Origin of the sequence: Frondihabitans sp. PhB188 (assembly GCF_003752365.1) — a bacterium.
In the GTDB taxonomy this organism is placed as follows: Bacteria; Actinomycetota; Actinomycetes; order Actinomycetales; family Microbacteriaceae; genus Frondihabitans.
In genome coordinates this window covers 169,448-226,646 of sequence record NZ_RJUO01000002.1, presented here as the reverse complement: position 1 = coordinate 226,646, position 57,199 = coordinate 169,448, and the positions used below count along the sequence as shown (strand labels likewise).

Sequence of the window (57,199 nt, the reverse complement as noted above, 5' to 3'; positions counted from 1 at the left end):
AGGCCGCGGCGCCGAGGTAGTAGGCCAGGCCCTGCGGCGGGAGGTTCCAGAGCGTGTAGTTCTGGAGGGCGTAGGCGGCGTTGTTGACCGTGTGGCCCTCGGCCGTGAGCGCGATGCCGTACTTCGCCAGCAGGAAGCCGAGCGCGATGAGCAGGCCGCCTCCGGCGACGAACGGGATCATGTACGACACGCCCGTCAGGAGCCACGTCTTGAGCGCCGAGCCGAAGCCGCGGCGACCCTGGCTCATGGCTGGGCCTTCGGCCAGAGAACCTGAGACGCGGGCCGCGCTCGGGTTCTTCGCGGCTGCCAGCGCCTCGCGGACCATCGCGTCGGGCTCGTCGACACCGCGCTTCACGGGGCCCTGGACGAGCGGCTTTCCTGCGAATCGTGCGCGGTCGCGCACATCGACGTCGACGGCGAAGATGACGGCGTCGGCCTCTCGGATGACGGCGGGGTCGAGCGGGACGACCTGGCCGGAGCCCTGCGTCTCGATCTGCAGCTCGGCGCCGAGCTTGGCGGCGGCCGCGACGAGGGCGTCGGCGGCCATGTAGGTGTGGGCGATGCCGGTGGGGCAGGCGGTGACGCCGACCAGCTTGATGGCGGGGGCCGCGCCCTTGGCGGCACCGGCGCCAGCACCCGCGGCAGCCCCGGCACCAGCACTCGCGGCGGCCGGAGCGGCCGTCCCGGTCACGCCGCGGGCCGCGTCGACCTCGCCGCCGACCTCGGCGTCGACGATCGCGACGATGTCGGCGGGGGTCGCGGCAGCGCGAAGGGACGCTGTGAAGTCCTCGCGGATGAGTGCACGGGCGAGCGTCGAGAGCACGGTCATGTGGTCGCCGTCGGCGCCTTCCGGCACCGCGATCATGAACACGATGTCGGCGTCGCCGTCCGGTGCGCCGAACGGCATGCGGCGGGCGAGACGGGTCATCGCGAGGGTCGGCTCCGTCACGGAGGCCGACCGGGCGTGGGGGATGGCGATGCCGCCGGGCACGCCGGTGCCGACGGAGGCTTCTCGGGCGATGGCGTCATCGGCGAGGGAGGACGCCGAGCCGGCGCGGCCGACGGAGGCGACACGGGCGGCGAGAGCGCGGATCACGTCGGACGACGTGCCTCCGAGGTCTTCGTCGAGGCCGACGAGGTCGGTGTTGATGAGGGTGGACATGGGCTGGAGCTCCTTTGCTGCTGCAGGTAGTCAGGTGGAACGAGAGGGGATCAGGCCTGAACGGCGCGCGCCTGAGACAACGGCACGACCTCGATGGCCTCGGGGTGGGTCTGGGCGAGGGTGGGGACGACGCTGCCGGGCAGCGACGCGGCCGCCGCTCCGGAGGCGACGGCCTGGGCGAGGCGGCGGGGCGCCGAGGCTCCGCTCGTCTCGGCCAGCAGGTAGCCCGAGAGCGACGAGTCGCCGGCCCCGACGGTCGAGAGCGCCTCGATGACGGGCGCCGCGGCGAACCACGCGCCGTCGTCGTCGACGAGGATCGCGCCCGCGCTGCCGAGAGTCAGGAGGACTGCGCCGACACCGCGGGCTCGGAGCAGGTGCGCCCCGGCCACGGCAGCGTCGCGGTCGGTCTCGTAGACATCGGGATCGCCGCCGACGACCTCGGCGAGCTCCTCGGCGTTGGGCTTGACGAGGTCGACCGGGACTCCTGAATCGAGGAGCTGGCGGAACGGCTCGCCCGACGAGTCGACCGCGATGCGCGGGGCCGAGTCGCCGTGCGCGACGCGGACGGCGTGGACGACGCCGGCGAGGAAGTCGGCGGGCAGCCCGGGGGGCAGAGATCCGGCGATGACCAGCCAGTCGGCGCTCACCGCGTGCTCGACGATCAGGTCGACCAGCGCGATCGCGTGGCCGCCGAGGTCAGGGCCGGGCTCGTTGATCTTCGTCGTGGTGCCGTCGGGCTCGGTGATCGTGACGTTCGACCGGAGCCGCGCGTCGATCGGCAGGTTGACGGTGGCCACGCCTCGTGAGCGGAGCGCGACGAACACCGGATCGTCGAGCCCGCCGGGCAGGATGGCGACGGTGTCGGCACCTGAGGCCGCCAGAGCGCGCGAGACGTTGACGCCCTTGCCGCCCGGCTCGTCCGTGGTGCGCACCGAGCGCTGCACGGCGCCGCGGGCCAGCGGCGAGGTCAGCTCGATGGTGCGGTCGAGCGAGGGGTTCGGGGTGACAGTGATGATCATGCGACCAGGACCTCCACTTCGGCGTCGCGAAGCGCGCCGGCCAGGTCGGCGGGCGGCTCCACGTCGGTGATGACGGTGTCGAGCTCGTCGAGGCGCGCGAAGCGCGTGAGAGCCTCGGCGCCGTGCTTGGTGCCGTCGGCGACGGCCACGGCGCGGCGGGCTGCGCGCACGAAGGCGGTCTTGACGGCGGCCTCGAACTCGTCCGGGGTCGAGAGCCCGAACCCGGCGCTCAGGCCGTTGACGCCGATGAACGCGATGTCAGGACGGAGCCCGGCGATCTGGTCGACGGTGGTGCTCCCGACGGCGGCGCTGGTCAGGCCGCGCACGCGCCCGCCGAGCAGACGGAGGTCGATGTGCGGGCTGTGCTGCAGGAGCGCCGCGATCGGGACGGAGTTCGTGATGACGGTGAGCTGCACGCCATCCACGGCCGGGCGCCACGACGCGAGCTCCGCAGCCACCGCCGCGGTCGTGGTGCCCGCGTCGAGGGCGACCGACCCCACGAACGTCGAGGGGACGAGGCGAGCCGCGGCCCGCGCGATGGCCGTCTTGCCGGGCGTCTGCTGCTCCTGCCGTTCGGCGAGGCTGAGCTCGGTGACGCTCGAATGGCCCGCAGGAACTGCCCCGCCGTGCACCCGCTGCAGCCGACCGGCCTGCTCCAGCACGTCGAGGTCCCTGCGGATGGTCTCCGTCGTGACCTCGAACCTGTCGGCGAGGTCGGACACCACGACGCGGCCTTCGGCGCGCAGCAGCTCGGTGATCGAGTCGTGTCGCTCCAGTGCGTACATCCGGTGACCTCCGCGTCGCCTGCTCGTCGTGCCGTTGGTATCGCAGGCGTGATCTGCCTGCTTTTCAGGAGCTGCGTCCTGCGTTTCAGGAGACTGTATGCCCGTTTCGGGCACAAAGCAAGACGAACGCAGACAAAACCACAACCGTCGCGGACGCCTACGGTTGACGGATGACCACTGACCGCTTCGTGGGCCGTATCGCCGGCGTCGGCACCGAATCAGGAACCCGGCTCGTCGTCGGGCTCTGGAACACGTCGCCGCTGGGCTCCTTCGCCGACGTCATGGTCGAGACGGGGAGCGGCCACCGGGTCCTCCTCGCACCCCGTGAGGACGTCGCGCACTACATCTCGGCGACCTACGAGTTCGACGAGGTGCGCGTCCTGCCGGTCGAGTGGCGGAAGGTCGACGGCGGGATCCTGGTCGAGGCCGGCCCGGGCGTGCTCCGGCTGCGGCTCGGGATCGGCGGCATCTCGCCGCTCGGACGGCTCCTGAGGGCGGTTCCGCGGAGTGTGGCCACCCGCCCCGCGTGGCTGCGGCTCATCAATCCGGTGGCGAAGTTCCTGCTTCCCGGATCCGCGACCGCCGGCACCGCGGGCGGCGGCCGCCGCGAGTACTACGGCGTCACGCTGGCCCGGCGGGTCGCCAGTGTCGAGGCCGAGTTCGACGCGCAGGAACTCGGGGCCCTCGCGCCCCTGGACCCTCCCGTGCGCTTCGGCTTCGGCTCGGCCCCGCGCGACCCGAGCCTCGTCGACGTCACGACCACGATCCGTTCCTGATCGCCGGCGGGTCCGACCGGGCCGAGCCGTGCGCGAATCAGGAGATCTGCACCCTCACACGCCGGGCGCGGCACCCAGCACGAACTCGAAGGTCCCGATCTCCTGAATTCCGCCCGACAGCGTCTGCCCCGGCGCGACCGGGCCCACGCCCGACGGCGTCCCCGTGAAGATCAGGTCGCCGGGCGCGAGCTCCCAGGCGCGGGACGCCGCCGCGATGACGTCGGCCACAGGCCAGATCTGGTCGGCGAGGTCGCCGTCCTGAGCCACGACTCCGTCGACGGCCAGCCAGATTCGCCCGGACGCCGCGTCGAGGGCGTCAGCAGTGAGGGCGTCAGCAGTGAGGCCGCCAGCGTCGAGCGACACCCGCGGCATCAGCGATGCCCGCGGCACGAGGGGCGTCAGGGGAGCCGACGCGTCGAAGCCCTTCGCGACGTCCCAGGGGCGACGGGTGTCCTTCGCCTCCTGCTGGCGGTCGCGGCGCGTGAGGTCGACCCCGACCGCGTAGCCCCACACGTGCTCGAGTGCGTCGGCCGGGGAGATCGACGAACCGCCGACTCCGATCGCGACGACGAGCTCGACCTCGAACTCCAGACGGGACGTCAGAGTGGGGTAGGGCACTGTTCCTGAGGCGGGCACCACGGCGTCGCCCGGCTTGGCGAAGAAGAACGGCGGCTCGCGGTCGGGGTCGCTGCCCATCTCGCGCGCGTGCTCGGCGTAGTTGCGGCCCACGCAGAGGATGCGCCGGACGGGGAATCGCTCGTCGGATCCTGAGATCGCCACCGACGGCACGGGCGGAGGAGCAAAGGCGAAGCCCGCCATCAGAGTTCCCTGACCGGGGTGCCGGAGAGCACCGCGAGCACGTTCTCGACGGCCTGGCCGTAGAAGACGTCGTAGACCTCGCGTGTGACATAGCCGATGTGGGGGAGGAGCAGGACGTTCGACAGCTTGCGCAGGGGGTCCTTCAGAGGGAGCGGCTCGACGTCGTAGACATCGAGTGCGGCGCCGGCGAGGGTGTCGACCATGAGCGCCATCATCAGGGCCTCCGAGTCGACGATCGGGCCGCGTGACGTGTTGATCAGGAAGGCCGTCTCCTTCATGGTCGCGAGCTCCTCCGCGCCGATGATCCCTCGCGTGGCCTCGGTGAGCGGCACGTGGACGGAGAGGAAGTCGGAGCCCTCGAACAGCTCCTCGCGCGACACGGCGGCCACGCCGTGGGCGGCGGCGCGTTCCGGCGTCAACGAGGGGCTCCATCCGACGACGCGCATGCGGAAGGCGAGGGCGAGCTCTGCGACCCATCGCGCCTGCTTGCCGAGGCCGAGCAGTCCCAGCGTCCTGCCTTCGAGGCGCGTGCCGATGGTGTGCTGCCAGCCGTCGGCGTGGAGGGCGGCGTCCTCCGCGACGATGTTGCGAGCGAGAGCGATCATCATGCCGATGACGAGCTCGGCCACCTCGCGACCGGACCCCTCCGTGCCGGTGACGACGACGCCGCGCGCCTTCGCGGCGGCGATGTCGACGGAGGCGTTGGCCATGCCGGTCGTGACGAAGTGCCTGAGTTCGGGGAGCCGCTCGAAGACCTCGGAGGGGAAGGCGGTGCGCTCGCGCATGGCGACGACGACCTGACTGCCGGAGAGCCTCTCGACGAGCGCATCGACGTCGTCGATGTGCTCTGTCACGACGTCGATCTCGAAGTGCTCCCGCACCTCGCTCCAGTCGGCGGAATCGAGGGCGATCGACTGGTAGTCGTCGAGGATCGTGAGGATCGCGGGCATGGGATCAGGCTACAGGCGGCGCCCCCGCGGGCGGCGGGCGGCGAGTTCCTGCGCCCCCCACGATCAGAGCACTCGTCTCGGGGGACAAAGCAGACAGGTTCGTCTGTCACCCCAACGCGTATCTTGTCGCCCTCAGACGCATCAAATAGCGTGGAGGCAACCTGAGAAGCAGACCACCTACCCGGTCTGCTCCCGCCGGTGGCCTCGTTGCGCGCCGGAGAAGCGCGCGACTCGGACCCGACCCGACGACAGGACCCACCCGCCCATGCGGCACGCCCAGAACTCCCGTGTGCAGAACTCCCGTGTGCAGAGCACCCGCGCGCAGGACGGCCGCGCCCTTCTCGCGTGCGTGATCCTCGCTCACACGGATCCGCAGCACGTGCAGCGACTCGTGCGGGCACTCGATCCGTTCCCGGTCTTCCTGCACTGCGATCCGAGCACTCCTGACGACGCGTTCGCCGAGATGACCCGCGGGCTTGCTGAGCGAGCGGTCGTGATGCCCCGGATCAAGACCGGCTGGGCGCGCTGGGAGAACGTCGAGGCCGAGCTGCAGGGGTATCGCGCAGCTCTCGCGACGACCGACGCGACCCACGTGGCCGTGCTGACCGGCACCGACTACCCCCTGGCCTCGAGCGACGAGATCTCCGAGCTGCTCGGCGAGCACGCCGGTACGTCGTTCGCTCTGATCGACCCCCTGCCGCATCCCGAGTGGGGCCGCAGCGGCGGCTTCGACCGCCTGCGCTACCGGCACTGGGCCTGGCGCAAGCGCATGATCCGCCTGCCGATCCCGCGCCGACTGCCGCACGGCGTCACGTTCGCCGGCGGCTCTCAGCTCAAAGTCCTGTCGCGCGAGCACGCGCAGGCCGTGCTCGACGCCGTCGACGCGCATCCGGAGCTGGTCGGCTTCTGGAAGCGCAGCTGGGTCGCCGACGAGACGTTCGTTCCCTCCATCCTGATGACCGAGCGCTTCGTTCCCGACTGGGAGCAGAAGCACGTCCGCGCGACCCTCTGGTGGATCGGCTGGGACGGCACGCGCCGCAAGAGCCCGCCGTGGCTGACCCACGAGCACGCCGAGCGCGTGCTGTCGCGACGGTCCGACGCCCAGCAGGAGCTCCCTCACTTCTTCGCCCGCAAGTTCTCCACCGCCGAGAGCACGCCCCTGCTCGACGCGCTCGACGCCGAGCACGTGCGCGCAGGAACTCCCGGCCGGTCCGCAGCCCCCGCAGCTCAGGACGGCACCCCATGACCGCCGCCGCTGCCGACGTCTCCGTCGAGGGCCCGGCCGCCGCCGCGCCCGCCGACGGCGGATCGAGGCTCTTCGGTCGCGGACTCCTCTACGTCGTCGTCTGGTCGCTGCAGCTGGTCGTCTCGACGCTCATCTCGCCTGTCCTGACCCACCTGATGGGTCCGAGCGAGTTCGGCGCGCTGTCGAGTGCTCTCGCGATCTACCAGGTGCTCAGCGTCGCAGCACTCCTCGGCCTCGACGAGGCCCTCGTGCTCGAGCGCGCCGACGACGGCGACGGCAAGCGCGCCCGCGGCCTGGTCACGATCGGCGTCGTCATCTCGTTCGCCGTCACGGCCATCGCGCTCGCCACCATCCCTCTCTGGTCGGGCCCGCTCGGATTCGGCGACTTCCCGCTGCTCGTCGTCGCGGTCATCCTCTGGACGGCTCCGTCGGCCGCCGTCACCGTCATGCTGGCGCTCCTGGTCGCCGAGGACCGCTTGAAGCCGTTCACCGTCGTCAGCGTCATCTCGGCCATCGGCGGCTCGGTGGTCGGACTCGTGCTGATCCTGACCGTGCACAACGACGCCACCACCTACGCCTGGGGCGGCGTGATCTGCCAGTTCGTCGCCATGTTCCTGGGTCTCATCGTCGTGCGGCCGACCCTGCAGGGCTTCAGGCAGTGGGCGGTCACGCGCCGCGCCATCACGCTCGGCGTGCCGCTCGCCCTCGGCAGCCTCGCCTACTTCGTCCTGAACGCGGGCGACCGCATCATCATCCAGCGCGAGCTCGGCGCCACGGAGGTCGGCCGCTACCAGGTCGCCTACGTCATCGGCTCGGCCGTGATCCTGCTGCTGAACTTCACGAACGGCGCCTGGACGCCGCACTTCGCCGCGCTCAAGGACAAAGCGGCCCGCTACTCGCTCGCCATGAAGTCGCGCGACGAGCTGTACGGCATCCTCGTCCCGATCGTTCTCGGGGTGACCCTGATCGCGCCGCTGGCCCTCCGCATCCTCGCGCCGGCCTCGTTCCGCCCAGCGGGGCTGACCCTCGTCGTCCTGCTCGTCGCGCTCACCGCGTTCCCCGTGGCGGCGTCCGGGGCCTCTGGCCGCCTGCTCGTCGTCGGCCGCCGCGGCAAGACCGTCGGCATCATCACGGGAGTCGCCGCCGTCCTGAACATCGTGCTGAATCTGCTCCTCGTACCGGTGATGGGCATCTCCGGAGCGGCAGTCGCGACTCTGGCCTCGTACTCGCTCCTCGCCGTCCTGCAGGTCGTCTTCCTTCCTGATCGCGACCGCTGGCACGGCGCTCCGATCCGCCTCGTGATGCTGGTCGCGGCAGCGATCGCGGTCGCCGCCGTCTCGATCCTCCTTCCACAGACGCTCGCCTGGAACCTCGGCCGGGCCGTGCTCGCGGTCGCATGCTTCCCCTGGTTCGTGGTCCGCCTGCAGGCGGCACGGCGAGGCGCATCCGATCCGGTTCCCGAGGAGGCGGTCGCCGCGATTCCCGACGACGAGGTTCCCGACCACGCGGTTCCCGACAGGAGGAGCGGTCCTGTCGGAGGACGAGCGGCCGCCTCGACAGCTGCCGGTACCACCCCACCTGTCGCCGAACGCACCCCGGAAGGGGACGTGACGGCCGCCGCCCCGGCACTGGACACTGGGGAGGAGCCCCGCGAGGCCGATGGCGCCGACGACCTCGCGCGGCTCCTGGGATTCGACATCGACCCCGGCCGCGACACCGGCCGCGACCCCGACACCGGCGTCCCATCAGAGGAAGGCGCGACATGACCAGCACCGAGCCCGTGCAGACCGTGGTCCCCGGTCCTCGCCGCGTCGTCTCCGTCGACCTCGGCCGGACGGTTCCCGATCTCGTCGCCGACTACCGCTACTCGACCGCCATGGTCGTCGGCTACCGCGGTGCGGTCCCCGTCGGGGCCGTCGACATCGAGCTCACCGACGACCCGGCCGACGCCTCGCGCGCCCTGGCCTCTCTCTACGCCCAGCAGATTCCCGACCGCGCCGCTGACGCCGTCGACGTGCCCGACGAGCGGCTGCCCAGCATCTCGGTCGTGGTCTCGACGGTCGTGGCGCGCCCCGACGATCTCGCCGTCCTCCTCGCAGCGTTCAGCCGCCTCGACTACCCCGACGTCGAGTTCATCGTCGTCGACAACCGAGTGACCCTTCCTGCCGACGACGCGCTCCCGGGCATCGTCTCCGGCCACGACTCCGTCCGCATCGTCCGCGAGTCGCGCCCCGGCGTCTCCGCGGGCCGCAACGCCGGGATCGAGGCCGCGCGCGGCGAGGTCGTCGCCTTCACCGACGACGACGTCCGCGTCGATGAGAACTGGCTCCGCGTGATCGGACAGCGCTTCGCACGCGCCGACGGCATCGACGCCCTGACCGGGCTCATCCTGCCCGCCGAGCTGGAGACCCCGGCGCAGATCTGGTTCGAGGGCTACTACGGCGGGTTCGCTGGGGAGCGCACCTTCGTGCCGGTCGTGCTCGAGGCGGCGAAGGATGTTCCTGCGCCCGTCCGCGGTTCGAAGATCGCCGTCAGCGACCCGACGGGGGCCGAGATCAAGCGGCTGCCGGTCTACGGCGTGGGCGCGTACGGTGCTGGCGCGAACATGGCCTTCCGCCGCGCGGCGCTCCTTCGGGTGCGCGGGTTCGACTCCGCCCTGGGCACCGGCACGCCGGCGCTCGGTGGTGAGGACCTCGCGACCATCGTGTCGATCCTCTGGACCGGCGGGCGCCTGGCCTTCGAGCCGCAGGCCGTCGTGCACCACCGCCACCGCCAGACGCTGCCCGAGCTCGAGAGGCAGCTGCACGGCTACGGGCTCGGCTTCACGGCGATGCTGACCTCGCTCGTGCTCGACGACCCGCGCCACCTCATCGGCCTCGGCTGGCAGGTGCCCTCGGCGGCCGGCCGCTTCGCCAAGCGGGCCGTCGGGCGCGTGCTGCACCGCGGTGCGGTCGCAGAGCAGACCGACGAGAATCAGGCGGCGCAGGATCCCGCGAACCTCTCGGGCGGCTACCCCCGATCGCTCGTCTCGACCGAGCTGCGGGGCTTCCCCGGGGGTCCGGGCGCGTACCTGAGGAGCCGACGCACCTGGCTGCGCATCGGCCGCGAGAACGTGGCCGAGGCCCGCACGTGAGCACCGGCGTGGACGAGACTCAGACGGCCTCGGGGTTCGGCCCCGACCGCTTCGACCGGACGGTCCCGCCGCTCCGCATCGTGACGGCCACCGATGTGCTCGCGCCCGTGGGCGGCATCGAGGTCTGCGTCTACGAGGACACCACCGCGCTCGTCACCCGCGGGCACCACGTCGACCTCCTGTACACCGAGTCGGGCGTCCAGCGCGCCGACCTCGAGATCCTCGGCGTGCATCTGCGCGGGCCCGTGACGGTCCGCTTCGAGCCGAGCCGCGCGCTCCGGGGGCTCGCCTCGTTCGTGCGCTCCGCCTACCGCGTCGCGAGGCTCCGGCCCGACGTGCTCTGGCTGAACCGCTCCGAGAACATCATCTGGGCGCAGGTGGTCTCGCTCCTGGCGCGGGTTCCCCTGGTCGTGCACCTGCACCACGCCCCGAACTACCGCCTGCAGTCGCAGCTCATGACCGGCGTCGCCGAGTTCGTGGCCGTGTCCGAGTACATCAAGAGCGTGTGGGTGGCGCGCGGGATCCAGGCCGACCGCATCACTGTCGTGCACAACGCCGTCCCTCTCGACAGGTACCCCGTCGCCACCGAGGCCGAGCGGGTCGCCGCGCGTGCCGCGCTCGACCTGCCCGACGGCGTCCGCGTCGCGATGTACTTCGGGCGGATCTCGCGCGACAAGGGCGTGCTGACGATCCTGCAGGCGTGGAGGTCGCTCGACCTCGACCCGACCGAAGCCCGGCTGGTCTTCGTCGGCGACGCGGCCTCCGCCGACGACGAGATCGGCGAGCTGCTCCGGTCGTTCCCGGAGGGGTCGGTGGCGCACGTCCCCAATCAGGTCGACGTCGTGCCGATCCTGCACGCCGCCGACGTCGTGGTCGCCCCGTCGTGGGCGCCCGAGTCGTTCGGCCGCACGACCGTCGAGGCGATGTCCGCAGGAATTCCGGCCATCGCATCCGATCTCGGCGGCAGCGCCGAGGTGCTCGCCGACGGCATGGAGCGCCTGCTCGTGGTTCCCGGCGACGCCGCCGATCTCGCCGGGCGCCTGTCAGAGCTCCTGACCTGGCGCACGTCCGAGCCCGGCCTTGGCGCTGCCGTGCACGCGCATGTCGCGCGCCGGTTCCCCTACGAGCCGCACGTCGACCAGCTGTCCGACGTCCTTCTCGCGCACCGGTCGCGTCGCCGCACCCGCGCCTCCCAGGTGCCGCGGGGGAACCGCGCTGTGATCGCCCGATGACCACGGCCGTCACTCGTCCTGACGCGGTCGCCCGTCCACGACTCACGCTTCGCACTGCCGAGATCGGCCTCGCTGTCTACGGACTGATCGCTGCGACCCTCGTCGTCGTCGACGCTCCCGGTCCGGTCCGGTCGATCGTGGTCCTGATCGCCGTGCTGATCCTTCCGGGCTGGACGATCCTCCGCCGATTCCCCACGATCGAGCCAGCCGCCCGGCTGGTCTTCACGGCGGTAGGAAGCATCGTCGTCCTGACGCTGCTGTCACTCGCGATGGTCTGGACTCAGGTCTGGCACGCGCGGGCGGCGACCGTGCTCGTGCTGGTCGTCGCGGCCGTCCTGATCGTGCGCCGCCCGGTCGGTGTCCGCGGCCCGTCGGCCGACCTCGTCGCGCGGGCGGCCGGCGGCTGGGCCCCCCGGGACCCGGTAGCCCGCATCTCGGCCCTCCCGTGGCTCGTGCTCGTGGTCGCCGCCGCCCTGTGGATCGTCGGGCTCACCCTGACGAACAGCACCGACCTCGGTCAGTTCGGCCTGCTCGTCGAGTTCCCCGTCTACTGGTACGCCGCCGTCGTGATCGCTTTCGTCGTGGCACTCGTCGGGCTGTTCACTACGAAGCGCGCCCACGGGCTGCTGGCGTCGGCCCTCGCTCTGCTCATCGTGATCCTCTACGGCTCGGCGAACCTCGTCGAGAACGCCCCGCGCCTGCCGTGGGTCTACAAGCACATCGCCGTGACGAACTACATCGTCGCCAACGGCAGCGTCGATCCGTCGATCGACCTCTACAACCGCTGGCCCGGCTTCTTCTCGTTTAGCGCGACGGTGAGCTCCGCCCTCGGCATCCCCGACGCGACCCACTACGCGACCTGGGCCGAGGTCTTCTTCGCGCTGGTCGACGCCGTGCTGGTGCTCGCCATCGCCCGCACGATCTCCCGGCACCGCCGCTGGGCCTGGACCTCCGTGATCGTCTTCACGGTGGGCAACTGGGTCGGTCAGAACTACTACTCGCCGCAGGCGTTCGCCTTCATGCTGTACCTGACGGCCGCGCTCGTCGCGGTGTCGGCGCTCGGCAGCGAGCCGCGTCGGCTGATGGTGTGGTTCGAGCGCCAGCTGGCCCGGCCCGCCGTCCGGCTCGGCCGCGCGATCAATACCGAAGTGCTCGGCGTCACGCGGTCGGGACGCGGCCGGATCCTCCCGATCGTGGCCGTCGTCGGCCTCCAGGGCGTCATCGTCGCGAGCCATCAGCTCACGCCCTACGTGGCGATCCTCGCGCTCGTTCCCCTCTTCGTGCTCGGCTACCTCCGCCCCCTCTGGGTCGCGATCGCGCTCGTGGCGCTCCCGGTCCTGTACCTGCTCCCGAACCTCCCGTACGTCAGCCAGCACTTCGGCCTGTTCTCGTCGTTCAACCCGGGCGCCAACATCTCGCAGGCATCGGTGTCGTCCGTCGGCGTCTCCGAGGCGGCGTCGCTTCAGAGCCACGGCGTCGTCCTGCTGACCGGATTCGCCGTCCTGCTCGCGCTCGCCGGCTTCACGCGACGCATCCTGAACGGCCACGTCCGCACGACGGTCGTCGTCGCGTGGCTGGCCATCGCCCCCGTCTTCACCCTGCTCGGGCAGTCCTACGGCGGGGAGGGCAAGTTCCGCATCTTCCTGTTCGGGCTGCCGTTCTACGCGATGGGCGTCTCGTGGCTGTTCTGGACCCGGGGCGGCTCCGAAGGCCGCCATCGCGTCCGTCGGGTCAGCGCTCTCGGTCTCATCAGCACGCTGTCCGCGCTGCTGGTCCTCTTCGTCGGCACCTACTTCCAGCCCGAGGCGAGCCTCCGAATCTCGGCGTCCGACGTCAGGGCGGCGCAGTGGCTCGACAAGCGGTTCGCGCCCTCCGACTACGAGCTCAGCGTCACCGACACGTTCCCCGTCCTGATCGGTCCGCACTATCCCGACTACCTCCTGAGGTACCTGCAGACGAACACCTTCGCCGACGTCCAGTCGGCCTCGCCGAAGAGGCTCTCCACGGCGAAGCTGCTCGAGAGCGCCTACCAGGAGCCGAAGACCGCGCGCACCTGGGTGGTGTTCTCGGACGACCAGGAGCACACCGCTGTCGTCGCCGGCGTCTTCACCCGCGCGCAGCTCGACGAGATGGAAATGGCCGTCGCCGCCTCGGGAACGCTGAGCTACGACCGCGATGGCGTCCGCATCTACGAGACGCACGCTGCGGCCCAGCCATGAGCCGCATCGTCTTCCTGATCGGGCGTCGCGTCCGCCGGGTCCGCGCCCGGATCCGAGCGGCGCAGGAACGCGCACGCCTCGCCCGAAGCGTCGTCTCCCGGCCCGTCGGCCCCGTCGCACCCGAGCCCGCCGTCGACGGAACGCTCTTCGTGCTCGCCCACCAGGACGACGACCTCCTCTTCGCCTTCACCCGGCTCGCCGGCGAGCTCGCGGCGGGCCGCCCGGTCACGACCGTCTATCTGACGGCCGGCGACGACGACGACGACGAGTGGTACTGGCGCGCCCGCGAGGCCGGCGTCCGCGCCGCCTACTCGCACCTCGCCAGAACCGACGACCGCTGGATCGAGACGACCGAGGCGTTCTCCGACCAGCCGGTGACCCTCGCCCGGCTCGAGGCCCGGCCCGACGTGACGCTCGTCTTCATGCGGCTTCCCGACGGCGGCGTGGAGGGCTCCGGCGGCGAGAGGAGCGGCGGCCAGAGCCTTCGCAAGCTCTGGGAGGGGCGCATCGCCACGATCTCGACGGTGGACGGGACGGCGACGTACTCGCTGGCCAGCCTGCACGCCGTCCTCCGCGCCATCGCCGACCGGATCGCCCCGGCGGCGGTCGTGACCCTCGACCACGAGGGCGACTTCGTCGACGGCGACCACAGCGACCACCACGTCGCCGGGTATCTCGCCGAGCGCCTCCACGAGGGGCTCGACGACGGCCCGTCGCTCACCGGCTACCTCGGGTACCCGATCGCCGAGCGCCCCGCCAACCTGACCGCCGAGCAGATCGCCGCGAAGGAGGCGGCGTTCTTCCTGTACGCGCTGTCGGACTACAAGACCTGCGCGTCGACGGCGGCCTGCAGCGCGCGCCCCGAAGGGGCGTGGCTGGCACGGGAGTACACGGCGCGATAGGCGGGGTGGGAACACGCGGGCCCGTTCCTGCGTTCGCCCCTATATGACTACAACCCTCTCGATCCTGGATCTCGCTCCCGTCTCTCCCGGGGAGACGATCGCGCAGAGCTTCGAGAACAGCGTGGCGCTGGCTCAGGCTGCCGAGGCGAATGGCTACGGCCGGGTCTGGTACGCCGAGCACCACAACATGGCGACGATCGCGTCGAGTGCGACGAGCGTCCTGATCGGGCACGTCGCGGGCAAGACCTCGACGATCCGGCTCGGCGCCGGCGGCATCATGCTGCCTAACCACGCGCCGCTCACCATCGCCGAGCAGTTCGGCACGCTCGCGACGCTCTACCCCGATCGCATCGACCTCGGGCTGGGGCGCGCGCCGGGCTCCGACCAGGTGACCATGCACGCCATGCGCCGCGACGCGATGAGCGCGGAGTCGTTCCCTCAGGACGTCCTCGAGCTGCAGGGCTACCTCCGCGGCGAGTCGCGCGTGCCCGGAGTCCAGGCGACTCCCGGTGCCGGCACCAACGTTCCCCTCTACATCCTCGGATCGTCGATGTTCGGCGCTCAGCTCGCCGCCGCCTACGGGCTTCCGTACGCGTTCGCGTCGCACTTCGCTCCCGACCTCCTGCACGACGCCGTCGAGTTCTACCGCCGCGAGTTCACCCCGTCGGCGCAGCTCGCCGAGCCGCACGTCCTCGCCGGCGTCAACGTCGTCGCTGCCGCCACCCACGAGGAGGCGCAGGCGCAGTTCGACGCCACCCGCCGCACCCGCGTCCGCGGCATGATCTCGCGCACGCCTTCGTCGCCCGAGTACACCGACGAGCAGATCGACATCTTCCTGACGACGCCGAACGGCCGCCAGATCGCCAACATGATGCGCTTCTCCGCCGTCGGAACCGCCGACGAGGTCCGCGACTACCTGACCGAGTTCGCCGCGGGGGCCCAGGCCGACGAGCTCATGATCGCCCACCAGTCGCCGCACATCGCCGAGCGCCTCGTCTCGGTCGAGCTGACGGCGGGCGCGATGCAGGTCGCGACCGTCTAGGGCGCAGGAACTGCGGCGCCGCCGCCGCGCGCAGTCGCCGTCGCACCGCGCATCACGCGCAGCCCGGCGGCGCCGTCACCTCAGGCCTGTATCTGCGGCTCCTTCGACCACCCCAGCTCGGCCCCGATGGCGTGCACCGACTCGAGCAGGCGCGCGTTGAACTCCACGCCGAGCTGGTTCGGCACCGTCACGAGCACGGTGTCGGCGGCTGCGACGGCCGCGTCGTTCGCGAGCTCCTCGACGATGCGCTCGGGCTCGCCGATGTACGAGCGGCCGAAGCGCGCGAGGGTGTTCGCGTCGAGATGCCCGACCTGATCCTGACTGTCGGCCTGGGCGCGGAGCCCGAAGTAGTGCCGCGACTCGTCGTCGATCAGCGGCAGGATGCTCCGCGAGACCGAGACGCGCGGCTCGCGCTCCCAGCCGGCCCGCGTCCACGCGGCGCGGTACAGCTCGATCTGCTCGGCCTGCAGCTGGTCGAACGGCACCCCGGTGTCTTCCGTCAGGAGAGTCGAGCTCTGCAGGTTGAGGCCCTGCGCCGCCGTCCACTCGCCCGTGGCCCGGCTGCCGGCGCCCCACCAGATGCGGTCGCGGAGGCCTTCGGACTGCGGCAGGATCGGCAGATAGCCGGTCGATCCGGTCATCTGCGGATTGGCGGCGGCCACTCCGGCGCCATCGATCGCCTGGAGGAAGACGTCGAGGTGATCGCGTGCGAGGTCGGCGTCGGTCTCGCCCTCCGAGGGGCGGTAGCCGAACGACTCGTAGCCGTTGAGCGCCGTCTCAGGTGATCCCCGGCTGACGCCTAGCTGCAGCCGGCCGTCCGAGATCAGGTCGGCCGCGGCCGCCTCCTCGGCCATGTACAGCGGGTTCTCGTACCGCATGTCGATGACGCCGGTGCCGATCTCGATGGTCGAGGTGCGGGCGCCGATGGCGGCGAGCAACGGGAACGGCGACGCGAGCTGGCGTGCGAAGTGGTGCACGCGCACATACGCTCCGTCGATGCCGATCTCCTCCGCCGCGACGGCGAGATCGATGGTCTGCTGCAGGACGTCCTTCGCAGTGCGGACGCGCGAGCCGGGGACGGCCTGGTAGTGCCCGAAAGACAGGAATCCGATGCGCTTCATGCTCGGTCCAACCTCGCGTCAGGGTGACGAATTCCCCATGCTCATGCAATTGCATCGACTTGCGTGCCGGTGCTCAGGCCGCGGTCCCGTCGCGTCGAATCGGGCGCAGGAACTCGGGTCGGTCGCCCGCGCGCTTCCCACGCGTCTCGCCGTCTACCCGACCTCGACCGCCTCGTACGCCCGCCACATGCTCGCGTACCGTCCCTCCCGCTCCAGGAGCTCGTCGTGCGTGCCCACCTCGACGAGCCGTCCGCCCGAGAGAACGCCGATGCGGTCGGCGGCGCGCGCCGTCTGCAGGCGGTGCGCGATCACCACCGTGGTGCGGCCGCGGGCCACACGGTGCATCGCCCGGGTCACGCGCGCCTCGGTCAGGAGGTCGAGGTTCGACGTCGCCTCGTCGAGCAGGAGCACGACGGGGTCGACGAGCTCGGCGCGGGCGAGCGCGATCAGCTGCCGGTGTCCGGCCGAGAGGGAGCGGCCGCGCTCCGTGAGCCGGTGGTCGTAGCCGCCGGGCAGCTCCATCACGAACTCGTGCGCGCCGACGGCTCGGGCAGCGCGTTCGACGTCGTCCTGAGAGGCGTCGGTCCGGCCGTACGCGATGTTGTCTCGGACGGTCCCGGTGAACAGGAACGCCTCCTGCGGAACGTAGCCGAGCTGCGTCCGGAACTCCCGCAGGTCGAGCTCCCGGAGGTCGTGGCCGTCGATCGTGACCGCGCCCTGGTCGGGGTCGTAGAAGCGGGCGAGGAGCTTCATGACGGTGGACTTGCCGGCTCCCGTCTCGCCGACGAGCGCGATCGTCTCGCCGGCCGGGATATCGAGCTCGATGTCGTGCAGCGCCTCGGGCGCCTTCGGCGCGATGCCCGCGTCGACGACGAGCGAGCGGGCGTCGGACGGCCCGCGACGGTCGCCGCCGGTCGGCATCGCGGAGAGCACCGGGTAGGAGAACCCCACCCCTTCCAGTCGCAGGCGACCGGCCAGGCGTCCAGGCCGGAGGGGCGTCGCCGCCTCCGGCGTCAGGGTCTCCAGCGCCATGAGGTCGCCGATGCGTGCCACCGAGACCCTCGTCTGCTGCCAGGCGTCGAAGACCTGAGACAGCTGCTGGATCGGGGAGAAGAACATGCCGATGTAGAGCAGGAAGGCGATGAGGTCGCCGGAGGTGAGCTTGCCGTCGGCGATCAGGGTGGCCCCGACGCCGAGCACGATCACGTCGGCGATTCCCGACAGGAACTGCACGAACGGGAAGTACAGGGCGACCAGCCGCTGTGCCGCGATCCGGGAGTCGACGAATCGACGGGCGAGGCGGGCGAAGTGCGCCATCGTGGCCGCCTCGTGCGTGAACGCCTGCGACTCGCGGACACCCGAGAGGCTCTCCTGGAAGTCGGCGTTCACGACGGCGATGCGCTCGCGCGCCACGTCGTAGAGGAGGGCCGCCCGGGCACGGAACACGACGGTGGCGACAGCCAGGGGCACGACCACGGTGAGCGTCAGGAGGCCGAGCTCGGCGTCGATCAGGACGAGCGCGACGCCCACGCCGATGAAGGTGACGATCGACACGAGCGCCGACAGCAGGCCGTTCTGGATCAGACCCTCGAACTGGTCGACGTCCGTCGTCATTCGCGTCATGACGCGCCCGGCCATCTCGCGCTCGTAGAAATCGAGCGACAGCCGCTGCAGCTGCGCGAAGATCCTGATCCGCAGGCTGAGCATGATGCGCTGGGCCGCCCGGCCGGTCACGAGGGTCTCGGCCATGCCGTCGAACAGGTCGACGATCGTGACGAGCAGGAACGCCCCGGCCGCGGCGAACAGGACGAGCTCGGAGCCCTTCTGCACGCCGGAGTCGATGCCCGTCTTGACCAGGTACGGTCCGATCAGGCCGGCGATGGCGTCGATCACGACGAACACCAGGGCGAGCAAGAGGGGCTTCCGGAACTCGCGGAGCAGGGTGCGCAGCGAGAATCCGCGGTCCTGGCGGGTCTCGACGGCGAGGTCGACGGAGGGCGCGTCGCGCACCGGGCCGAGCGCCTCGACGCGGGCCAGGAGCTCGGGCGTCGCCGCGAAGAGCGCCGCCGCGCCGCGGGAGCCGCCGTGGCCGCCACCGGCACCCAGGCCGCCGCCGAGGCCGCCGCGAGGGACGGCCTGGGCCGACGGCGCGGACTGCGGTGTCGGGGCGGTCGCCGTCTCAGGGATTCTGGCCGCCAGAGCGTCTACGTCGCCGCTGGCCGCGGCTGCGGCGGCGCCGAACTCCTGATCCTCCGACTGCCCGGTGATGAGCGCCCGGTAGAGCGCGCTCGACTCCGAGAGCTCGGCGTGCGTGCCTTCGGCGGCGACCCGGCCGTGCTCGAGCACGACGATCCGGTCGGCGAGGTGGAGCGTCGACTCGCGGTGCGCGATCAGGAGGACCGTGCGCCCGGCGAGCTCGTCGCGAAGGCCGTCGTGGATGGCCTGCTCGGTCGAGGCGTCGATGGCGCTCGTCGCGTCGTCGAGGATCAGGATCCGGGGGTCGGCGAGGATCGCCCGGGCGAGGGCGATCCGCTGCCGCTGACCGCCCGACAGGCTGAGCCCGCGTTCGCCGACGACCGTGTCGAACCCCTTCGGCAGGTCGTCGACGAACTCGAGTGCCTGGGCGGTGGCCGCGGCCTTCCTGATGTCGTCGTCGGCGGCGTCCGGCCGGCCGTAGGCGATGTTGGCCCGGATGGTGTCGGAGAACAGGAAGCTCTCTTCGAACACCATGCCGATCGACGACCGGAGCGACGCCAGGGTGACTCCTCGAAGGTCGTGTCCGTCGAGCGAGATCGAGCCGCGGTCGGGGTCGTGGAAGCGCGCGACGAGCGCGGCGACCGTCGACTTGCCGCTGCCGCTGGGGCCGACCAGCGCGACGCGCTCACCGGATCTCAGGTGCAGGTCGAGGCCTTCGAGGGCCGGGTGGCCGGCGGCTCTGTCGTACGAGAAGGCGACGCCGTCGAAGCGCAGATCTCCTGAGACCGCGTCGAGCACCACGGCGTCCGGAGCGTCGCGGATTCCGGGCTCGCGGTCGATGAGCTGGAAGATGCGCTCGATGCCGACCTGCGCCTGCTGGCCGATCGCGAGGACGCCGGCGAGCTGGCGGGCCGGCGCCATGAGCGCGGCGATGTAGGAGGTGAAGGCGAGGAACGTGCCGATGGTGAGCTGACCTTCTATGGCGAGCCAGCCGCCGAGCGCGAGGATCGCGACCTGAGCCAGCGTCGGGATCGACTCGAGCAGCGGCTGGAACCGCGCCTGGATCCGCACCGACCGCATCTGGGCGCCGTACACGTCGGTGGCGACGCGCGACATCGTCTCGACCTCGCGGCGCTCGCGTCCGAACGCCTTGACGACGCGTACTCCGGCGACGTCCTCGTCGACGATCTGGGCGACCTCGCCCTCCTTCTGCTGGGCGTCCCAGGTGGCGGGGAGCACCTTGGCGCGCATCCGGTAGCCGATGATCACGAGCGCCGGAACCATCACGAGGCTGACGAGCGCCAGCAGCGGCGACAGGGTGAACATCACGACGAGCGACAGCACCATCAGGATCACGTTGCCGCTCATGATGGGCAGCATCATCAGGAGGCTCTGCACCAGGGACGAGTCGGAGTTCGCGCGGCTGACCAGCTGGCCGGTCGACATTCGGTCGAGAGACGACTGGTCCATCCGCTGCAGGTGGTCGTGCATGTCGGTCCGGAGGTCGTTCTGCACCTCGATGGCGACTCGCCCGCCCCGGTACCGACGCAGGTAGGTGAAGCCGAAGCTCGCGACGGCCAGGGCCACCATCAGGGCGAGCCAGGGGGCCAGCGGCGAGGTCTTCTCGACGATGACGCCGTCGACGATCTGCCGCGCGATGAGCGGCACGACGACCTGGCAGATGCTTCCGGCCAGCGACGCGACGAGCGAGATGATCAGGCTGGCGCGGTGTCGCAGCATGTAGCGCCAGAGGCGGCGGACCCAGCCCTCGGCAGAGGTGGTGGGCGATCCCGATTTCGAGGAGCTCTCGGTCGTGTCGGCGCTCACTGCGCGGCCGCGGTCTCGGCGCTGCGGCGCTCCTGAACAGTGCGCTCGACGGCGTCGTTCAGGGTGGCGAGGGCGGCGATCAGGGCGGCAGGATCGTCGGCGCGGCCGGCCACGAGCTCCAGCTGGCGCCCCATGCGCCCCTCCATCCTCTCGAACAGCTCAGAGCCCTCGTCGGTCAGCGCGAGCGACGTCGCGCGACCGTCGCCCTCCACGGCGTCACGCCGGATCAGCCCGCGCCGGTGCAGCGAGTCGACCGTCGCGCTGATCGCCGGCTTGCCGATCTCGAGCCGCTGGGCCAGGCGCGAGGCGCGCTCCTCGCCCGCCGAGATCGTGGCCAGGACGCGGTAGTCGGCGAAGCTCAACCCGTCGGCTGCCCGCTCGACGATGCGCGACGCCCGCGCGAGGGCGCGGACGGCGCGCACGAGATCAGGAGTGGTCATGCGCTCACTCTACGCTCGATGGTTCGGGTGTCGAACTAGTTGGAGGGCCGCGATGAGGGGCGCAGGAACTCGGGACGGCGAGTTCCTGCGCCCGATCGGCCTGTGCGGAGGTCACACGACGAGCGCCACAGCCCGCGCGATCACCACGCCGATCAGCACGTACCCCGCGAACGACTCGACCGCCGTCAGCCACTTCGCCCGACGCGACACCGGCGTCGCGTCCGCGGTCATGAAGGCGACCGCCGTGCGGAACGACGTGCGCAGATAGTCGACGTACCAGGCCGACCAGGGGGTGGCGCCCCCCTGTTCGCGGAAGCGGAAATCAGGTCGCCGGCGATGGGGGAGCTCCGGGTGGAGGCGGGCCACGGGTCCGTCGCGGTCGATCTGCCAGTAGAGGAGCGAGAACGAGAGGACCATCGCGACCCAGACCTGGAGCGCGGCGACGAGGAGCCGTGGGGTGCCCTGGATGACGAGGCCGGCGACGGTCTCGCCGAGGGCGGCGAGGGTGGCGGCCGCGACGACGCCGTGCAGGCCGACCGAGAGATCGCGAGACCAGGGTTCCTGACGCGAGTATCGGAGCGGGTTCAGGACGACGAGGGGGACGCCCGCGAGGACGGCCAGCAGTGTCACAGCATGACGGATCGGCGCGGAATCGCCGGGAAGGGTCGCGTACAGCGCGAGCGCGACGAGAAAAGCCACGGCGGGCGGAATGCGGGGCTCCGCGGTCGTCCGTCGCTGATGGGGGCTCACGACGAGCCAGTGTAGGTGCGCGCCGCCGAGAGCTTCGGCGCCGCGCTCGCCGATCAGGCGACCGGCGCGAAGATCAGGCTGCCGTTGTGGCCGCCGAAGCCGAAGCTGTTCGACAGGACGGGACCCGGCGTCCAGGCGCGGGCCTCCGTCGGGATGTCGAGGTCGATCTCGGGATCGAGGTTCTCGAGGTTCGCCGTGGGAGGGATGGTCTCGGAGGCCATCGTGAGTGCGACCGACACGGCCTCGACGGCACCGGCGGCGCCGAACGAGTGTCCGGTGACGCCCTTGATGCTGGTGACGACGGGGCGCGAGCCCTCGAACACGCGGGACACCGCCTCGCTCTCGGCCTTGTCGTTCAGGCCGGTCGACGTGCCGTGCGCGTTGATGTGGGTGATCTGCTCGGGGCTGAGCCCGGCGTCCTCGAGCGCGAGCCGCATGGTGCGTTCGGCGCCGGTGCCGCCGGGTGCTGGAGCCGTGACGTGGTAGGCGTCGGCGGTCGAGGCCGCCCCCTCGATCGTCATGTAGATGCGGGCGCCGCGCGCGACGGCATCGTCGTAGGGCTCGAGGATCAGCATGCCGGCCGCCTCGCTGGCGGCGAGGCCGTCGCGGTCGCGGTCGAACGGACGCGCGACTCCGGTCTTCGACAGCGCGCGCATGTTGGCGAAGCCCGCGAGGCAGACGGGCGTCAGGCTCGAGTCCGTGCCGCCGGCGACGACGAGGTCGGCCGTGCCCTGGGCGATCATGCGGGCGCCGGCGGCGATGCCGTCGGTGCCGGCCGCGCAGGCCGTCGAGATCGTGGTCGCCACGCCCCGGAGGGCGTAGCGGATGCTGATGGCGCCCGCCGGGGCGTTCGGCATGACCATGGGCACGAGGTGCGGCGACACGAGGCGCTCGCCCTTGGCGTCCAGCAGCAGGATCTGGTCGGCGAGCGTCTGGACTCCGCCCATGCCCGTGCCGAGCGACACGGCCGCCCGTTCGTGGTCGATGCCGTCGATCAGCTCGGCGGTGTCGGAGGTCGACGGGTTCGGAGCGTCCGGGTCGATCTTCAGGAGACCTGCGTCGCGCAGCGCCTCGTCGGCGGCGACGACGGCCATGCGCGTCACGATGTCGGAGTTCTTGGCGTTCTTGTGGCTCATCAGGCGGCGCGCGTCGAGCGCCTCCTGATCGACGCGGCGGACGGCGAGCGGTGCGACAGGCGCGAAGAGGCTCTTCCAGAAGGCGTCGACTCCGACGCCGTTCGGGGTGACCACGCCGATCCCGGTGACGGCGACGCGGCGGTTCTGCAGGGGCTTCATGCGAGTGGATCTCCTTGGCGAACGGTGCACGGCCTGGTCGGGCCGCCTCCTATTCAACACGGCGCCCGCCTCAGGACTTGCGTCGACTCGTCCAAGATTCGCGGGCCGGATTTGTACCCGGTCTGGCGGATTACCTGAATCCCGTGGAGAAAGGCGACGCCTATCGGGTGCAAGATCGATGCATGGACTTGTCTTCTGGAGGTACCCGCTGATGGTCGCGCCACTGCTCAAGGCGATCGGAGCGGTCGTCGTCGGCACGCCCCTCGCAATCACGCTCGGCCTCACGGCTCGGTCGCTCAAGAAGCAGGAGGACGCCGCCGTCCCGGTGGTCGCTCCGGGCGACTCGCCCCTCGTCGTGACCGTCTTCAGCAACTGGCTGGACGCCAAGACGCACGAGCACCTCTCGCCCACGTCGTTCAAGAAGGGCTACGCGGCGTACGACGTCCGTGTCGAGAACCGCACCGGCAGCAGCGTCAAGGGCGTGCACGTCGAGCTTCTCGATCTCGAGGGCGACGTGCTCGGCACGGTGCGCCTCGGCGACGTCGAACAGCACGGTCACTCCGTCTTCGCGGCGAAGAAGGCGTGGAACCGCGCCCTCGAGCGCATCCGCGTGGCGGAGGAGGCGCCGAGGGCCGTCCTGACCTGGCGTACCCCCGAGGGCCGACGCCGGGCGATCCCGTCGCTGGTCATGCGCCGCGTGCTCGGGCCCACTCCGAGCGAGCTGCGTCGTGGACGCCGCGAGAAGTCGCCCGTCGTCAACCACGTGATGAGCTAGGCGACGCGACCTCCCTGAGGCGGGGCGATCTTCCTGAGGGGCGACACGACGCTCTTGAGGGGCGGGTGCGTTGCTGCGCCCGGCGGCGCGCCCTGCTTCTCGCGCGCCCTACTTCTTGCGCGGGCTCGCCAGCCAGGTGAGGCTCACGATCAGGACGACGGCCGCCGCGACGAGCCACGGGGCCGAGACGCCGGTCGACAGCACGACGGCGCCGCCGGCGACGAGGATCATCGCCGCGACGGCGGAGACGACGACGAGGGCGACACGGGGCGCGGGCCTGGGCGAATCGGACATCCCCCGAGTGTGGCGTCGCCCGAGGGACATCGAAAGACGGCATTCAGGGGGACATAGCGCGGTCCGAGCGCATCGGCCCACGCGGCGCGCGGGCTGTCGCCCGAGGGTGGGGCGCGAATTCGCCCGCGGGTGACCGCGGGCGCGGCGTGGTACGGGGTGGCCCGGCACGGGCGTGGTGCGGCACGGCCCGCATCTCGCGGCGCGCGGATCAGGAAACGTGGGGCGGCGGCGCGGGGCAGCACGGCGTGAGCGGGCGCGGCGGTGCAGGATTCCTGAGCTGGCACCCGCCCCGGCGCGGGCCCCGCAGGCACGGCGCGAGCCCGCGCACGACACGCGCCTCGGCGGCGCGGCCACGGCAGAGGGCGCCGGCCCAGACGGACCGGCGCCCTCAGCGCGAACGCGGGGTCAGACGGTGGAGCGGGAGGAGGTCTCGAGTTCCTGCGCCCGGTCGTCGCCCTGCGCCCGGTCGTCGCCCTGCGCCCGGTCGTCGCCCTGGGCGGCCGCGGGGACGACGGCGATCGACCCTGTCGACAGGCCCTCGGCTGGCGACTGCTCGAGAGTCGTCGCGAGCGGCACCTCCTTCACGAAGAGCAGCAGCACGGCGGCCAGGAGCACGAGCGGCACCATGATCAGGAAGATCGGGGTCAGCGCGTCGTTGTAGGAGTCGATCACCGCGGTCTTGAGCGCGCTCGGCAGGTTCTTGACGAGCTCGGGGGTGAGGGAGTCGGTTCCGCCGGTGGCGCCCGCCGAGGAGGACGGCAGGTTCTCGCTCAGGAGGCTGGTCAGGCGCGACACGAAGATGCTGCCGACCACCGCGGCGCCGAGCGAGGCGCCGATCTGGCGGAAGTAGTTGTTGGCGGCGGTGGCGGTCCCGACCTCGCGAAGCGGGAACGTGTTCTGCACGACGAGCGTCAGGATCTGCATCGCAAGGCCCAGGCCGATGCCCATCAGGGCGAAGTAGAGGCACATGATCCACACCGCGGTCGAGGCGGTCATGGTGCTCATGAGGGCGAGGGCTCCGGCGACGATGACCATGCCGACGACGGGGAACCACTTGTAGTGGCCCGTCTTCGAGACGATCTGGCCGGCGGCGATCGACGTGATCAGAAGGCCCGCCATCATCGGGATCATCAGGAAGCCCGCCTGGGTGGCGTTCGAGCCGGTGACCATCTGGAGGTAGGTCGGGATGTAGGCGAGCGATCCGAACATCGCGATGCCGATGATCAGCGTCGCTGCGGTCGTGAAGACGAAGTTCGGAGCCCTGAAGAGGTGGATCGGCATGATCGGCTCGGCCGTCCTGCGCTCGACCATTACGAACGAGAATCCTGAGATCGCGAGGCCGGCGAACAGGCCGATGATCTGCGGGGAGTTCCAGTCGTACTGGTTGCCGCCCCAGGTCGTGACGAGCACGAGGCAGGTGGAGGCGATGGCGAGCAGAGCCATGCCGTAGGCGTCGATCCGGGGCTTGCCCTGGTCGGCGCGGCGCGGCAGCTTCAGGAAGAACACCGCGAGGGCGATCGACAGGATGCCGAGCGGCACGTTCATCCAGAACGCCCAGCGCCAGCCGATGCCATCGGTGAAGAAGCCGCCGAGGAGCGGGCCGGCGACGCTCGAGAAGGCGAAGACGCCGCCCATGATCCCCATGTACTTGCCGCGCTCGCGGGCGGGGACGACGTCGGCGATGATCGCCTGAGCGAGGATCATCAGACCGCCGCCGCCGAGGCCCTGAATAGCGCGCGCCACGATCAGCGACGGCATGGAGTCGGCGAGCCCGCCGAGCACGGACCCGCCGATGAAGATGGCGATCGCGACGATGAACAGGCTCTTGCGGCCGATGAGGTCGCCGAGCTTGCCGTAGACGGGCAGCACGATCGTCTCGGCGAGTATGAAGGCGGTCGTGACCCAGATCATCTGGTCGACGCCGTGGAGCTCGCCGACGATGGTCGGCAGGGCCGTCGAGAAGATGGTCTGGTCGAGCGATGCGAGCAGCATCGTGACCATGAGGCCGGCGAAGACGAGCAGGATCCCGCGCTTCGACGTGCCGGTGGCGCTCGTGGGCGCGGGGGCGACGGTGGTCATGTGATTCTTTCGATGAGAGAGCGGACGAGTTCGATGGCGCGCGTGCGGACCACGTCGGCGGGCTCGGGAGCCCCGTCGTCGATCCACTCGCGCACGGAGGTGCGGACGACGCCGCCGCAGAGGGAGAGCAGGGTCTCCGCCTCGGCGCGGCTCGGGGTGACGCCGGGGCGATCGTGCTGGAGGATGCGCGTGACGGCGGCGACGAGATCGTCGACCATGCGCGTCATCTGCACCATGTGGCGCGAGAGCAGCTGGGGGTGCCGTCTCAGGAGCTCGACACGCGACTCGTGCAGCGCGGCGCCCTCGATCGACGGGCGGATCAGCGAGAGCAGCAGCACGAGCGTCGACTCCAGCACATCGACGCCGTCCGTTGCGGCGATGTGCTCCGTCACCGACTCCCGAGTGAGCACGGCGTCGTGGATGCCGAGGACCGCGTCCTCCTTGGTGTCGAAGTAGTTGAAGAAGGTGCGCGACGAGACGTCGGCGCGAGCGCTGATCGAATCGACGGTCGCGTGCTCGAGCCCGTCTCTCAGGACGAGCTCGACGGCAGCCGCTTCGAGGCGGCGGCGGGTCTCTTCGCGCTTTCGATCGCGGAGACCCAGTTGTTCAGGAACCATGCGTCAATTCTTGCCACACGTGCAAAGTTACGCAACTGCAAACGTGCAGTGCTGAAAACATTCACAGCAGGGGCGCAGGAACTCGACTCCGCCGGGCCTGAACCCTCTCGCCGGCTCGCTGCGGATCGTGGCCACCTCGGGCTCGGCGGTCGTCGGTCGGCCGACGGCCAGTTCCTGCGCCCGGAGCGACTCTCGGCGACTGGGGCGGGGCGCTCGAAAGGCGCCCCGCCGTCAGACGGGGCCTGCGGGGCGAAATGGCTTCCCGACCATCTCGCCCCCGGCCCTTACGGGGTGTGCACTCACGGCAGGACCCGAATCGATGCCGTTGTGCTCAGGTGATTCGGAGCCGTTCGAAGCGCGGTTGGGCGGACTCCGACCCCCCGTTCGAGGGCCAATCCGTCAGTAGCCCGTGCCCGCGGGGTCGATGAAGTCGTTTGCCGAGTCGACGTCCAGCTCGCCGAGTCCCGTGACGGTGTCGTAGCCGACGCGCGTCTTGAGGCTGGAGTCGGTGTCGAGGGTGACCGCGTACGAGTACGCGGAGCTCGAGTAGGCCAGCACGGTGCTGCGCCCCCGCGGTGCCACGTCGGTGATGGCGGTCGACGACGCCTTCTTCAGAGCGTAGAGCGACGGGTTCGCGAATCCCACCCGGACGCCGGTCTGCTGCTGCACGATCGCCATCTGCGCGGCGGCGATGGGTGTCGCGAGCGACGTTCCGCCGACGACGCCGAAGCCGAACGAGCCGGTGGAGAGGGTGGTGTTGTTCGTGATGGGGCGGTAGCCGATCAGGAATCCGGTGAAGGGGTCGGCCAGGGCGGCGATGTCGGGCACGGCGCGACGTCCTTTCGACACGAAGCCCTCCTGATACGACGGCGTGGTGAAGATCGCCGAGAGGCCGCCGCCGGAGCCGCCGAAGAACTGCCTGCCCGGGAGCGTGTGCCTGTACGTCAGCTTGCCGCCCGACTTTGAGATCGGATCGAGGGTGTCGCCCCAGCCGACGGTGAAGAGGCGCCTGCTGGTCTTGGAGAGTCCGATCGCCGTGCCGCCGACTGCGGTGACCCACGGCGAGGAGGCCTGGAAGTCAGGAGAGATGGAGCCGAAGTTGGCCTTCTCGTCGCCATCGTCGCCCGACGCGAAGTAGAGGCCGATGCCTTCGGCGGCGGCTTGGAGGTGGAGGTTGACGTCGCCCTGGACGGAGTTCGCCGAATCGGAGTCGGTGGGTTCGCCGACGCCCCCGTAGCTGTTGCTGACGATGGTCGCGAGGCCCTTGTCGAGGATCTTCGAGAGCGCGATGTCCATGGCGCCGCCGCAGTTCGATGCGCCGACGTAGAGGATCCTGGCTGCCGGCGCAACGGCGTGAACCGCCTGCACATCGAGGGTCTGCTCGTTCTGCCAGCCGCTCGGCAGGCCGCACGCGGCCTTGTCGGTGAAGGTCGATCTGGCTGCCGACAGATCGGTGTACTGGCCCTTGGCGAGCTGCGGTTCGCCGAGGTAGGCCGCGTAGGAGTTGACGTCCGACGTGATGGTGGGCGACGCGTACGCGCCGACGATCGCGACGGTCTGGCCGGCCCCGGATCTCGTCGTGGTGCCGTAGGCGGCGCGGATCTGACGAGGCGTGTAGCCGCAGTTCGCGGTGGCGACGCTCGTGGTGCCGTGGGTCGAGGGGTACCGCGCGTAGTTCTGCGTGATGTACGACGAGCACGGGGTGCTGACCGTCACCGACTTGGGCGTGGACGCGTTCAGGGCGGCCACCGACTTGGCGGTGCTGGTGCCGCGCGTGACGGCGGCGGGCTTTGCGAAGCGGCTCTGGTCGAGCGTGATTCCCGAGACGATTCGCGCGGCGGTGCCGGTGATCGACGGCGTCGACTGCGGAGCGATCCGAGTGACGCCGGCCACCGAGTAGGTTCCCATCCGGGTGTCGAACGCCTTGTTGAAGGCGGCGACCGAGCCGCGGAACACGATGTAGGAGCGGCTGGCCGGCGTGCCGGTGACGGTGATGCCCGTGTTGGCCTTCACCTGCGCGACGGCCTGGTCGAAGTCGGCCTGCGACGGCGAGTACGTGTCGATCCAGTCCTGGGGGGCGACGTACTGCCTGAACTGCGGGCTCGCCGGGTCGGACACCGCGCGCGCGACCGCCTCCGCGCCGGCGGCATCGCGCAGCTTCAAGTACATCTCGCCCTCGATGACGGTCGACGCCGAGGTGGAGCTGGTCAGGTTGGTCGTGGTGGCCCAGGTCGGGACGGCCGACGTGAAGGTCACGCGGGTGGCGGCGTCGGCGGAGCTCACGCTCGCCAGACTCAGCGAGACGATGGTCACCGCGGTCAGGGTGACCGCGACCGCGGTCTTCAGCGCCGTGTTGAAGTTCAGCGCCGTGTTGAAGTTCGGTGTCGTGTTGGAGTTCGGTGTCGTGTTGGAGTTCGGTGTCGTGTTCGCCATCGGTGCGCGTCCGTGCGCTTCTCGTTCCATCATGGATTCCTTCCCCGGTGATCGGGACGGGGCGACCCCCACGACGAAGCTACGTCCGCGGTGTGCCGCACCACAGTCCCCAGTAGGGGGAATGGTCCTGCGTTGCACGCGGCGAGACGCCGGACGAGGCGAGTCGTCACCTCGTCCGTCGGGATGAAAAGGGGGCGCGAGAGGCGTCCTCCGCCCCGTTCGCCCGTACCGTCGGAGCCATGCAGACCACCAATCCCGTCTTCGGACTGACGACGCTCCGAGTCCTGCGCGTCCTCCGACATGCGGCGGCCCCGGCCGCCGGCGCCGTCTACCTGGTCCTCTGGATCGTCGCCGAGTCCGGCCGCTGGCCGCTCGGGCCGAACATCCTGATGTTCTCGCTCTACGCGATCGCCATCGGGCTGGCGGCGCGACTGCCGCGCATCGCGCTGGGGCTCGTCCTGGTCGTCGGGCTCTGCCAAGCGCTCGGCCTTCTCCAGCCTCCGGACTCGACGACGTGGCCGTCGTCGGCAGCCGCGGCCTACGCGGTCCTTCTCGTCGCGGCTTTCGCCCCGCTCCGGGTCCGCTGGCTGGCCCTGCCGACGGTCGTCGTCTCAGGTCTCCTGTTCGCGTTCGCCGCCGCCGTCCCGACCGCCCGTTGGCCGTACAAATGGGGGTCGTGGACCGACTCCGGCCAGTCGCCGCGTGCGGATGCTCTCACTCTCGCCCTGGCCGCGATCTCGCTCGGCGTCATCGCCTGGGCGATCGGGTTCGGCATCTCGTGGGTCATCGCGCGCGTCCGGACCGACGTCGAATGGTCAGGCAGCGAGCTCGAGCGCGTGGACGTCGAGCTGCGCCTCTCGGAGGATCGCGCGCGCATCTCGCGCGACGTGCACGACTCGCTGGCGCATTCGCTCGCCGTGATCGTGTCTCAGGCGCAGGGCGCCGCGGCCCTCAGCCCCCGCCGGCCGGAGGTCGCCACCGAGGCGCTCGGCACCGTGACCGAGGTGGCGCGGGCCGCCCTGGTCGACGTCCGCAACCTCGTCGAGCGCATCCAGGGCGAGGGTGACGTGATCCTGCCGCGGCTCGGCGTCGACGACATCCCCGAGCTGGTCGACCAGATGCGCCAGGTGGGCATGCGCATCGACCTGCAGGAGAGCGGTGCGAGCGACGGCGTCGCCCTCACCTCCGCGCAGGAGGTCGCGGTCTATCGGATCGTGCAGGAGAGCCTCACCAACGCGCTCAAGCACGCGGGGTCGTCGGCGCGCGTCGTCGTCGTGCTCGACCGCACCGAGAACGGCCTCGGCCTCGAGGTCCTCTCGGAGGGGGAGGCTGCGCTCGTGGAGCCCTCGCCCACCGGCATCGGCATCGCCGGCATGAAGGAGCGAGCCCGGCTCTCGGGCGGATGGCTCCGCGCAGGTCCCGCGGCGCCGGCCGACGAGTCAGGAACCCTGCGCTTCGCGGTCACGGCGTTCGTGCCGACGGTGCGATCCCTCGCGCGGGGGCACCAGAATGCCTGAGTCCGCAGTGACGCCAGCCGCAGCCAGCCCGGCCGCAGCCAGCACGGCCGCAGCCGACACGGCCGCAGCCAGCCCGGCCGGGGCGACCCGCGCCGCCGTACCCGTCCGCGTCGCCGTGGTCGACGACCAGCGCCTGTTCTCGTCGGGCATGGCCATGCTGCTCGAGGCCCAGCCCGACCTGGTCTGCGTGGGGACCGCGCTCGATGGGCAGGCCGCGCTCGAGCTGGTCGAACGCGAGGCGCCGGACGTGGTGCTGATGGACCTCAGGATGCCGGTCATGTCGGGGCTCGACGCCACCAGGCGGATCCTGCGCCAGGCTCCCCTGGACGGATCGCCTCGCGTGATCGCCCTCACGACCATCAGGAAGGACGAAGCCGTCTACGCTGCGCTCGCAGCGGGCGCGTACGCCTTCCTGACCAAAGACGCCGAGCCCGACGTCGTGCTCGGCACCATCCGGGCCGCTGCCGCCGGAGCGCCCGCGCCGACGGAGGAGGAGGCGATTCGGCTGGTGCAGGAACTCGCAGCCGCCGGCGTCGTCCCCCAGCGGGGCGACGACGCGCTCGCCGGACTCACCGCCCGCGAGCGCGAGACGTTCATGCTGGTGGCGCGCGGCCTGAGCAACGCCGAGATCGCCCGCGACCAGTACGTCACGGAGGCCACGGTGAAGTCGCACGTGCGCGCGGTGCTGTCGAAGCTCGGGCTGCGGGGGCGCATTCAGGTGGTCGTCTTCGCGTACGAGCACGGGCTGGCGGGGGAGCGGCGCTGAGCGAAGCGGCGCGGCAGGGGAGCGCCACTGCGGGGAGCGACGCCGCGGGGCGGATCTCCTGCATCGACGACGAACGGCGCCCACCCCGAGGGGTGGGCGCCGTTGGTGGCAGGAGCCGACTAGGCCGCGAAGGCCAGGTGGCCGAGCTGCACCTCGTGCGCCTGGAGGATGGTGCGGCTGGGCTCGTCGCGCCAGGTGCGGCCCGGAACGACCCAGCCCTCGGCGCCGGTGGCCTGGACGTGGGCGCCCGGGGCGACCTCGGAGCCGAGGTCGGCGAGCGGAAGGCGGACGAGGAACTCGCGGGAGCTGTCGTCGACGACGACGAACTCCACGAGGTTGTCGTGGGTGAGGGCGGGCGCCGTGGTGACGGTGCCGCCGATGCGGATGAGGTTGAGTGTCTGTGTCATGGTGCGGTCTTTCGATGCGTGGTGGCGACGCTCTGCTGTTCAGGGCTCTGCTCTCTTCGAGCAGCGGCCCCCAGGCGGGTGGATCGCGGTGAACGATCGGCCTGGGAAGGCAGGTGTGTCGCACACGCCGAGTGTCGGCGTGCTGGTGTCAGCCTGTGAAGTCTGACGGGATGGACTCGGTGGAATGTGCCCCGGGAGGAGCAGTACGAGTCGGTGCGGGTGCGAGTCGAGTAGATGGTTCGTCTCAGAACACCATCGACCAAGTTACCAGGCTCGTTAGGTGTCGTCAAACCTGGAATGACACCAGTGCGAGGGGTGTTCGATGGATCCATGACCGATTCAGCAGTCCCCACGATTACCTTGAACGACGGCCGCACGATCCCGCAGCTCGGCTTCGGCGTCTTCCAGATCGAGCCCGCCGACACGAAGGCCGCCACTCTGAAGGCGCTCGAGGTCGGCTACCGCCACATCGACACCGCCGAGATGTACGGCAACGAGAAAGAGGTCGGCGAGGCGATCGCCGAGTCCGGCATCGACCGCGACGAGATCTTCGTGACGTCGAAGCTCAACAACGGCTTCCACGACCACGACGACGCCCTCACTGCGTTCGACGGCACGCTCGAGGCTCTCGGCCTCGACCACATCGACCTGTTCCTGATCCACTGGCCCCTCCCCGGCGTCGGCGACTTCGTCGAGACCTGGAAGGCCCTCGAAGAGATCTACGCCTCGGGCCGCTCGCGCTCCATCGGCGTCTCGAACTTCCAGGAGCACCACCTCCGTCGCCTCGCCAACGAGACCACGGTCACCCCGGCCGTGAACCAGATCGAGGTGCACCCGTACCTGACGCAGGAGCCCCTCCGTGCCTTCGGCGCTGAGCACGGCATCGCGACCGAGGCCTGGTCGCCCATCGCACAGGGCCTCGTGCTCGACGACCCGACGATCGTCCGCATCGCCGAGAACGTCGGCAAGTCGCCCGCTCAGGTCACGCTCCGCTGGCACATCCAGCGTGGCGACATCATCTTCCCGAAGTCGGTGACCGAGTCGCGCGTGAAAGAGAACTTCGACATCTTCGACTTCGAGCTCTCCGACATCGACATGACCGACATCTCGATGCGCAACAAGGACGAGCGCACCGGCCCGAACCCCGACGAGTTCAACTACGTGCCGGCCTGATCCAGGTCGCCGGTCCCTCTGATGTGACCAGAGCGGGGCGCAGGAACTCGGGTTCCTGCGCCCCGCCGCCGTCTCAGGACGCCGCCGGAGGTGCGAGCAGCGCGACCGCCGCGTCGAACGCCTCGGTCATGTCCATGGTCCGGTCGTGCATCCACTGCAGCTGGAGGCCGTCGCTGACGGCGATCAGGAGCCGCGCGGCGACGGCGGGGTCGATGTCGGTGCGCGCCGTTCCTGCGGCCTGCCGCTGGCGGATGGCCTCGCCGACGCGGGTCTCGAGATCTTTGTAGCGCTCGCCGATGTAGGCGTGGCCGGGGTGCTCGAGCGACTCGCTCTCGACGACGAGCCGCGAGTAGAGCTCGACGAGTCCGGGCACCTCGTGGTTGTGCCGGACCGCGCCGCTCAGGAGCTCGACCACGTCGCCGTCGGTCGGGGTGAAGTCGGCCGAATCGGCCGCGTCGCGCTCGCGGAGCACCTCGGCGAGGAGGCCTTCGCGCGAGTCGAAGTAGTGGAGGACGCCGGCTTTGGTCAGACCGACCGCGTCGGCGATCTCCTGGAGCGAGGAGTTGCGGTAGCCGCGCTCGCTGATCACGCGAAGGGCGGCGGCGAGGATCTCGCGCCGGCGCGCATCGCCTTTGGCGTAGCGGCGGGGTGGAGCGTCGTTGGTCACGGGATCACCCTAGCCGCACAGTACTTACCTACCGTCGGTAGGTTTTAGGGGTATGGTCGACGGGAGGTCCGTCATTCAGGAAGTGAGTCACACATGTACGACAGCGCCGAAGAGACCGCGCGTCTCGAAGAACTGGCAGCGAAGCTGACCCTCCCGGAGAAGGTCCAGCTGCTGACCGGTCGCGACTTCTGGAACACCTGGCCCATCGAGAAGATCGGCCTGCGCCGCATCCTCGTGTCGGACGGCCCCTCGGGCGTCCGCGGCGAGGTCTGGGACGAACGGTCGCCGTCGCTGAACCTGCCGTCGGCGACTGCGCTTTCGTCGTCGTGGGACCGCGACATCGCCGCCCGCTACGGTGCCGCCTCGGCCGTCGAGGCTCGCCGCAAGGGCGTCGACGTCGTGCTCGGACCGACCATCAACCTGCATCGCTCGCCCCTGGGCGGTCGCCACTTCGAGGCGTTCTCGGAAGACCCGGTCCTGACGGCCGAGCTCGCCGCCGCCTACGTCGAGGGCGTCCAGGCGAACGGCGTCGGCGCGACGCCCAAGCACTACATCGCCAACGACTACGAGTCGGAGCGCTTCACGGCCTCGACCGAGGTCTCGGAGCGTGCCCTGCGCGAGCTCTACCTGCTCGCCTTCGAGAAGAGCATCACCGAGGCGCACGCCTGGCTCGTCATGTCGTCGTACAACTCGATCAACGGCACCACGGCAACCGAGAGCGAACTGCTCGAGACGCCGCTCAACTCGGAGTGGGGCTTCGACGGCGTCGTGATCAGCGACTGGACCGCCGTCCGCACGGTCGAGAGCGCGAAGGCGTCGCAGGACCTCGTCATGCCCGGGCCCGACGGCCCGTGGGGCGCGGCGCTGGTCGCCGCCGTCGAGGCCGGCGAGGTGTCGGAGGAGGCGATCGATCGCAAGGTGATCCGGATCCTGCGCCTGGCCGCCCGCGTCGGCGCGCTCGAGGGCTTCGCCCCCGTGCAGGCCGCGCCCGTCTCGGCCGAGGACGGCATCGCGTTCGCCCGTACGGCCGAGGCCGCGGGCAGCGTGCTGCTGTCCAACGACGGGACCCTCCCGCTGGCCGCCGCCGATCTGAGGAAGGTCGCGGTCGTCGGGCACAACGGCCTGCAGGCCCGCACCCAGGGCGGCGGCAGTGCGACGGTCCTCCCCGAGAGGATCGTCACGCCGCTCGAGGGCCTGACCGCCGCGCTCCCCGACGCCGAGGTCACCTACTCGATCGGCGCCGTCGTGCAGGAGGGCATCGCCGAGCTCCCGCTCGAGGAGATCGTCAACCCGTCGACGTCCGAGCCCGGCATGCTGGTGCGCTTCCTCGACGAGGACGGCACGGAGATGTTCCGCGAGGACCGCCGTGCCACCGCGCTCGTCTACTTCGGCGGCGACGCCCCGATCGACACCTCGCACCGCATGGAGCTGTCGATGACGTGGACCCCGACCCGCTCGGGCGACGTGCTGTTCGGCTTCGCGGCGGTCGGCCACGGCCGCATCCTCGTCGGCGGCGAGCTCGTGCACGAGGAGACCTCGGAGGAGACCGGCGGCATGGACCTCGGCGCGAGCCTCCTGGCCCCGCCGTCGATCGTCACGCCGCTCACCGTCGCGGCAGGAGAGCCCGTCGATCTGACGGTCGAGTTCGACATGAAGACCCGAGACGCCTCGATGGCCGGTGTCTTCGGCATCACTGCGGGCCTCGAGGCCGACAACTCCGACCCCGAGGCGCTCATCGCGGAGGCGGTCGCCGCGGCGGCGGACGCCGACGTCGCGATCGTCGTCGTGGGCACGAACTCGCGCGTCGAGTCGGAGGGCTTCGACCGCAAGGACCTCGACCTGCCCGGTCGTCAGGACGACCTCGTGCGCGCCGTCCTCGCCGCGAACCCGAACACGGTCGTCGTCGTCAACTCCGGCTCGCCAGTCGTCATGCCCTGGCACGACGACGTCAAGGCCCTCCTGCTGACCTACTTCGGCGGCCAGGAGTACGGCAACGCCCTCGCCGACCTGCTGTTCGGCGCTGCGGAGCCCGGCGGGCGCCTCCCCACCACGTGGCCGGAGACCCTGAGTGACGTGCCCGTGCTCGACGTCACGCCCAAGGACGGCCTCGTCGCCTACGACGAGGGAATCCACATCGGCTACAGGGCGTGGCTGCGGGCCGGACGCATCCCGGCGTTCGAGTTCGGGCACGGGCTCGGCTACACGACGTGGAACCTCGACGGGCTCACGGCGACCGCGGCGGCCGACGGCGGATTCACGGTCTCGGTCGACGTCGCGAACACGGGTGCGCGCGAGGGCAAGCAGGTCGTGCAGGCCTACCTCTCTCGCAGCGAGTCCGCCGTCGAGCGCCCCGCACGATGGCTGGCCGGGTTCGCGCCGGTCGTGGTCGCGGCGGGGGAGACCCGGACGGTGGTCATCGACGTTCCTGCGCGCGCCTTCGCCCACTGGGATGCCGGCTGGCAGCACGAGGCCGGTGCGTTCCAGCTTCACGTCGGCACCTCGGTCACTCAGACCCCGCTCGAGGCGGATGTCGAGCTCGCCTCGGATGGCTCTCTCGTCTGACGTCCTCAGGCCTGAACCCGGTGCGCGCCGTGAGGCGGGCACCGGGTTCTCCTGAACCGCTGGTGAATGTCGGCGGGTGAGGGAATACTGACCGAACCACCACGTTCGACCCTTCATGCGGCCAGCGCCCCGCAGTCACCCTCGGCGCCCATCACGATCACTGGATTCACTCTTGACGACCGACACTCGCTCCACGCCGCTCGCCGGCGCCGCCACCGCTTCGACTCCTGCCCACGATCCGGCAGCCCTCTCGAAAGACGACGCGGCCCGCAACCGCGTGGTCATCGGGCTCCTCATCGTCTCGGCCTTCGTGGTCATCCTGAACGAGACGATCATGAGCGTCGCCCTGCCGACGCTCATCATCGACCTGAAGGTCTCCGCCGCCACCGCCCAGTGGCTGACCACCGGCTTCCTGCTGACGATGGCCGTGGTCATCCCGATCACGGGCTTCCTGCTGCAGCGGCTGCACACCCGTCAGGTGTTCCTGATGGCGATGACGCTCTTCAGCGTCGGCACGCTGATCGCCGCGATCGCTCCGGGGTTCTCGATCCTGCTGATCGCCCGCGTGGTCCAGGCCTGCGGAACCGCGATCATGCTCCCGCTGCTCATGACGACCGCCATGACGCTGGTGCCGCCGGCCGCTCGCGGCCGAACGATGGGCAACATCTCGATCGTCATCTCGGTCGCGCCCGCGATCGGCCCGACGATCTCGGGCATCATCCTGAGCGCGCTGAGCTGGCGCTTCATGTTCATCATCGTCCTGCCGATCGCCATCGCCGCGCTGATCCTCGGCGCCGTCAAGATGAAGAACGTCACCGAGCCCCGCAAGGTGCCGCTCGACGTGCTCTCGGTGATCCTGTCGGCGTTCGCCTTCGCCGGTCTGCTGTACGGCCTGTCGGGTGTCGGCGAGGCCGCGGCCGGCTCAGCCCAGCCGGTGCCGCCGCTCGTGCCGGTCGCCGTGGGCGTCGTCGCTCTCGCCCTCTTCATCCTGCGTCAGACGCGCCTCGCGCGCGGCGGCTCCCCGCTGCTCGACCTGCGCACCTTCCTGACGAAGAACTTCTCGATCTCGATCGCCATGATCGCCGTCTCGAGCATCGCGCTCTTCGGCACCCTGATCATCCTGCCGATCTACATGCAGACCGTGCTGCACCTCCCGACGCTCGAGACCGGCCTGCTGCTGCTTCCCGGCGGCATCGTCATGGGCGTGCTGTCGCCGGTCGTCGGCCGCCTGTTCGACAGGTTCGGCCCGACGGCGCTGCTCATCACGGGCTCCGTCCTCGTGAGCGGAGCGCTGTGGACCATGGCGCTGGCCCTCCATGCCGACACCCCGGTCTACATGATCCCGGTCGTCCATGTGATCCTGAGCATCGGCCTCGCGATGACCTTCACCCCGCTGTTCACGTCGTCGCTCGGCTCGTTGAAGCCCGAGCTGTACTCGCACGGCAGCGCGATCCTGAACACCGTCCAGCAGGTGATGGCGGGCGTCGGCACGGCGCTGTTCGTCACCCTGCTCTCCACCGGCATCGCGTCGGGACTCTCCGACGGGGCGAACGAGGTCGACGCGACCGCGGCGGGCGTGCAGATGGCGTTCTTCGCCGGCGCCATCGTCTCGCTGCTGTCCATCGCGGCGGCGTTCTTCGTGCGCAAGCCGCCGGTGGTCGAGGGCGCGCCGGTGCCGATGGCGCACTGAGCCGCCGGCGATCTCGCTCGGCCCCGCCGAATCGGCACACTCCCTCCGTCGCGACGGCGGGGGTGAGCCGACTCGGCGGGGCCGAGCTGTTTCTGCCCGCCGGCGTGACCGACAGACCGACCCGGCGGGGCCGACCGCGCCCTAGGCTTTGAGGATGCCGGAAGAACGCCTGGGAACGATGACCGAGGACTACGTCAAGGTCATCTTCAAGTCGCACGAGTGGTCGAACGAGGGCCTCACCACGAACGACCTCGCCGCCGTGCTCGGCGTCGCCCCATCCAGTGTCTCGGGCAACCTCAAGAAGCTCGCGCGCGAGGGCTTCCTCGACTACGAGCCGTACGGCCGGGCGACCCTCACCCGGTCGGGTCGACAGCTCGCCGTCCAGGTCGTGCGACGTCACCGCCTGATCGAGACGTACCTGGTGGAGCACTTCGGCTACGGCTGGGACGAAGTCCACGACGAGGCCGAGGTTCTCGAGCACGCGATCTCCGACCGGCTGCTGGCGAAGATCGACGCGGAGCTCGGCTTTCCCGACCACGACCCGCACGGCGACCCCATTCCCGCGGCAGACGGCACCGTGACGCATCCCGAGGGCATTCGACTGCAGGAACTCCCTGACGGCTCCGAGGGCACGGTCGTCCGGGTCAGCGACCACGACCCCGCCCTCCTCCGCTACCTCGACACTCTGGCGGTCGCGGTGGGCACGCGCGTCCGCGTCGTCGAGCGGCACGATTTCGCCGGGAGCCTCGCCGTCGCGGTCGGCGACGGCAACGCGGTCGAGCTCGCGAACGTCGCCGCCGGCGCCATCTGGGTGGCTGTCTGAGGGCTGGCCGGAGATCCTGCGCGCGTGCCCTCGAGCAACTCAGGCATTCTGGCGCGTCGGCGCCGCGCGGCCCCCTCGCCCGGGCCGCACCGGTGCGATTCGCCTGACGGCGCACCGGGCACCCCCGCGAAACCACGATCGGGACTCCGCACCAACGGATCTCGTGGCGCGGAGTCCTGATCGTGGGCCGGAACGCGAGGGGCGGCGCTCTGAGGGGCCGCGCTAGCGGCTGCCCGCGCCTTCCAGTTCGCGCTCGGCGGGGCCCTCCGCAAGGGCGGCCGACGTGCGGAACGGCGCCGTGATCGTCGGAAGGATGTCGCGTCGGTGGATCCAGAGGGCGACGATCGCGACGACGATGTGCACGGCGCTCAGGACGTATCGGCCGGTCTCGTCGGTCACGAAGAACTGCACGGCGAATAGGGCGACCAGCGCGATCGCGGCCCAGCGGTGGAAGCGCAGCGCGACGATGATCGCGACGCCCATCACAGTCTGCGACGCGGTCAGGACGAACTCCTCGATCTGGCGTCCGTCGAGGGGGAGCGCCGTACCGCCGCCGCCGAGCGCGTGGGCGATGGGGAGGGATCCGACGAGCAGGGTCCACTGGTTGATCTTCGAGGCGATGAGCGTTCCGATGGCGGCTGCGCCCTGGCCTCGCAGCGCGAACAGGACGGCCACGATGAACTCCGGAGCCTCGGTCGCGAGCGGCGCGAGCCACTGAACGAGGAAGTAGCTGTCGATGCCGAGGCTCGACCCTGATTGCACGAGCGCATCGGCGAAGGGCTCTGCGCTGGACAGGATGATGGCCGCCGAGACGACGAACATGCCGACGAACACGACCTTGCGCCGCGGGGCGGGCAGGTTCGCGATGTGCGCGGCTGTGCCGACGAAGTCCTCCTCGCCGTCGTCGGCGGCCCGGCCGGCCTTCCAGAGGTATGCGCCGAAGATCAGGATCAGGATGACGCCGAACCAGAGGGCGATCTCGCCGCTCGCAGGGATGACGAAGGCGAGGACCGCGACGATGGCGAGGACGCCCACGTCGAGGCGCGACGAGCCGGGCAGGTCGAGGTACTTCGGCACGACAGTGCCTGAGGCGCGGCGGGAGGCTGCGGCACGGCGGGCGGCGAAGAGGGCGACGAAGACGACGAGCGGCCAGCCGAAGCCGAGCAGCAGGCGGTTCGAGCCGGTCATGTTCGCGGCGGCGAACTGCTCGTAGGCGGGGTCGGATCCTGAGCGGAATGCGTAGTACAGGTCGACGGCGTATTCGGGCAGGACGGCGATCAGCGCGAGGATCGCGATGGCGAGCGCGCCCGAGATGTCTTTCTGGGCGGCCTCGGCGGCCCAGGCGAGCATGAACGACGCGGCGACGACGGCGCCGCCGAAGACGAGGAGGTCGACGACGGGGTGGGGCGCGAACCCGGTCACCCGGAAGACGATGGCGGGGGAGGCGATGAGGAGACACAGGACGATTCGCCTGATCAGGGGTGCGGGCACGGCGGCTCTCTCGGTCACTCGCGACCGGGCCGGTTGCCCGTCGCAGAGACCACCGTGTCACAGTGATTTTCGGGGCGAAACCTTTTCGGAATGCCGAAATTCACATCACGTGTTGCCGATTATGACCCTACGTCACGGGCAACGGGAATAGCGTTGGCGGGTGCGGACTTATGCGTTCGTATCCAATTCGTTTCTTGAAGGAGAAAACATGTCCGACACCTCGATCCTCGTCCTCGTGGGAAGCCTCCGTGCCGCCAGTACCAACCGCCAGCTCGCCGAAGCTGCCGCGCAGGTCGCACCCGAGGGCGTCACGCTGACGATCCACGAGGGCCTGGGCCACATCCCGTTCTACAACGAGGACATCGACGTCGACGGCGCCGTGCCCGAGGGTGCCGCCAAGCTCCGCGCCGCCATCGGCGCCTCGGACGCCGTGCTCGTCGTCACGCCCGAGCACAACGGAACCATCCCCGCGAGCCTGAAGAACGCCATCGACTGGGCCTCGCGCCCCTTCGGCGAGTCGACTCTCGTCGGCAAGCCCCTCGCCGTCATCGGCTCCGCGTTCGGCCAGTTCGGCGGCGTCTGGGCTCAGGACGAGACCCGCAAGGCCTTCGGCATCACCGGCGCCAAGGTGCTCGAGGATGTCAAGCTCGCGATCCCCGGCTCGGTCGTCCGCTTCGCGGAGACGCACCCGAAGGACGACGCCGAGGTCGTCGGCCAGCTGAGCGAGGTCGTCGACAAGCTCGTCTCGGCCACCACCGAGGTCGCCGCCGCGTAACGCAGCCCTCCTGAACGGCGACGCGCCAGTCGCCGTCTCGCAACACCGATGCGCCTGTCCGGCAACGCTGGGCAGGCGCATCGCCCGGTCATAGGAGGCGCATAGCGCCCGGAGCGATCCTCAGAGTCCACTCGACCTGAGAAGGACTCCCCATGACCGCACACGCCGGACCTATCGCCGGGCACGCCGCCCCGCGGGACCGCACGCTCGCAGCCCGGGCGCTCCTCGGCAGGAAGGCCGACCCCGTCTGGGTGCGGCCGAGCCTCTGGGCGCTCCTGATCGCGACCGCCCTCCTGTACATCGTCGGGCTCTCCGAGAGCGGAACCGCCAACAGCTTCTACGCCGCCGCGGTGCAGGCCGGCTCGAAGAGCTGGAAGGCGCTGTTCTTCGGGTCGCTCGACTCGTCGAACTTCATCACCGTCGACAAGCCGCCGGCCTCGCTCTGGGTGATGGGCATCTCGGCCCGGATCTTCGGCTTCAGCTCGTGGAGCCTCCTCGTGCCGCAGGCGCTCGAGGGCGTGGCCAGCGTCGCCCTCGTGTTCGCGATCGTGCGTCGGAGCCTCGCGACCCTCGGTCCGCGCCTGTCCGCGGCGGGGGCCCTCGTGGGCGGACTCGCACTCGCGTGCACGCCGGCCGCGGCGCTGATGTTCCGCTTCGACAACCCGGACGCCCTGCTGGTGCTCCTGATGACGCTCGCGGCCTACTTGGTCGTGCGCGCCCTGCCCCGGGCGAGCTGGAAGTGGCTGGCGGCGGCCGGACTCGTGCTCGGCTTCGCCTTCCTGACGAAGATGCTCCAGGGCCTGCTCGTGGCTCCTGCGTTTGCCGCCGTGTACCTGATGGCAGCGCCCACCCTCCTGCGGAAGCGCCTTCTCCACGTGCTCGGCGCCCTGGTCGGCGTCGTCGTCGGCGCCGGCTGGTGGGTCGCGATCGTCGCGCTCTGGCCGGCCGACTCGCGCCCCTACATCGGCGGCTCGACGAACAACTCCGTTCTGGAGCTCGCCTTCGGCTACAACGGCCTCGGCCGTTTCTTCGGCTCGGGATCAGGAAACGGGGGCGGCGGTGGCACCGGCGGCACGGCCGGCGGCTCCTTCGGCGGATCGACCGGCCTGAATCGGCTGTTCTCGAGCGAGATGGGCCTTGAGATCTCGTGGCTGCTCCCGGCGGCCCTGCTGCTTCTGGTGCTCGGCATCGTGGTCGCCGGGCGGCGCCCGCGCCTCGACCCGGTCCGGGCCGGCCTGGTGCTCTGGGGTGCCTGGCTCGTCGTGACCGGCCTCGTCTTCAGCTTCACCAGCGGCACGATCCACCCGTACTACACGGTCGCCCTGGCCCCGGCGATCGCGGGCCTGGTCGGCACCGGCGGCGCCTTGCTCTGGCGGATGCGCACCACGTGGGTCGGCCGACTCGGCCTCGCTGTCGCGGTCGCAGGAACGGGCGCGTGGTCGTTCCACCTGCTGTCCGAGAACGCCACCTGGCTGCCCTGGCTCAAGTGGGTGGTGGTCGCGGGTGCTGTCGTGTCAGGAATCGCGCTCGTCGTCGGGTCGATCGCGGCCTGGCACCGCGTGACCGTCGCAGCCGTCCTGACGGGAACGCTCTTCGCCCTCGGCGGGTCGGGCGCCTACGCCCTGGCGACGGCGTCGGTCGGCCACACCGGCTCGATCCCGAGCGTCGGATCGTCGTCCACCACCTCCGGCTTCGGCGGTGGCGGAGGTGGCGGCGGCACCGGCGGCGGGATGGGCGGCGGCACGGGCGGCGGCACCCCGCCGAGCGGCGGTGCGAGCGGCGGCGAGGCCCCGAGCGGCGGCGAGGCCCCGTCGGGCGGCTTCGGCGGCACGCCCCCGGGCGGCAGCGGCAGCACCGGCGGCGAGGCCAGCACCGGCGGCGAGGCCAGCGGCGGCAGCGGCACGACTGACGGCAGCGGCAGCGAGAGCGGCACGAGCAACGGGACGAGCGACAGCGGCACCGCCGACTCGGGAACCTCGACGCAGGGGTCCGGCAGTTCCGGCGCCGCGTCGTCGACAGCGCTCGACACGCTCCTGAAGAAGAGCACGGCGCGCTGGGCGGCGGCGATCGACAACGATCAGTCCGCGGCGACGCTCGAGCTGTCGAGCGGCCAGGCGGTCATGGCGATCGGCGGCTGGTCGGACGACCCGACGCCCACCCTCGCCGAGTTCGAGGCGTACGTGAAGTCCGGCGACATCGGCTACTACATCTCGGGCGGCAGCGGCTTGGGCGGCGGCACGGGCTCGTCGTCGTCGGCGTCGAAGATCGCGGCCTGGGTCGCGGCCAACTACACGGCGAAGACCGTGGGCGGCTACACCGTCTACGACCTCTCCAGCTGAACCCGTCACCAGCGCAGGAACTCCGCGCGGCCGAGGCGCCCGCCACCGGGTGGCGCGCTCCAGCCGGGCGGAGTTCCTGCGTCCGTGCCTCTCTCCGGGGTCAGGCGGCGACGACCTGCTCCTCCTCGCGCATGGCGACCCGCTCGTCGGCCAGGCGGGTGCGGCGCCGGCTCGCCAGGTGCGTGACCAGCGTCAGCGCGAGGCCCACGGCGGCCCAGATGCCGAGGCGCAGGACGTCCCAGCCGAACGACTGTCCTGAGAAGTACTGAAGGGTCTGGACGGCGTCGAGCCAGGCGGCGCCGTTCCAGAAGCCGTGGAGGGCGGCGAAGAAGCCGGGCATGAGCTGCACCGCGAAGATGCCGCCCGACGACGTGAAGTTGAACATGACGAAGAGCATCGTGAGCGCGGCCGTCGTCCAGTGGCGGAGCACCGGGTGCAGGCCGACGCCGATCAGGACGATCGCCGCCGAGTAGAGCCAGCCGAGCAGCCAGGTGGCCCAGACGAAGTGGCCGAGGACGCCGAAGATAGGGCCGGCGACGGTGACCGCGATGCCTGAGATGACGGCCGACATGACGCCGGCCGTGACGAGCGACCACCGGATGCCCAGGCGCGAGGCGAAGGCGGCGACGGCCGCGGCGGTGGCGTACGAGCCGACGCTGAGCCCCACGAGCAGGAAGAACAGTCCCTGGCCCGTGGAGTCGTGCTGGGCGGCGGGGACCACGTCGTCGACCGTGAACGGGAGCTTCTGCTCGTAGGCGATGGGCAGGAACACCTTCTGCGTCACCTCGGCGGTGGTCTCGGAGGTGGCGGACGAGATGAGGAGAGTCGCGGAGTCGGCCTTCGCCTCGTAGGCGGCCGTGATGGTGCGGTCGGTGATCAGGCGTCGGGCCTCCTGATCGGACGCCACGGTCCGCACGGCGAGCTGGCCGTCCGCGCCGTCGCTGAGCGTCTGCGCGAAGACCTTGGTCTCGGCGCTGGTGCCGACGACGGCGACAGGGAGGTCGTGCGGGGTGGGCTGGTGGAACGCGCCCAGGTAGGCGAGCGTCATGCCCGCGCCGAGGAAGAGCGGTACCAGGATCGCCACGCCGAACGCCTTGAAGACGGCCACGGGCGTGCCGAAGAACAGGCGGGGCCCGGGGCGGGCCGGCCTCGGCGCCTCCGGGAGGCGGTGGGAGTGGGGGTGGCCCGGGCGGAGGGCGACCTCCCGGAGGGCGTGGGTCGGTGTGGACACGGGGTCCTTTCTGCAGCGGAGGGGTGCGCCGTCGAGCGGCGAAGTCATAGTGTTGCATAATGCAACACAGGTGTAGAGTACACCCGATCGTTAAACTCGTGGGCGTGAGCACCCGACGCGAGGATCGAATGCAGGCCGTCTACACGCAGCTGCAGACCATCTCGCGCCGTGCCTCCGCTCGCAGCCGCCGCACCGCCGAGCCGCTCACTCTCGTGCAGCACACGCTTCTCAACTTCATCGACGGGACTCCCGAGTGCCGCGCGATCGACATCGCCGGCGCCATGCGGCTGAACCGCTCGACCGTCTCACGCCAGGTCGGCGACCTCCAGGCGATCGGCCTGATCGAGGTGGGTGCCGTGACCGCGGAGCAGACGTCGCGCGGGCAGCTCCTGACGCTGTCGAAGCGGGGCCGCGAACTGCTCGACCGATCGATCCGCGCCAACCACGACGAGCTCGAGCGGCGCTTGTCCGAATGGAGCGACGACGAGATCGACGACCTCGCGGCGGGCCTCGAGCGGTTCAACGCCGACGAGGAGCGCTCGCCGTCCTGAACGCCGCTCTGCGGCAATCTCGGTACTCTCGTTCGGATGCGAAGCGCGGTCGAGCAGAGGCGGGTGGTGCGGTGACAACCTCCCTCGACTTCAGAATCTCCGGGCTCCTCCGCCTGGTCGCGGCCGCCGTCGCCGTCGCTGCTCTGATCGCCAACTTCCAGTACGTCCTCGGGTTCTCGACGTTCGCGACCGTCAACTACTTCAGCTACTTCACGCAGCAGAGCGCCATGGCGAACGTCGCGGTGCTCGCCGTCTCAGGAGTCCTGACCTTCCGCGGCCGCCTCGATCCGCGCTGGTTCGCCGTCGTCCACGCGATCGTCACGACCTACGTGATCGTCTCGGGGATCGTGTTCGGCGTGATCGTCACGCAGTCGGCGGCCCACCACTACTCCCTGGCGTTCCCGACGTCGAGCCAGGTGCTGCACTTCTGGCTCTCGGGCTACGTGCTGCTCGACTGGGTGCTGGCGCCCGGCCGCACGCCGGTGCGCTGGCGCACCCTCTGGCTGGTGCTGCCGTTCCCGCTCGTCTGGGGCTTCTTCACGCTGGAGCGCGGCCGAGACGTCCGCTGGTACCCCTACTTCTTCCTCGACCCGGCGCAGGTCAGCCCCGAGCAGTTCCGGCTCTACAACGCGATCGTGCTCGTGATCTTCCTGGCGGTCGCGTCGGCGCTCATCGGCCTGAGCCACGCGCGCCCGTGGCACCTGACGAGACACCGCAGACCGGGCGCAGGAACTCCCGGCCCCGCCGCACCTCAGGGCGCGGGGGTGGCCGACGGCGTCGGGGACGCCGTCGCGGGCACGACGTCGAGGTAGGCCGCGACGTCCGACATCGCCTGTGCGACGGCGTCGCCGTCCGACAGCTTCTCGGCGGCGATCGCGTCGTCGCCCCCGATGAGCGCCACCAGGATCGGGAATCCGGTCGACGGCTCCAGGTTCAGCCAGAGGCGGTAGGTCGCCGAGTCGTCGAGGATCGCCCAGACGGTGGCATCGGTCGACCACAGGCGCTGGTCGAAGCGCAGCCAGAGGACGTCCTGGACGCCGACGCCCAGGCGGTCCATGGCATCGAGCTTGGCCACCGGCAGCTCGGGCTCGAAGACGATCTTCTTCTGCTTCAGGACGCCCAGGGGGATCGTGGAGATGACGCGATCGGCCGACAGCGACTCGCCCGTGACGAGACGGAGTCCGACCCCCTGGTTGCCGTAGTCGATCTGGGTGACGTTGCTGCCTCGGAGCACGTCGAGGTCTTCGAGGAGGGTGGCGACGTAGGCCGCGAAACCCTTCGTCACGAGCTGGGAGTCGCCCGGAGCCGACGCCTCGGCGAGCACGCGCGCCGACAGCGCGTCGGGGTCCAGGCCGAACCGGGCCGGCAGCACCTCGTCGAGCAGGAAGGCCAGACGGTCGGCGTTCGAGACGCCGCTGCCGTCGGCCGTCGCCGAGAGCTTCGACCCGGCGCGCGAGCCAGTGACGGCGGCGTCCACGGAGTACTCGGCGCTGCGGGTGTCGGCCCAGCGCGATGCCTGGGCGAGCGCCGCCTCGACGGCGGACGTCGCGGGGAAGGGCGTGGCCTTCGCGCCGGACCGGGCCGCCGGCGAGGCGCTGAACGGAACCGTGGTGACGCCGCCCGCGGTCAGGACCGCCTCGAGTTCCTGCGCCCCCTGACCCGAGAGGGTCGCGACGCCGAGCTGGGCGTCGATGGGCCACTGGTCGGACTCGTAGGAGGCGATGCGGCCGCCCACGCGGTGGCGCGCCTCGACGACGACGACGTCGAAGCCGCGGTCGGCCAGGTCGCGAGCGGCCGTGGCGCCGGCCATGCCCGCGCCGATGACGGCGATGCGCTCGCCTGCGGACGCGATGCCGGCGACCTGGCGGGCGGCGTCGAGTCCTGATTCGCGGGCGCCGGCGAGCGTGCCCGGGTAGGTCGCGGCGACGGCCTCGCCGGCGAAGAAGAGCTTGTCGTCGAGGGGGGAGGCGATGCGCCGCCGGTCGGTGTCGGTCGACGCGTCGGTCAGGACGCTTCCTGAGCCGAAGGCGTAGGGGTCGGTGCCCCAGGAGCTCCGGCGGAAGGCGCTCGGCTTCACTCCGGGCGCGCCCGTCGCCGTGGGTGTCGCGGTCGGGGCTGGAGTGCGCGTCGAGGACGGCGCCGGCGTCGGATCGGAGCACGCCGCGAGCACCAGGACCCCCGCCCCCGTCACGGAGGCGGAGAGGAAGACCCGGCGGCTGATCGACATGATGCGGCCATTGTCTCAGGAACACCTCGCGCGTCGGTGGCCTGCCCTACTCTGTGAAGTCCACCCCGGAGGCTGAATGACCATCGAAGCGACACGAGTTCCGGCGCAGCAGCGCGTCGTCGCTCTGCTCGGGCCCGCCCTGGTCGCGGGCGTCGCCTACCTCGACCCTGGCAACGTCGCCAGCAACATGACCGCGGGCGCGCTCTTCGGCTATCTGCTGGTGTGGGTCGTCATCGCGGGCAACGCCACCGCCTGGCTGATCCAGTACCTGTCGGCGAAGCTCGGCATCGCCACCGGCGCCTCGCTGCCCGAGATCCTGGGACGCCGGCTTCCCGGCGCGTGGGTGCGTCGGGCGTACTGGCTGCAGGCCGAGGTCGTCGCCATGGCGACCGACGTGGCCGAGGTGATCGGCGGGGCCATCGCGCTGGGGCTCCTGTTCGACATCCCGCTCCTGATCGGCGGGCTCCTCACCGGAATCGTCTCGCTCTGCCTGCTCCTGCTGCAGAGCCGCGGCCGGGCCCAGGTCTTCGAGCGGGTCGTCACGTCGATGGTGGTGCTGATCGCCGTGGGCTTCTGCGCCGGCCTGGTCGTCGCCCCGCCGCAGTGGGCGAGCGTCGCCGGCGGCCTCGTGCCGAGGTTCGAGGGATCGCAGTCGGTCCTGCTCGCCGTGTCGATCCTCGGCGCGACGATCATGCCGCACGCGATCTACGCGCACTCCGCCCTCGCCCGCGACCGGTTCGACGGGACGCTCGTCACGAAGCCGCGCCTGCTGCGTGCGACGAAGATCGACGTGACGATCGCGCTCGTCGTCGCCGGCACGGTCAACGTCGCGATCCTGCTCGTGGCCGCCGGCACCCTGCGCGGGGTGGCCGGCACCGACACGCTCGAGGGCGCGTACCAGGCGCTCCTGGCCAACCTCGGACCGGTCGTCGCGACGCTCTTCGCCATCGGGCTGCTCGCCTCCGGGCTGGCATCGACGTCGGTGGGTGCCTTCGCGGGCTCGGAGATCATGCACGGGCTCCTGCACGTGCGGGTGCCGATCCTCTACCGCCGAGTCGTCACTCTCCTGCCCGCGCTGGCCCTCCTGGCGTTCGGCGTCGACCCGACCTGGGCGCTCGTCATCAGCCAGGTCGTGCTCTCGTTCGGAATCCCGTTCGCAATCGTGCCGCTGGTGATCTTCACGGCGTCGAAGGCGATCATGGGCGACCTCGCGAACCGGTGGTGGACGTCGGCAATGGCCGCTGTGGCCGCGGTCGCGCTCATCGGCCTGAACGTCGTGCTGCTGGTGCTCGTCCTGGGCTGACGGGCGAGGCCGGGCGAGCCCGATGCGGCAGGTGGCTGGCGCGTTCGGGTGCGGCTGCCGAGAGGCGTTTCGCCGTCGGCGCACGGGTGGCCAGAACCGCGGCATCATACAACCCCTGAATCGGGTAGAATAGTAAGACTGCCGAGATGATGCCCGGCATTGGTCCGCACTCTCGACGAGAAGTGCCATCGGCCTAAAGCCGCTTCACGATACGTAAAGAGAACAGAGGCACGACTAGATGATTTTCGAAGTAGGGGAGACCGTCGTGTACCCCCACCACGGCGCCGCCACGATCACCGCGGTGAAGACCCGCACCATCAAGGGCGCTGAGAAGAAATACATCACCCTGAACGTCCACGCCAGCGATCTGATGATCGAGCTCCCGGTCGACAACGTCGATCTGGTCGGCGTCCGCGACGTCATCGACGCCAAGGGCGTCGAGGCGGTGTTCGACGTGCTTCGCAGCGACCACGTCGAAGAGCCCGGCAACTGGTCGCGCCGCTTCAAGGCCAACACCGAGAAGATGGGCAGCGGCAGCGTCTACAGCGTCAGCGAGGTCGTCCGCGACCTGTGGCGCCGCGACCAGGACAGCGGCGTCTCGGCCGGCGAGAAGCGCATGCTCCTCAAGGCCCGTCAGGTGCTCATCTCCGAGCTGGCGCTCGCGCAGAAGTCCACCGACGAGGAGGCGTCCGCGCTCCTCGACGAGGTGCTCGCGACCGTCACGGTCTGACACCCCCGCACGATCCGCACGAAGGCAGGCCCCGCGGGGCCTGCCTTCGTCGTTTCGGCGGGGTGGCATGTCGTTCGTACCCGTCGAATCGGCACGGCCCCTCCGGTGCGACGGCGGGGGTGTGCCGCTTCGGCGGGGCTGAGCGCGCGGCGGCGGGCGGGGCCGGCGGGGCCGGCGGGGCTGAGCGCGCGGCGGCGGCGGGCGGGGCGGCGGGGCCGAGTTCCTGCGCCCCCTTGACTCGGTAGTACATCGTTGTAGAAGATAGCCGTTACAACGATGTAACCCCTAGGAGAGATCACATGCCGCACGCCCGCCTCGCCCTCGACCCGTCTTTCGTGGTCGCGCCTGTCTCGCGCAACACCTTCGGCACCTTCGTCGAGCACCTCGGCCGCTGCGTCTACGGCGGCATCCACGACCCGGGCCACCCGACGGCCGACGCCGACGGCTTCCGCGGCGACGTCATCGACTTCGTTCGCGAGCTCGGCATCTCGACCGTGCGCTACCCCGGCGGCAACTTCGTCTCGGGCTACCGCTGGGAAGACGGAATCGGCCCCGTCGCCGACCGCCCGGTGCGCAAGGACCTCGCCTGGCACTCCACCGAGCCGAACCTCGTCGGCGTCGACGAGTTCATGCGCTGGGCCAAGAAGGCCGGCGTCGAGCCGATGATGGCCGTCAACCTCGGGACGCGCGGCGTTCAGGACGCCGTCGACCTTCTCGACTACACGAACGGCGCCGGCGGCTCGTTCCACTCCGACCTCCGCAGGAAGAACGGCTCGGCCGACCCCTACGACGTCAAGTTCTGGTGCCTCGGCAACGAGATGGACGGCCCGTGGCAGATCGGCCACAAGACGGCGAAGGAGTACGGCCGCCTCGCCTCCGAGACGGCGCGCGCGATGCGCCTCGTCGACCCCGACCTCACGCTGGTGGCCTGCGGCAGCTCCGGCGCCGAGATGCCGACCTTCGGCACCTGGGAGCGCGAGGTGCTCGAGGAGACGTACGACGAGGTCGACCTGATCTCGATGCACGCCTACTACTGGGAGAAGGACGGCGACCTCGGCAGCTTCCTCGCCTCGGGCGTCGGCATGGACCACTTCATCGACGACGTCGTCGCCAGCGTCGACCACACCCGAGCCGCCATGAAGCGGAAGAAGCGCATCAACATCTCGTTCGACGAGTGGAACGTCTGGTACCTCGACGGCGAGGCGAGCAAGAACCCGACCGACTGGCCGGTCGCGCCCGTGCTGTTGGAAGACCAGTACAGCGTCGCGGACGCCGTCGTCGTCGGCGGGCTCCTGATCTCGCTGCTCAGGCACTCCGACCGCGTCGTGAGCGCCAGCCTCGCTCAGCTCGTCAACGTCATCGCCCCGATCATGACCGAGACCGGCGGCCGCAGCTGGAAGCAGACGACCTTCCACCCGTTCGCCCAGGCATCGGCCCACGCGCGCGGCGACGTCCTGCGCGTCGAGCTGCAGTCGCCCGAGGTCGAGACCGCCAAGTTCGGCGAGGTCCCGACGCTCGACGCGGTCGCGACGCACGACCCCGAGTCGGGAGACGTGGCGGTCTTCGCCATCAACCGCTCGCTCACCGAGTCGCTGACCGTCGCCGTCGACACCCGTGCGTTCGGCTCGGTCCGCCTCGTCGAGGCGACGACGCTGCACAACCCCGACCCGTACCTCACGGTCACCGTCGACACGTCCGACAGTGTCGCCCCGGTCGCGAACGGCGACGCGAGCTGGGACGGCAGCGTCCTGAGCGTCGTGCTCCCGCCCCTGAGCTGGAACGTGGTGCGCCTGGCGAAGGCCTAGCAGACCCGTGCCCGCCACCATGCGAGACGTCGCCGTCCGGGCCGGCGTCTCGGTCAAGACAGTGTCGAACTTCTTCACCGGCTATCCGTACATGCGTCCTGAGACGCGTGCGCGGATCGAGTCCGCCGTGGCCGAGCTCGGCTACCGCGTCAACCTGTCGGCGCGGCGTCTCCGCACCCGCCGAACGGGGATGATCTCGCTCATCGTGCCCGAGCTCGACCAGGCCTACTTCGCCGAGCTGGCGCAGGAGGTGATCGACGCGGCCGCCGTGCACGACCTGACGGTGCTCGTCGAGACGACCGGCGGCGACCGCGTGCGGGAGCTCGCGGCGCTGACCGGCGACCAGCGTCAGCTGGTCGACGGCGCGATCGTCGACCCCCTCGCGCTCGGGCCGGACGACCTTCCTGAGCCCGGTGCCGGGCTGCCGCTCGTGGTGATCGGCGAACGGCAGTTCGAGGGGCTGGCCGACCATGTCCTGATCGCCGACCACGAGGTCGCCCGGGCTGCCGCCGAGCACCTGATCTCGATCGGGCGGCGCCGGATCCTGGTGCTGGGTGCAAGCGGCATCGCGACGCACACCGCGACACTGCGGCGCGAGGGCGTCGAGGCCGCCCTCGCCGCCGCGGGGCTGCCGGCCGATCAGGAGCTCCTGCGCGAGGTGCCGGCGTGGAGTCGCGACGCCGGCGCGGCTGCGACGGCTGCCGCGCTCGACTCCGGGCTCGCCTTCGACGCCGTGCTCGGGTTCAACGACGCACTCGCGCTGGGGGCGCTGTACGCGGTCCTGCGACGGGGGCTGCCAGTTCCTGCGCACGTGGCGGTCATGGGGATCGACGACACTGCCGATGCCCGTTTCGCGCACCCCGACCTGACCACCATGTCGCCCGGCCGCGCCCAGATCGCGCGCACCGCCGTCGACCTGCTCGTGGCCCGCATCGCCGACCCGGCGCCGGAATCAGGATTCGTGTCGGTCGTCGCCGACCACGAGCTGATCGTCCGGGCCTCGACGGCACCGATAGCCTGATCTCCGCACCCACTCCGATCCAGAACGGCACCATTCGATGACGAACCCCACACCCCTTTCCGGAGCCCAGGTCGTGCTGACCCACGGCGCGTACTCCGCCACGATCGCCAGCGTCGGAGCCACCCTCCGCGAGCTGACCGTCGACGGCCGCCATCTCGTCGTGCCGTTCGACGCCGACGAGGTGCGGCCCGCGTACCGCGGCGCGATCCTGGCGCCCTGGCCGAACCGCGTCGTCGACGGCGTCTACGCGTTCGACGGCGTCTCGTACCAGCTGCCGCTCACCGAGCCGAAGCGCGGGCACGCCCTGCACGGGCTCCTGGTCTGGACCCGCTTCGAGATCATCGAGGCCACCGATCGCGAGGCCGTCTTCGAGGCCGAGGTCGTGCCGAGCGACGGCTACCCGTTCCCACTGCGGGTTCAGGTCGCCTACGCTCTCGGCGACGACGGCCTCTCGACGACCGTCACGGCTGTCAACGCAGGAACGTCGGCCGCCCCGTACGGCACCGCGCCGCACCCGTACCTGATCGCCGGCCCGGGACACGTCGACGACTGGACGCTCGAGCTCCCGGCGGCGACCGTGCTCGAGGTGACGCCCGACCGGCTGGTCCCGACTGAGACGCGCGGCGTGGCCGATCACCCCGAGTTCGATTTCCGCAAGGCCCGGGCGATCGACGACGTCTTCATCGACCACGCCTTCACCGACCTTGCGCGCGACGCGACCGGCACGGCGGCCGTGCGGGTGCGCGCAGCCGACGGAACCGGCGTCGAGATGGCGTGGGGAACCGAGCTGCCCTGGGTTCAGGTGCACACGGCCGATCGTGACGACGCTCCTGAGATCTCGCGCATCGGCCTCGCTGTCGAGCCGATGACCTGCCCGCCGGACGCATTCACGTCGGGCACCGACCTCGTGCGGCTGGAGCCGGGCGCGACGCACACCGCGTCGTGGCGGATCGCGGCGCTGTAGGGGCTGGCCCGGGCGCGCCCAGAACGCCTGAGTCGCGGCGCGGCCGCCGGCGCGAGCGCGCCGAGAGTGCGCTCGCTGTCGCTGGCGGGCGGATGGGCGACAACGAGTGCACTCTCGACGGCGAGAACGCGCGGGCGCCGTGGGGGAGTGGGCGCCGTCGGGTGCGTATGGCCGCCGGTCCCGGGCGGGCCGCTCGCGGCGGGTGGTCGCGCGCGCGTCAGGAGTTCTGGCCACGCGGGCGCAGGAACGCGGGGCGGCTGGCCCGGGCGCGCCCAGAACGCCTGAGTCGCGGCGCGGCCGCCGGCGCCGACCCCGCGCACTCCCGCGCTAGCGGCCCGCGTTCCAGTGCTGCGCGACCTGCGCCGGCGTGAGAACGGCCGTGTAGACGCTGGCGAAGCGGAGGCTCCCGGTGAAGAAGCCGTTCGCCGCGGCGTTCGGCCAGCCGGAGAGCGAGTCGTAGCCGATGCGCCAGTAGCCCGTGAAGTTCTGGGCGACCGTGTAGGTCGAGTTGGAGGCGACGAGCGTCCCGTCGAGGTAGAGGCTCATGCCGGCGGCGGTGGAGAAGGTTCCGACGGCCTGGTGCCAGGCGCCGTCGTTCACGGCCGCGGTCGACGTGATCGTCTTCGTGGCCCCGTTGTAGGTGCCGAAGACGAGCTTGCCGGTCGTGTCGACGTAGAGGTGGCGGTCGTACGAGCCCGAGGCGCCGGTCTGAGACGAGCCGAAGCCGATCAGCTTGCCGCCGGCCGTCGTCGTCTTGAACCAGATCTCCTCGCTGAAGGTCTGCGGGTTCGCGAACGACGTCGCCGTCGAGACGTAGCTGGTCGACCCGTTCAGGACGTACGCGCCGCCGGTGTCGCGCGAGCAGGCCTGCGGGGTGGACGTCGAGGTGGTCATGCTGCCGCGGTAGGTGCCGGGGTAGGCGCCGGAGTCGGTGTCGGTCGCCGTCGTGGCGTTCGACGCCTCGTTCAGCGGGAGGACGAAGAGGGCGGGAGCGCTGTCGTTGGCGAGGGCTCCGGCGCAGGTGAAGAAGGGGGCGGTGGCCGCGGTGTCGGTGCTGTTCTTGACGGAGGCGATGAAGCCGGCGCTCGAGCCGGGCACGAGGGCGGCGCTGAGGGCGAGCGTGGCAGCGGCGAGGGCGCCGACGATCGCGGCGACGCGGAAGGGGGTGGTCACGCGACGTCTCCTGAGCGGTCGGCGGAAGAGGCCAGGGCAGCAGCAGCCGCAGCCGCCTCCCCGTCTTCGACCCGCTCCGACGGCAGCCCCACGACGAACGTGAACAGCATCGGGATCGCGCAGATGACTCCGAACAGGATCCACTCGGGCAGGGTCAGATGCAGCTGGCTCGACACGCTGTAGTGGGCGAGGTCGGTGATGTGGCGGACGGTGAGGGTCCCGACCTCTCCGGCGTGGAGGTCCACGCTGGTGCCGCCCTTGGCGGTGGCGGTGATCGGCAGGATCCCGGTCGACACGATCTGAGCGCTCACGCCGCCGGTCTTCGTGGCGGCGGTGGTCAGGACGACCAGGCCGACGAACGGCTTGAGCACGTAGACGGTCAGCGAGGCGAGCATCGAGAAGCCCAGGATGCGGAACGACATGCGACGAGCGGGGTTCGCGATCAGGCGGGTCGCGATCAGGACGAAGGCGGCTCCGACCAGGAGGATCGGCAGGGCGCGGACGAGCCAGCCGGCCATCGGGAGGATCGTGGTGGTCTTGCCGACGAGGTCGGCCTGGTGCAGACGCCACGGGTCCGTCGCGCCGTTGATGTCGCCGCGGGTCGAGATCCCGTCGGCGTCGATGGCCACGATGCGGTGCGTGAAGACCTCGCCGGTCTCGGTCGGCGGGTGGAACGTCAGGACGTCGCCCGTGTGCAGATCGGCGACCTCGACGGGGGTGGTGAGGACGAGGGTCCCGACGGGGGCGGCCGTGCCCATCGAGGGCGTCTGGACGATGAACCAGCGCCCGCCCTGAGCGTGGAACATCAGGGCGAGGACGACCAGGACGGCCGCGGCCGCGGCCCCGAGCCAGATCAGGACGGTCTGGCTCTTCTGGCGGCCGTTCTGCCGCGGACGCGGACGGGCCCCGGTCGGAAGGTCAGCGTCGACGGTGCGAGAGGCGGTGAGGCTCTCTGTCACGTTCGTCATGGTCTGACTTTCCGGCCGGGGCCTGGGTGCCCTGCAAAGGGGCGTGGGAGCCCGGGAGGGCTGCTGGGATGGCGGGGTGCGGTGCTGCTGGGATGGCGGGGTGATGCGTGCCCGGGCGGTCCGGGCTGGAGGTGCGAGCCGACCGAGTGGGCGGCTGGCTCGCGCCGGGGAGCAGGGCGAGCTCGAGGCTGTGCCTACTAGCTCGAGTAGGTCCAGGTGAGGGGAAGCGAGGCGGCCAGGCCCTGGTAGGTGTTGCCCGCGGTGGAGGGCAGGGTGACGGCGAAGCTGAAGCCGGTGGTGGCGCCGGCGGCCTGCGTCGGGAGGGCGATGGCGCCGCCGGCGGCGAGAGCCGTCAGGGTGCCCGAGAAGACGGTGGCGCTGGTGGTCGTGTTCGTGACGACGACGGTCAGCTTGGAGCAGAGGTCGGTGGCGGTGCCGTTGAGCGAGCCGTTGTTCGACTGGGTGCAGGAGGAGCCGGGGGTCAGCGTGAAGGTGTTCGCGGTGACGGTGCCGGTGTTCTTGATGGTGATGGGGGTGGTGACCGTCTGGCCGGGGATCATCGTGGTCGAGCCGCCGAACTTGTTGATGGTCGCGCAGGTCGCCGTGTTGGTCGAGACCGTGCCGCCGTCGGTGGAGGAGCAGGTGACCGTGGCACCGGAGTTCTGCTCCTGCATGGTCAGCGCGCCGGTGGCGGTGGTGTTGGTCGAGTTCTGGATGCTGGCCACGAAGCCCGACAGCGTGCCGGACATGGAGACGGAGAGGAGGACCGCTCCGAGGACGCCCGTCGCGATGGCGAGAGGAGCAAATCGGAGACGCTTGGCCTTCGCGGCGTGCAGGTTGCTGGACATTTCGGAACCCCTTGGGTGGTCTGGTAGTGGGCGGCAGCGAGCCGCTTGGTGAGTGGTCTTTGCGAGCTGGTTGATTACTCGATTGTGAAGCTACTCAATGATGTGGTTACTCATTCATCGACACAAACCCCCACTAGTGGGGCAAATCCGGCACCCGTCCGACTGCGAATATAAAGATGCGCACTTTTCACCAGAAGTGAGCTACCCCTCTATCCAGGAGACCCTCGTGACCCGAGATCCCGCAGCGCTCGCGCTGAGCGCAGCCGACGCCGACGACTTCGAGCCGACCCTGTCGGCCGACACCCCGGTCGTCCGCGAGATCGCCCACGCCATGGCCGAGACCGACGCCGCGCACCGGCGCCTCCGTGCCGTCTTCGCCGCGAGCGTCGGGCTCAGCCCCCTCGAGTTCAACGCCCTCATGCACGTCGGCGAGAGAGGCGACACGACGCCGAAGCTCCTGGCCGCCCACCTCGACATCACGACCGGCGCCATCACCGCTCTGACCGACCGCCTCGTGGGTGCGGGCCTCGTGGGGCGCACCCCGAACCCGAACGACCGCCGCAGCCTCCTGCTCTCGCTCACCGAGACCGGGGCGCGCGCGAGAGACACGATGTACACGCAGTACCACGAGGCCATCGCCCGTGCTCTGCAGGGCGGCACCGGGCTCGAGGCCGGCGACATCACCGCGCTGCTCGACCGGACCGCCGAGGCGATCACCGCCACGGCCGACGCGATCGAGGCCGTGCCCGTCCTTCCGCACTGAGCGCGACCCGACACGACGACGGCGCCGCCCGGACCTCGGTCCGGGTGGCGCCGTCGTCTGCAGAGGGCGCAGGAACTCGGGGTGGCCGGTTCCGGCAGGCAGCGCGACCTAGTCGACGGCCCCGATCCAGCGCGTGCCGGTGGGGACGCCGACAGCCGCGGCGATGTCGGCCGGCATGGGGGAGGCCGTGCCGGTGGAGGCCGCGATCTGCGTCGTCATGACCGAGAGGGCCTGGATGTCCGAGGTCTGCAGGTTCTTCCACCTGCTGTCGACCGCGGAGGCGAGGGCGTCCG

The 57,199-nt window shown here is 70.8% G+C and carries 48 protein-coding genes (2 of these 48 cut by a window edge); 25 read left to right on the top strand and 23 right to left on the bottom strand.

The window, feature by feature from the left end; translation table 11 throughout:
* The 3 genes in view from EDF46_RS06005 to EDF46_RS05995 are tightly spaced (at most 50 nt apart) and all read right to left on the bottom strand, a layout consistent with a single transcriptional unit that may run on beyond the window.
* Positions 1–1,162, bottom strand: the 5' portion of a protein-coding gene (locus EDF46_RS06005; protein WP_123505386.1) for a fructose-specific PTS transporter subunit EIIC. The gene continues 950 nt to the left of window position 1, outside the view; 1,162 of the gene's 2,112 nt are visible here — the first part of the coding sequence; it begins with the start codon at positions 1,160–1,162; the stop codon falls past the left edge of the window.
* Positions 1,163–1,212: 50 nt separating this feature from the next.
* Positions 1,213–2,181 (bottom strand): 1-phosphofructokinase family hexose kinase, encoded by a 969-nt coding sequence (locus tag EDF46_RS06000; protein WP_123505385.1) that lies wholly within the window; start codon positions 2,179–2,181, stop codon positions 1,213–1,215.
* Positions 2,178–2,966, bottom strand: a complete 789-nt coding sequence (locus EDF46_RS05995) for a DeoR/GlpR family DNA-binding transcription regulator (protein WP_123505384.1) — start codon at positions 2,964–2,966, stop codon at positions 2,178–2,180. The genes EDF46_RS06000 and EDF46_RS05995 overlap by 4 nt, the downstream gene beginning before the upstream one ends.
* Positions 2,967–3,136: 170 nt before the next feature.
* Between EDF46_RS05995 and EDF46_RS05990 the strand changes: the two genes are divergently transcribed.
* On the top strand, positions 3,137–3,742 hold the full coding sequence (locus tag EDF46_RS05990) for a hypothetical protein (RefSeq protein WP_123505383.1): 606 nt from the start codon (positions 3,137–3,139) through the stop codon (positions 3,740–3,742).
* Positions 3,743–3,796: 54 nt separating this feature from the next.
* Here the strand turns inward: EDF46_RS05990 and EDF46_RS05985 are convergent, their stop codons facing one another.
* The gene (locus EDF46_RS05985; protein ID WP_123505382.1) at positions 3,797–4,561 is read right to left on the bottom strand and encodes a fumarylacetoacetate hydrolase family protein; all 765 of its coding nucleotides are present in this window, start codon (positions 4,559–4,561) and stop codon (positions 3,797–3,799) included.
* Positions 4,561–5,511 (bottom strand): D-2-hydroxyacid dehydrogenase family protein, encoded by a 951-nt coding sequence (locus EDF46_RS05980; protein WP_123505381.1) that lies wholly within the window; start codon positions 5,509–5,511, stop codon positions 4,561–4,563. The genes EDF46_RS05985 and EDF46_RS05980 overlap by 1 nt, the downstream gene beginning before the upstream one ends.
* Positions 5,512–5,800: 289 nt before the next feature.
* Between EDF46_RS05980 and EDF46_RS05975 the strand changes: the two genes are divergently transcribed.
* Genes EDF46_RS05975 through EDF46_RS05945 form a run of 7 tightly spaced genes read left to right on the top strand, consistent with a single transcriptional unit; the run spans position 5,801 to position 15,285 of the window.
* Complete coding sequence (locus EDF46_RS05975) at positions 5,801–6,757, top strand: beta-1,6-N-acetylglucosaminyltransferase (protein WP_158614168.1); 957 nt, start codon at positions 5,801–5,803, stop codon at positions 6,755–6,757.
* The gene (locus EDF46_RS05970) at positions 6,754–8,523 is read left to right on the top strand and encodes a lipopolysaccharide biosynthesis protein (protein WP_123505379.1); all 1,770 of its coding nucleotides are present in this window, start codon (positions 6,754–6,756) and stop codon (positions 8,521–8,523) included. The genes EDF46_RS05975 and EDF46_RS05970 overlap by 4 nt, the downstream gene beginning before the upstream one ends.
* The gene (locus tag EDF46_RS05965; protein WP_123505378.1) at positions 8,520–9,890 is read left to right on the top strand and encodes a glycosyltransferase; all 1,371 of its coding nucleotides are present in this window, start codon (positions 8,520–8,522) and stop codon (positions 9,888–9,890) included. Before EDF46_RS05970 ends, EDF46_RS05965 begins: the two co-directional genes overlap by 4 nt.
* Positions 9,887–11,122 (top strand): glycosyltransferase family 4 protein, encoded by a 1,236-nt coding sequence (locus EDF46_RS05960; protein ID WP_123505377.1) that lies wholly within the window; start codon positions 9,887–9,889, stop codon positions 11,120–11,122. The genes EDF46_RS05965 and EDF46_RS05960 overlap by 4 nt, the downstream gene beginning before the upstream one ends.
* Positions 11,119–13,341 carry a hypothetical protein gene (locus EDF46_RS05955; protein WP_123505376.1) on the top strand — a complete coding sequence of 741 codons (2,223 nt, stop codon included), beginning with the start codon at positions 11,119–11,121 and terminating at the stop codon, positions 13,339–13,341. Before EDF46_RS05960 ends, EDF46_RS05955 begins: the two co-directional genes overlap by 4 nt.
* Positions 13,338–14,243, top strand: a complete 906-nt coding sequence (locus tag EDF46_RS05950) for a PIG-L family deacetylase (protein ID WP_123505375.1) — start codon at positions 13,338–13,340, stop codon at positions 14,241–14,243. The genes EDF46_RS05955 and EDF46_RS05950 overlap by 4 nt, the downstream gene beginning before the upstream one ends.
* Positions 14,244–14,286: 43 nt before the next feature.
* On the top strand, positions 14,287–15,285 hold the full coding sequence (locus EDF46_RS05945; protein ID WP_123505374.1) for an LLM class flavin-dependent oxidoreductase: 999 nt from the start codon (positions 14,287–14,289) through the stop codon (positions 15,283–15,285).
* Positions 15,286–15,365: 80 nt separating this feature from the next.
* On the opposite strand, the gene EDF46_RS05940 is transcribed toward EDF46_RS05945, so the two are convergent.
* The 5 genes from EDF46_RS05940 to EDF46_RS05920 form a co-directional block, all read right to left on the bottom strand.
* The gene (locus EDF46_RS05940) at positions 15,366–16,406 is read right to left on the bottom strand and encodes an LLM class flavin-dependent oxidoreductase (RefSeq protein WP_123505373.1); all 1,041 of its coding nucleotides are present in this window, start codon (positions 16,404–16,406) and stop codon (positions 15,366–15,368) included.
* 153 nt (positions 16,407–16,559) lie between these two features.
* Positions 16,560–20,429: an ABC transporter ATP-binding protein gene (locus EDF46_RS05935; protein WP_199738220.1), complete on the bottom strand. Its 3,870-nt coding sequence runs from the start codon at positions 20,427–20,429 to the stop codon at positions 16,560–16,562.
* A complete protein-coding gene (locus tag EDF46_RS05930) occupies positions 20,426–20,869 on the bottom strand; it encodes a MarR family winged helix-turn-helix transcriptional regulator (RefSeq protein ID WP_123505372.1) in 444 nt (147 codons plus the stop codon). Before EDF46_RS05930 ends, EDF46_RS05935 begins: the two co-directional genes overlap by 4 nt.
* A gap of 111 nt (positions 20,870–20,980) precedes the next feature.
* Positions 20,981–21,568 carry a hypothetical protein gene (locus EDF46_RS05925; RefSeq protein ID WP_123505371.1) on the bottom strand — a complete coding sequence of 196 codons (588 nt, stop codon included), beginning with the start codon at positions 21,566–21,568 and terminating at the stop codon, positions 20,981–20,983.
* Between the two features lie 104 nt (positions 21,569–21,672).
* Complete coding sequence (locus EDF46_RS05920; protein WP_123505370.1) at positions 21,673–22,914, bottom strand: beta-ketoacyl synthase; 1,242 nt, start codon at positions 22,912–22,914, stop codon at positions 21,673–21,675.
* Between the two features lie 178 nt (positions 22,915–23,092).
* Between EDF46_RS05920 and EDF46_RS05915 the strand changes: the two genes are divergently transcribed.
* Entirely contained in the window at positions 23,093–23,689 is a 597-nt protein-coding gene (locus EDF46_RS05915; RefSeq protein WP_158614167.1) for a hypothetical protein, read from the top strand.
* 108 nt (positions 23,690–23,797) lie between these two features.
* Here EDF46_RS05915 and EDF46_RS05910 read toward each other — a convergent pair whose 3' ends face one another.
* From EDF46_RS05910 to EDF46_RS05895, 4 genes are all read right to left on the bottom strand, one after another.
* Positions 23,798–23,983, bottom strand: a complete 186-nt coding sequence (locus EDF46_RS05910; RefSeq protein WP_123505368.1) for a hypothetical protein — start codon at positions 23,981–23,983, stop codon at positions 23,798–23,800.
* Between the two features lie 405 nt (positions 23,984–24,388).
* Positions 24,389–26,062, bottom strand: coding sequence for an MDR family MFS transporter (locus EDF46_RS05905; protein ID WP_123505367.1), 1,674 nt, complete (start codon positions 26,060–26,062; stop codon positions 24,389–24,391).
* Complete coding sequence (locus EDF46_RS05900) at positions 26,059–26,679, bottom strand: TetR/AcrR family transcriptional regulator (protein ID WP_123505366.1); 621 nt, start codon at positions 26,677–26,679, stop codon at positions 26,059–26,061. Before EDF46_RS05900 ends, EDF46_RS05905 begins: the two co-directional genes overlap by 4 nt.
* 399 nt (positions 26,680–27,078) lie before the next feature.
* Complete coding sequence (locus EDF46_RS05895) at positions 27,079–29,142, bottom strand: protease pro-enzyme activation domain-containing protein (RefSeq protein WP_233579900.1); 2,064 nt, start codon at positions 29,140–29,142, stop codon at positions 27,079–27,081.
* A 209-nt stretch (positions 29,143–29,351) separates the two neighbouring features.
* On the opposite strand from EDF46_RS05895, the gene EDF46_RS05890 reads away from it, so the two are divergent.
* Both EDF46_RS05890 and EDF46_RS05885 read left to right on the top strand, forming a co-directional pair.
* Complete coding sequence (locus EDF46_RS05890) at positions 29,352–30,629, top strand: sensor histidine kinase (RefSeq protein ID WP_123505365.1); 1,278 nt, start codon at positions 29,352–29,354, stop codon at positions 30,627–30,629.
* Complete coding sequence (locus EDF46_RS05885; protein ID WP_123505364.1) at positions 30,622–31,395, top strand: response regulator transcription factor; 774 nt, start codon at positions 30,622–30,624, stop codon at positions 31,393–31,395. Before EDF46_RS05890 ends, EDF46_RS05885 begins: the two co-directional genes overlap by 8 nt.
* A gap of 119 nt (positions 31,396–31,514) precedes the next feature.
* Here the strand turns inward: EDF46_RS05885 and EDF46_RS05880 are convergent, their stop codons facing one another.
* On the bottom strand, positions 31,515–31,802 hold the full coding sequence (locus EDF46_RS05880) for a hypothetical protein (RefSeq protein ID WP_123505363.1): 288 nt from the start codon (positions 31,800–31,802) through the stop codon (positions 31,515–31,517).
* Between the two features lie 330 nt (positions 31,803–32,132).
* On the opposite strand from EDF46_RS05880, the gene EDF46_RS05875 reads away from it, so the two are divergent.
* Positions 32,133–32,975 (top strand): aldo/keto reductase, encoded by an 843-nt coding sequence (locus EDF46_RS05875; RefSeq protein ID WP_123505362.1) that lies wholly within the window; start codon positions 32,133–32,135, stop codon positions 32,973–32,975.
* A 73-nt stretch (positions 32,976–33,048) separates the two neighbouring features.
* Here EDF46_RS05875 and EDF46_RS05870 read toward each other — a convergent pair whose 3' ends face one another.
* On the bottom strand, positions 33,049–33,642 hold the full coding sequence (locus tag EDF46_RS05870; protein WP_123505361.1) for a TetR/AcrR family transcriptional regulator: 594 nt from the start codon (positions 33,640–33,642) through the stop codon (positions 33,049–33,051).
* Positions 33,643–33,735: 93 nt separating this feature from the next.
* On the opposite strand from EDF46_RS05870, the gene EDF46_RS05865 reads away from it, so the two are divergent.
* The 3 genes from EDF46_RS05865 to EDF46_RS05855 all read left to right on the top strand — a co-directional run bounded on the left by EDF46_RS05865 (position 33,736) and on the right by EDF46_RS05855 (position 38,717).
* Positions 33,736–36,204: a beta-glucosidase gene (locus EDF46_RS05865; protein WP_123505360.1), complete on the top strand. Its 2,469-nt coding sequence runs from the start codon at positions 33,736–33,738 to the stop codon at positions 36,202–36,204.
* Positions 36,205–36,319: 115 nt separating this feature from the next.
* Entirely contained in the window at positions 36,320–37,894 is a 1,575-nt protein-coding gene (locus EDF46_RS05860; RefSeq protein ID WP_123505359.1) for an MDR family MFS transporter, read from the top strand.
* Positions 37,895–38,048: 154 nt separating this feature from the next.
* Positions 38,049–38,717, top strand: coding sequence for a metal-dependent transcriptional regulator (locus EDF46_RS05855; protein ID WP_123505358.1), 669 nt, complete (start codon positions 38,049–38,051; stop codon positions 38,715–38,717).
* 222 nt (positions 38,718–38,939) lie between these two features.
* Here EDF46_RS05855 and EDF46_RS05850 read toward each other — a convergent pair whose 3' ends face one another.
* Positions 38,940–40,208 carry a sodium:proton exchanger gene (locus EDF46_RS05850; RefSeq protein ID WP_233579899.1) on the bottom strand — a complete coding sequence of 423 codons (1,269 nt, stop codon included), beginning with the start codon at positions 40,206–40,208 and terminating at the stop codon, positions 38,940–38,942.
* A 208-nt stretch (positions 40,209–40,416) separates the two neighbouring features.
* On the opposite strand from EDF46_RS05850, the gene EDF46_RS05845 reads away from it, so the two are divergent.
* A complete protein-coding gene (locus EDF46_RS05845) occupies positions 40,417–40,983 on the top strand; it encodes an NAD(P)H-dependent oxidoreductase (protein ID WP_123505357.1) in 567 nt (188 codons plus the stop codon).
* Positions 40,984–41,135: 152 nt separating this feature from the next.
* Positions 41,136–43,322 carry a glycosyltransferase family 39 protein gene (locus EDF46_RS05840; protein WP_123505356.1) on the top strand — a complete coding sequence of 729 codons (2,187 nt, stop codon included), beginning with the start codon at positions 41,136–41,138 and terminating at the stop codon, positions 43,320–43,322.
* A gap of 100 nt (positions 43,323–43,422) precedes the next feature.
* Here the strand turns inward: EDF46_RS05840 and EDF46_RS05835 are convergent, their stop codons facing one another.
* Positions 43,423–44,553, bottom strand: coding sequence for an ABC transporter permease (locus tag EDF46_RS05835; protein ID WP_123505355.1), 1,131 nt, complete (start codon positions 44,551–44,553; stop codon positions 43,423–43,425).
* Positions 44,554–44,657: 104 nt separating this feature from the next.
* Between EDF46_RS05835 and EDF46_RS05830 the strand changes: the two genes are divergently transcribed.
* Complete coding sequence (locus EDF46_RS05830) at positions 44,658–45,104, top strand: MarR family winged helix-turn-helix transcriptional regulator (protein WP_158614166.1); 447 nt, start codon at positions 44,658–44,660, stop codon at positions 45,102–45,104.
* A 71-nt stretch (positions 45,105–45,175) separates the two neighbouring features.
* On the top strand, positions 45,176–45,916 hold the full coding sequence (locus EDF46_RS05825) for a Pr6Pr family membrane protein (RefSeq protein ID WP_123505353.1): 741 nt from the start codon (positions 45,176–45,178) through the stop codon (positions 45,914–45,916).
* On the opposite strand, the gene EDF46_RS05820 is transcribed toward EDF46_RS05825, so the two are convergent.
* On the bottom strand, positions 45,856–47,331 hold the full coding sequence (locus tag EDF46_RS05820) for an NAD(P)/FAD-dependent oxidoreductase (protein ID WP_123505352.1): 1,476 nt from the start codon (positions 47,329–47,331) through the stop codon (positions 45,856–45,858). The two genes, EDF46_RS05825 and EDF46_RS05820, sit on opposite strands and share 61 nt — an antisense overlap.
* Before the next feature lie 76 nt (positions 47,332–47,407).
* On the opposite strand from EDF46_RS05820, the gene EDF46_RS05815 reads away from it, so the two are divergent.
* The 5 genes from EDF46_RS05815 (at position 47,408) to EDF46_RS05790 (ending at position 53,154) form a co-directional block, all read left to right on the top strand.
* Positions 47,408–48,634: an Nramp family divalent metal transporter gene (locus EDF46_RS05815; RefSeq protein WP_123505351.1), complete on the top strand. Its 1,227-nt coding sequence runs from the start codon at positions 47,408–47,410 to the stop codon at positions 48,632–48,634.
* Between the two features lie 238 nt (positions 48,635–48,872).
* Positions 48,873–49,364, top strand: coding sequence for a CarD family transcriptional regulator (locus EDF46_RS05810; protein ID WP_123505350.1), 492 nt, complete (start codon positions 48,873–48,875; stop codon positions 49,362–49,364).
* 299 nt (positions 49,365–49,663) lie between these two features.
* Entirely contained in the window at positions 49,664–51,169 is a 1,506-nt protein-coding gene (locus tag EDF46_RS05800) for an alpha-N-arabinofuranosidase (protein WP_123505349.1), read from the top strand.
* Positions 51,170–51,176: 7 nt separating this feature from the next.
* Positions 51,177–52,190, top strand: coding sequence for a LacI family DNA-binding transcriptional regulator (locus EDF46_RS05795; RefSeq protein ID WP_233579898.1), 1,014 nt, complete (start codon positions 51,177–51,179; stop codon positions 52,188–52,190).
* A gap of 37 nt (positions 52,191–52,227) precedes the next feature.
* Positions 52,228–53,154, top strand: coding sequence for an aldose 1-epimerase family protein (locus tag EDF46_RS05790; RefSeq protein ID WP_123505347.1), 927 nt, complete (start codon positions 52,228–52,230; stop codon positions 53,152–53,154).
* 327 nt (positions 53,155–53,481) lie between these two features.
* On the opposite strand, the gene EDF46_RS05785 is transcribed toward EDF46_RS05790, so the two are convergent.
* The 3 genes from EDF46_RS05785 to EDF46_RS05775 form a co-directional block, all read right to left on the bottom strand.
* A complete protein-coding gene (locus EDF46_RS05785; protein ID WP_123505346.1) occupies positions 53,482–54,327 on the bottom strand; it encodes a LamG domain-containing protein in 846 nt (281 codons plus the stop codon).
* Positions 54,324–55,295 carry a signal peptidase I gene (locus tag EDF46_RS05780; RefSeq protein ID WP_123505345.1) on the bottom strand — a complete coding sequence of 324 codons (972 nt, stop codon included), beginning with the start codon at positions 55,293–55,295 and terminating at the stop codon, positions 54,324–54,326. Before EDF46_RS05780 ends, EDF46_RS05785 begins: the two co-directional genes overlap by 4 nt.
* Positions 55,296–55,492: 197 nt before the next feature.
* On the bottom strand, positions 55,493–56,143 hold the full coding sequence (locus tag EDF46_RS05775) for a hypothetical protein (RefSeq protein ID WP_123505344.1): 651 nt from the start codon (positions 56,141–56,143) through the stop codon (positions 55,493–55,495).
* A 226-nt stretch (positions 56,144–56,369) separates the two neighbouring features.
* Here EDF46_RS05775 and EDF46_RS05770 point away from each other — a divergent pair, with 226 nt between their 5' ends.
* Positions 56,370–56,906, top strand: coding sequence for a MarR family winged helix-turn-helix transcriptional regulator (locus tag EDF46_RS05770; RefSeq protein WP_199738219.1), 537 nt, complete (start codon positions 56,370–56,372; stop codon positions 56,904–56,906).
* Between the two features lie 108 nt (positions 56,907–57,014).
* Here EDF46_RS05770 and EDF46_RS05765 read toward each other — a convergent pair whose 3' ends face one another.
* A protein-coding gene (locus tag EDF46_RS05765) for a right-handed parallel beta-helix repeat-containing protein (protein WP_123505343.1) crosses the window boundary here: on the bottom strand, positions 57,015–57,199 show its final stretch. The gene runs 2,251 nt beyond the window's last position; only the last 185 of its 2,436 coding nucleotides appear in the window; the start codon falls outside the window, past its right edge; the stop codon is at positions 57,015–57,017.

Coding starts and splice junctions, on each gene's coding strand:
- EDF46_RS06000 (WP_123505385.1), bottom strand. CDS start 2,181: ATGATCATCACTGTCACCCCGAACCCCTCGCTCGACCGCACCATCGAG.
- EDF46_RS05995 (WP_123505384.1), bottom strand. CDS start 2,966: ATGTACGCACTGGAGCGACACGACTCGATCACCGAGCTGCTGCGCGCC.
- EDF46_RS05990 (WP_123505383.1), top strand. CDS start 3,137: ATGACCACTGACCGCTTCGTGGGCCGTATCGCCGGCGTCGGCACCGAA.
- EDF46_RS05985 (WP_123505382.1), bottom strand. CDS start 4,561: ATGGCGGGCTTCGCCTTTGCTCCTCCGCCCGTGCCGTCGGTGGCGATC.
- EDF46_RS05980 (WP_123505381.1), bottom strand. CDS start 5,511: ATGCCCGCGATCCTCACGATCCTCGACGACTACCAGTCGATCGCCCTC.
- EDF46_RS05970 (WP_123505379.1), top strand. CDS start 6,754: ATGACCGCCGCCGCTGCCGACGTCTCCGTCGAGGGCCCGGCCGCCGCC.
- EDF46_RS05965 (WP_123505378.1), top strand. CDS start 8,520: ATGACCAGCACCGAGCCCGTGCAGACCGTGGTCCCCGGTCCTCGCCGC.
- EDF46_RS05955 (WP_123505376.1), top strand. CDS start 11,119: ATGACCACGGCCGTCACTCGTCCTGACGCGGTCGCCCGTCCACGACTC.
- EDF46_RS05950 (WP_123505375.1), top strand. CDS start 13,338: ATGAGCCGCATCGTCTTCCTGATCGGGCGTCGCGTCCGCCGGGTCCGC.
- EDF46_RS05945 (WP_123505374.1), top strand. CDS start 14,287: ATGACTACAACCCTCTCGATCCTGGATCTCGCTCCCGTCTCTCCCGGG.
- EDF46_RS05940 (WP_123505373.1), bottom strand. CDS start 16,406: ATGAAGCGCATCGGATTCCTGTCTTTCGGGCACTACCAGGCCGTCCCC.
- EDF46_RS05930 (WP_123505372.1), bottom strand. CDS start 20,869: ATGACCACTCCTGATCTCGTGCGCGCCGTCCGCGCCCTCGCGCGGGCG.
- EDF46_RS05920 (WP_123505370.1), bottom strand. CDS start 22,914: ATGAAGCCCCTGCAGAACCGCCGCGTCGCCGTCACCGGGATCGGCGTG.
- EDF46_RS05915 (WP_158614167.1), top strand. CDS start 23,093: ATGCATGGACTTGTCTTCTGGAGGTACCCGCTGATGGTCGCGCCACTG.
- EDF46_RS05910 (WP_123505368.1), bottom strand. CDS start 23,983: ATGTCCGATTCGCCCAGGCCCGCGCCCCGTGTCGCCCTCGTCGTCGTC.
- EDF46_RS05905 (WP_123505367.1), bottom strand. CDS start 26,062: ATGACCACCGTCGCCCCCGCGCCCACGAGCGCCACCGGCACGTCGAAG.
- EDF46_RS05900 (WP_123505366.1), bottom strand. CDS start 26,679: ATGGTTCCTGAACAACTGGGTCTCCGCGATCGAAAGCGCGAAGAGACC.
- EDF46_RS05895 (WP_233579900.1), bottom strand. CDS start 29,142: ATGGAACGAGAAGCGCACGGACGCGCACCGATGGCGAACACGACACCG.
- EDF46_RS05890 (WP_123505365.1), top strand. CDS start 29,352: ATGCAGACCACCAATCCCGTCTTCGGACTGACGACGCTCCGAGTCCTG.
- EDF46_RS05885 (WP_123505364.1), top strand. CDS start 30,622: ATGCCTGAGTCCGCAGTGACGCCAGCCGCAGCCAGCCCGGCCGCAGCC.
- EDF46_RS05880 (WP_123505363.1), bottom strand. CDS start 31,802: ATGACACAGACACTCAACCTCATCCGCATCGGCGGCACCGTCACCACG.
- EDF46_RS05875 (WP_123505362.1), top strand. CDS start 32,133: ATGACCGATTCAGCAGTCCCCACGATTACCTTGAACGACGGCCGCACG.
- EDF46_RS05865 (WP_123505360.1), top strand. CDS start 33,736: ATGTACGACAGCGCCGAAGAGACCGCGCGTCTCGAAGAACTGGCAGCG.
- EDF46_RS05860 (WP_123505359.1), top strand. CDS start 36,320: ATGCGGCCAGCGCCCCGCAGTCACCCTCGGCGCCCATCACGATCACTG.
- EDF46_RS05855 (WP_123505358.1), top strand. CDS start 38,049: ATGCCGGAAGAACGCCTGGGAACGATGACCGAGGACTACGTCAAGGTC.
- EDF46_RS05845 (WP_123505357.1), top strand. CDS start 40,417: ATGTCCGACACCTCGATCCTCGTCCTCGTGGGAAGCCTCCGTGCCGCC.
- EDF46_RS05840 (WP_123505356.1), top strand. CDS start 41,136: ATGACCGCACACGCCGGACCTATCGCCGGGCACGCCGCCCCGCGGGAC.
- EDF46_RS05820 (WP_123505352.1), bottom strand. CDS start 47,331: ATGTCGATCAGCCGCCGGGTCTTCCTCTCCGCCTCCGTGACGGGGGCG.
- EDF46_RS05815 (WP_123505351.1), top strand. CDS start 47,408: ATGACCATCGAAGCGACACGAGTTCCGGCGCAGCAGCGCGTCGTCGCT.
- EDF46_RS05810 (WP_123505350.1), top strand. CDS start 48,873: ATGATTTTCGAAGTAGGGGAGACCGTCGTGTACCCCCACCACGGCGCC.
- EDF46_RS05800 (WP_123505349.1), top strand. CDS start 49,664: ATGCCGCACGCCCGCCTCGCCCTCGACCCGTCTTTCGTGGTCGCGCCT.
- EDF46_RS05790 (WP_123505347.1), top strand. CDS start 52,228: ATGACGAACCCCACACCCCTTTCCGGAGCCCAGGTCGTGCTGACCCAC.
- EDF46_RS05780 (WP_123505345.1), bottom strand. CDS start 55,295: ATGACGAACGTGACAGAGAGCCTCACCGCCTCTCGCACCGTCGACGCT.
- EDF46_RS05775 (WP_123505344.1), bottom strand. CDS start 56,143: ATGTCCAGCAACCTGCACGCCGCGAAGGCCAAGCGTCTCCGATTTGCT.